Source organism: Streptomyces sp. enrichment culture, assembly GCF_964273255.1.
Taxonomy (GTDB): domain Bacteria; phylum Actinomycetota; class Actinomycetes; order Streptomycetales; family Streptomycetaceae; genus Streptomyces.
In genome coordinates this window covers 3,930,100-3,986,770 of record NZ_OZ186835.1, presented here as the reverse complement: position 1 = coordinate 3,986,770, position 56,671 = coordinate 3,930,100, and the positions used below count along the sequence as shown (strand labels likewise).

Sequence of the window (56,671 nt, the reverse complement as noted above, 5' to 3'; positions counted from 1 at the left end):
GGCGGGCTTCTTCGCCGCGTCGGTCAGGTCGAAGCGTTCCAGCAGCTCGGCGGCCACCCGGCGCCCCTCGGGCCGCGGGAGGTGGTGCAGGTCCGCCATCAGCAGCATGTTCTCCTCGCCGGTGATCAGACCGTCGACCGCGGAGAACTGCCCGGTGACGCCGATCACCGACCGCACCGCGTGCGGGTCCGCGGCGAGGTCGTGCCCGCCGACCCGCAGGTCGCCCGCGTCCGCGCCGACGAGCGTGGAGAGGATCTTGACGATCGTGGTCTTGCCCGCGCCGTTCGGCCCGAGCAGGGAGAAGATCGTGCCCTCCGGGACGGCGAGGTCGACCCCGTCGAGGACGACCTTGTCGCCGTAAGACTTGCGCAGCCCGTTCGCCGCGATGGCATGGCCGGTCATGGTGTTCTCCTGTCCAGGGCAGCGGGCGGTCAGAGGCTGCGGGCGGTGATGTCGCCGTGGGCGGTGGTCGCGCGCAGGGCCAGGCCGGCGGCGGCGCCGTCGGCGTTGCGGAGGGTGTTGCGGACCCGGCCGTAGCCGGTGCCTGCGTCCAGGGAGGCGGAGACACCGCGGGCGGCGCCGACCTCGACGTCGCCGTACTCCGTGCGCAGGGTCACTGTGCCGCGCAGGGCCTCGCCGACGCGGATGTCACCCTTCTGGGTGCTGATCTCCGCGGAACCGCCCAGGCGGCCGACCGAGACGTCACCGGCGAGGACGGCGAGACGGGCACTCGCGGTCTCGTCGAGCTTGACCGGGCCCTGCGCCCCCTCGAAGGTGACGTCGCCGAGCCGTCCCACGCCGCGGAGTTCGGCGGCCGCCGCCCTCCCCTCGACGTGTGAGCCGGCGGGGAGCAGGACCGTGATCTCGACGGCACCGGACGGGCCGATGAGCCGGTTGTTGGCGCTCGGGCCATGTATCCGCAGGACACCGTCGCGGCAGTCGACCGTGGTCTGCTCCGCCGCCGTCACGTCGCGGCTCCGGGTGGCGTCCGCGGGCAGGACCTCGACCACGGTGTCGGCACGGTCGGCGGCGATGAACCGGATGCGGCCCGCGGGGACGTCGAGGGTGACCGAGACGGGGGCAGGGGTGTCGAACTGCATTGTGCGCTCCTTCGGCTTGTCGTTTCTGATGAAGGAAACGCTACGTTGCGTTCACAGGGACAGCAATCAACTTGTTGCACCGAATGTGCGTTTTCGCAGCTGAACGGCGCCAGATCGTTGCAACGAGCCAAAAGATAACGCAACAGCCCGAGGACTTGTCGTTGCAATGACTTGGGGTGAACGCTATCCTCACGACGTCACGGACCACGAAGGAGACCCCGGTGCCAGGAGGCAGGCTCACCCAGCAGGAACGCCAGCAGATCGCGACGGGGCTGGCCGACGGGCTGGCCTACGCGGAGATCGCCAGGCGCCTGGACCGTCCCACCTCGACGATCACCCGCGAGGTGATGCGCAACGGCGGACCCACCGCCTACCGCGCGGACCTGGCCCAACGCGCCACCGAACGCCGCGCGCACCGGCGCGGACGTGCCGCGTCACGGGGGCCGAAGGCGCTCACGGAGGAGTACGGCCGCGACGCGGAGGCCGTACGTGAATTCGAGGAGACGCTGACCACCGTCTTCATAGCGTCGGGCACGCCCAGGATGATGGCCCGGGTGATGGCCTGTCTGACGCTCACGGACAGCGGGCACCTCACCGCCGCCGAACTGGCCCAGCGCCTGGAGGTCAGCCCGGCGTCCATCTCCAAGGCGGTCACCTTCCTGGAGGGCCAGGGCCTCGTCCGGCGGGAGCGCGAGGAGGGCCGTCGTGAGCGCTACAGCGTCGACGACGACATCTGGCACCAGTCCATGGTGGCCAGCGCCCGGTCCACGGCGCAGGTCGCCGAGACCTCGCGGCAGGGGGTCGGCATCATGGGGCCCGGCACCCCGGCCGCCGTCCGCCTGGAGAACGTCGCCCGGTACCTCGACTTCATCTCCGAGGCGATCACCCGCGCCGCCGAGCAGGCCCGCGAGATCCTGCACACCAAGGCCGCGCCGGCCCCGGACGACGACACAGGCGGAGCGGCATCCCGACCGGCCTCGGGTCACGGGTGACCGGTCGGCGGGGGCGGCCGTGCGGTGACGGGCGCCGTGCGGTGACAGGTGCCCTGCCGACACAGGCGCCGTGCGGACAGCCCGGGCGGCCGGGACGGTCCGCCGGTCACCTGCGGCGGACGCCCGCCTCCTCGCCGTACTCGCCCAGAATGATCACGTCGAAGGCGGCGCCCAGGAAGACCCTGACGGCGCGCAGGGCGGCGCCGACGCGGTGCGGGCGGTCGCCCTGGAGCGGGGTCGCGCCGGTCGGCCGGACCGGCGGTGCGGTGGGGTTGACGGTCGCTGCACTCATGACTCCATGGTTGCTTCCCGCCCCCGGCCCGGACATCGGCCCAGGGACCTGATCCACAGGCCCCGCGCGTACGCCTCCCGGCCGACCCGTACCCCTCAGGCAGGACGGGGCGTCCCCTAGGGGTGGGAGGGGGAGCCGGACGTGGCGTACGGGGGTCGGCGGCCGATCGCGTCCAGTTCGGCGAGGTCCTGCCCGGACAGGGCGATGCCCGCGCCGGTGACGTTCTCCCGCAGATGCGCCACCGACGAGGTACCCGGGATGAGCAGGATGTTGGGCGACCGGTGCAGCAGCCAGGCCAGCGCCACCGCCATCGGCCGGACGCCGTGCCGGGCGGCCACGGCGGAGAGGGCGTCCGACTGCACCGGAGTGAAGCCGCCGAGCGGGAAGAACGGCACGTAGGCGATGCCCTGGGCGGCGAGCCGGTCGAGGAGGGCGTCGTCCTGGCGGTTCGCGAGGTTGTAGAGGTTCTGCACGCACACGAACGGGGCGATGCCCTCCGCCTCGGTGATCTGTTCGGCGGTGACGTTGCTCAGGCCGAGGTGTCGGATCAGGCCCTGCTGCTGGAGTTCGACGAGCGTCTCGTAGGGCCGGGCGAGCGATCCCGGCTGCGGTCCCTCCGCGGTGCCGAGCCGGAGGTTGACGAGGTCCAGCGACTCGACGCCCAGGTTTTCCAGGTTGTCGTGGACGGCCCGGCGCAGGTCGTCCGGCTCCCGGGCCACCGGCCAGCCGCCCTGCGCGTCCCGCACGGCGCCCACCTTGGTCACGACGTGCAGGGAGTCGGGGTAGGGGTGGAGCGCCTCGCGGATCAGCCGGTTGGTGACGTGCGGGCCGTAGGCGTCGGCGGTGTCGATGTGGGTGATGCCGAGGCGTACGGCCTCCCGCAGGACCGCGAGGGCGCCGGCGTGATCGGCCGGGGGACCCATGACGCCCGGGCCGGTCAACTGCATGGCCCCGTAGCCGAACCGGGTGACGGTCAGGTCGCCCATCGTCCAGGTGCCGCCGGGGAGGGTGGTCGTCGCCTTGCTCACCGAGCTGTCGGGTGAAGTTCCGGCGGAGGTGCCGGAAGGCGTGTCGGCGGAGCTGCAGGGAGGCGTGGTGGCTGGAGTGGTCATGCCCCCACCGTCCGCCCGTCGGCCCGGCCCGCCCAGGTCCCTGCCGATCCTGGGAGTGACAGGACCAGGGACTCCACGCCCCCGCCGCCTACGATGGAACGCATGTCTGAGGAGAACCGGCTCGGCGACTACCTCCGGGCGCGCAGGGAGCTGGTGAGACCGGCCGACATGGGACTGCCGGTCCACGGGATCCGACGGGTGCCGGGGCTGCGCCGCGAGGAGGTCGCCCTGCTCGCCGGCATCAGTTCGGACTACTACCTCCGGCTGGAACAGGGCCGCGACCGCAATCCGTCGGCGCAGGTCCTCGATGCGCTGGCCCGGGTGCTGCTGCTCGACGACACCGCCACGGCCTACCTCCACCAGCTGGCCGCACCCCGGCCACGGACCCGCCGCCGGGCCCCCCGGCGGCCCACCGTCCCGGCGGCCACGGAGCAGCTGCTGGCGACGGTCGGACTGCCGGCGTTCGTGACGGACCGGACCCTCGACGTGATCGCCGTCAATCCGCTCGCCTCCGCGCTGGTGCCGTCCCTCCGGGTGGGTGAGAACCGGCTGCGCTCCTTCTTCCTCGACCCGGCCGAACAAGCCCTGCACGCGGACTGGTCCCGCACCGCCGCCCAGTGCGTGGCCGTCTTCCGGCGCCGCCTGGGCACTGACGTCGACGATCCGCGCGTCGTGCGGCTCGTCGGCGAACTGTCCCTGGCGAGTGCCGAGTTCCGGAAGGTGTGGGCCCGCCACGACGTGCGCCCGGTGGTGGACAAGCCGATCCGGATGAACCACCCCCAGGTCGGAGAACTGAGCCTCACCCTGTCCAAGCTGGACGTCGACGGCCCCGACGGCCTGGCGCTCGCCGTCTACCACGCGGCGCCGGGCAGCGAGGACGCCGAGCGCCTGGCGCTGCTCGCCTCCCTGGCCACGGGCCCCGCCCGACGCGCGACGGACCCCACCGGCGCCCGCCCGGCCCACGGGACACGCTGACCAGCCGCCTGGTACTGCTGCCCCTCCGTCCGGGAGGCCGCCCTTTCGCCGACCGGGGGACCGCCGTCCGTCCGGAGGAAAACCGTTTGGACCCGGCCCCGCTCCACGCCCTAGAATCGCCGCTCTTCCCCGCCTCCCCCTCGTGGAGCGCCGCCGCCCGGACGGAAACCGGCCGGCATCCTCCCAGCCCACCCGCAGCAGGTCACCCGGAGGCACCCCCGTGTCCGCGTCCCCTCCCGTCGACGAGCCGATAGACGAACCCGCAGCCGGTTCCGCCGACTTCCCGACGGCCGACGACCCCCTCTCCCGCGAACGCTCCCACCTCGCCGCGTCCCGCTCCGCGCTGCGTGCCATGCGCGAGGACGTCGAAGCGCTCGACATCCGCGACGTCACCGCCAACTGGGTCAACGCCGCCGCCCTGGAACACCAGATCGAGAACCGCGTCAAGGCCCTGGCCGACCTCAGCGACACCCCGCTGTTCTTCGGCCGGCTCGACTACCTGCACGCCCCGGGCGCCGACGCGGAGGCGGACGACGGCGCGGGCGAACGGTTCTACATCGGGCGCCGCCACGTGCACGACGCCGACGGCGACCCCATGGTCATCGACTGGCGCGCGCCGGTGTCGCAGCCGTTCTACCGGGCCTCCCGCACGGACCCCCTGGACGTCGCGCTGCGCCGCCGCTTCGGCTACACCGGCGGCGACCTCACCGCGTACGAGGACGAGCACCTGAACGACCCGGCGGAGGCGGCCGGGCCCAGCAGGCTGCTCCAGCGGGAGATCGAGCGCCCGCGCGTCGGGCCGATGCGGGACATCGTCGCCACCATCCAGCCCGAGCAGGACGAGATCGTGCGCTCGGGGCTCTCCGGCAGCGTGTGCGTGCAGGGCGGCCCCGGCACCGGCAAGACGGCCGTCGGCCTGCACCGCGTCGCCTACCTGCTGTACGCGCACCGCGAGCGGCTGGCCCGCACCGGCACCCTCGTCGTCGGCCCCAACCGGTCCTTCCTGCACTACATCGAGCAGGTGCTGCCCGCGCTGGGCGAGCTGACCGTGCAGCAGGCCACGGTCGACGACCTCGTCGCCCACGTCGAGGTGCGCGGGACGGACGACGCCGCCGCCGCGACCGTCAAGGGCGACGCCCGGATGGCCGAGGTGCTGCGCCGGGCGCTCTACGCGCACGTGACGATGCCGACGGAGCCGGTCGTGGTGGTGCGCGGCTCCCGCCGCTGGCGCATCCCGGCGTACGAACTCGAGGAGATCGTCCGGGAGTTGCTGGAGCGGAACATGCGCTACGGGGCCGCCCGCGACGCCCTGCCGCAGCGCATCGCGCACGCCGTGCTGGTGCGGATGGAGCGGTCCGGCGAGGCGCCGGACGACCGGGTGCAGGACACGGTGGCCCGCAACAGCGCGGTGAAGGCGGCGGTCAAAACGATCTGGCCGGACGTCGACCCGGCGAAACTGGTGCTGCGGCTGCTGGGCGACGCGGACTTCCTGGCGGAACACGCCGAGGGCCTGCTCGACGCCGAGGAGCAGAAGACCGTCCTGTGGGCGAAGCCCGCCCGGTCGGTGAGGTCGGCGAAGTGGTCGGCCGCCGACGCCGTCCTCATCGACGAGGCGGCCGACCTGATCCGGCGCACCCACTCCCTCGGGCACGTGGTGCTCGACGAGGCGCAGGATCTGTCCCCCATGCAGTACCGCGCGGTGGGCCGCCGCTGCACCACCGGCTCGGCGACCGTCCTCGGCGACCTGGCCCAGGGCACCACGCCGTGGGCGACCCGGAGCTGGGACGAGGCCCTGACCCACCTGGGCAAGCCGGATGCGGTGGTGGAGGAGCTGACGGCCGGTTTCCGCGTGCCGACCGACGTCATCGCCTACGCCTCCCGGCTGCTCCCGCACATCGCGCCCGGGCTGACCCCGGTCGCGTCGATCCGCGAGAACCCCGGCTTCTTCGACATCCGCCGGGTCGGCGAACCGGCCGACGTGCTCGACGCCTGCCGCGAACTGCTGCGCCGCGAGGGCTCGGTCGGCCTGATCGCCGCCGACGCCCGCGTGCCGGAGCTGGCCGACGGTCTCACCGCGGCCGGCCTCGGCTTCGTCGCCCCGGGCGAGGAGACCACCCACACCACCCGCCTCACGCTCGTCCCGGCGTCCCTGGCCAAGGGCCTGGAGTACGACTACGTGGTCCTGGACGAGCCGGGCGCCGTGGTCGCCGCCGAGCCCGACGAACGCACCGGCCTGCGCCGTCTGTACGTGGCGCTGACGCGCGCGGTGTCGGGGCTGATCGTCACCCACCGCCACCCGCTGCCGGAGCAGCTGGCGTCGCTCTGACGCACTCCCGGGCCGCAGGGCGGGTCCGCGCTCAGCCGCCGTCACCCCGAGGCCGGCCGGTGTCGACCTGGGGTCAGCCGGTATCGACCGGGCTCAGCCGCCGTCACCCCGGGATCGGCCGGTATCGACCGAGCTCAGCCGCCGTCACCCCGAGGCCGGCCGGTCCCGACCCGAGGTCAGCCGGTATCGACCGAGCTCAGCCGCCGTCACCCCGAGGCCGGCCGGTCCCGACCCGGGGTCAGCCGGTATCGACCGAGCTCAGCCGCCGTAGCCCCGGGTTCAGCCGCCGTCGACGGCCCGCCGCCACTCGGCGACCGCCGCGGCCGACACCGGCCCGTCCCACCCGTCGGGGCGGGCCGCCCCGCCGATGTGGAAGGCGTCGAGTCCGGCCCCGCGCAGGGCGGGCACATGGTCCAGGCGCAGCCCGCCGCCGACCAGCACCTGCTGCGCGTAGCCGGGCTCGCCGCGCCGGCCGGCCTCGGCGCACAGCACGGGCAGTCCGTCGTCGACACCGGCCGGCGAGCCCGCGGTGAGGTAGGTGTCCAGGCCCGGGAGCCCGTCGAGCTGCCGGCGCAGGGCGTCCCGGTCGGCGGCGCGGTCGATGGCCCGGTGGAACGTCCACCGGCACCCGCCCAGCGCGCCGACCACCCGCTCCACCGCCGCCAGGTCCACCCGGCCGCTCGCGTCCAGGAAGCCGAGGACGAACTCTTCCGCCCCGGCCCCGCGCAGCTCTCCTGCGACGCCGACGAGCCGGTCCACGTCCCCGGCGGCGAAGCCGTCCGCCAGCCGCAGCATCACCCGGAGCGAGAGGTCGACCGCGTCGCGGATGGCAGCCACCGTCGCGGGTGACGGGGTGAGGCCGTCGGCCGCCATGTCGGTGACCAGCTCCAGACGGTCCGCACCGCCCTCCTGGGCGGCGACCGCGTCCTCGACGCCGAGGGCGATCACCTCCAGGACCGCACGCTTGCTCATGGGACCCCATTCATCGGTTCGTCAATTGACCGGTGCGTCGATATCGGTGTCGGTGTGCACACCAGACTACGACGACAGGTCTAGTCCAATCCACCCCGCATCGCCGGACACGCCGCCCAACGCACCGCCCACCGTGCCGCCCTGCCGACGGAGCGATCCCCTGCGGTCCGTTGGCGTGACAACCACCCCGTCCGGTATGTCGGTCCCGCCGTACGGGGGCCGACGGCCAACCTTGCGGGCATGCATGTGATCACACAACGCGTGGCCGCCCTCCGCTCCCGGCTCGGCCGGGCCGGACTGGCCTGCGCACTCGTGGCGGGCCTCGCCCCCGCCCTGGTCGTCGGCGCCGGCAGCGGGCCGGCACAGGCCGCCCCGCTGCCGGGAGGTCTCGGCCCGTGCGTGCCGGGTGACTGCCCTGACCCGTTCCCCCAGGTCAACAACGGCCCGTTCGCCGGCCGGGACAACGGCATCAGCATCTTCGTCGGCGACGACTTCCTGGTCCGCGGGAGGGCCGCCGAGGCCGAAGGCAGGGTCGTCGTCCTGGACACGTTCGACATGGACAAAAGCCCCGGCGGCAGCTCCGTCTACAACGTGGGCATCGTCGGTGTCGGCTCGCGCGTCCCCCCGCCGGACGGCGCCGACTTCCTGACCACCGGCGGGGACGTCACCGTCGCCCCCGGCCAGCGGCTGCTCGCCGAGGGCGGGGTCGTCCGCCACGCCGGCGAGGTGACGGGCACCGTGAACGCCACCCTCCGGCACGACCCGGACGCCGTCGTGCCCTACCGGCCGCTGCGCGACCGGCTGACCGCGGCCAGCCAGTGCTACGCCCGGGTCGACGGCACGCCCCGCCCGGCCACGGGCACGGCCGTGGACCAGGGGTACCAGACCCTCTTCACCGGCGACGGCACCTCACCCCTCCAGGTGTTCAACGTCGACTTCGACCTGACCGGCCCCGGCGGCGGCCAGCAGGGGATCACCTTCGCCGGCATCCCGGAGGGCGCGACGATCCTGGTGAACCTCGTCGGCTCCGACCGGGTCGTCAACACCTACAGCGGCGGCCTCGTCGACGCGACCGACCCGCTCAACGCCCACCGCGAGCGGCTGCTGTGGAACTTCCCCGACGCCACCTCGGTGGACCTGACCGGCTCGGGCCAGTTCCAGGGGAGCGTCCTGGTCGGACAGCAGGCGTCCATGACCACGGTGACCCTGCCGGGCATGAACGGCCGCTTCTTCACCACCGGTTCGCTCACCCACACCAGCGCACAGACCGGAGTCGAGTTCCACTCCTACCCCTTCGACGGCGACCTGCCGGACTGCGACGGCGACGAGCCGGTCACCGGCGAGGTGCGGATCGACAAGACCGACGCCGCGACGGGCGACCCCCTGCCGGGCGCGGTCTTCGAACTCTGGCAGGAGACCAACGGCACCGACGGACTCCAGACCTCCGGCGCCGACCCCGACACCCGGCTCGGCGACACCTGCACCACGGGCCCGGACGGCACCTGCGCCCGCACCGTCCCACCGGGCACCTACTACTGGCGCGAGACGGCGGCCCCCGACGGCTACGACCTGCCCGACCCCGGCGTCTTCGGTCCCCTCGTCCTGACCGGCGCGGACGCTGCCGAGGGGGTCCGCGCCGCCGCGGAGAACACCCGGACCGGGCAGCCCGACCCGGACGGTTCCCTCGCGGTGGAGAAGGCCGACGCCGAGGACGGCAATCCCCTCGCGGGCGCGGTCTTCGCCCTCTGGCGGGAGAGCAACGGCACGGCCGGACTCCAGACGTCGGGCGCCGACCCCGACACGATGACGGGCCGGAGCTGCACCACCGGCACGGCGGGCACCTGCTTCTTCGACGGCCTGCCGCCCGGTGCGTATTACCTGGTCGAGACGGCCGCACCCGACGGCTACGTACGGCCCGCCGACCCGGTCAGCGGCCCGCACGAGCTGACCGCGGACGGCGCCGGGGATGACGTCACCGTCCGGCTCACCAACGACCGCGACGAACCCGACAAGCCCGATGAGCCCGATGAGCCCGATGAGAACGGCTACGGCGGCTACGGCGACTCCGGCGGCTACGGCACCGGCCACGGAAAGGGCCACGGCGGCTACGGGAGCCGCTGACCCCGTCCGCCCGTCCGCCCGTTCGCCGTCACCGGTCGCGGGGCGTGCGCCCCGCGACCGGTGCGCACGCTCCGGGCGGTCCCTCAGTCCCCGAAGATGTTCAGCTCCTCCGCCCGCGCCCCCGCCAGCTCGTACGACGCGCCGTGCACCGGGCGCCCCGCGTACAGCCGCACCAGGGTGGCGCCGTCCCCGATGTAGCGGGCGGGCGGCCGCTCGCCCGAGATGTCGCCCAGGCGCAGCGGCTCGTCGGCGTCGTCGAGGTCGGCGTGCAGGGGGAGGTGGTGGTCGCGGCAGGTCACGTAGGCCAGCAGGGCGAGCGCCTGCGGCAGCCGGTCGCCGCCGTACGCGCCCGGCTCGCCGAAGGTCTCCCGGAGGTCCCCGGCGTGCACCCACTCCCCCAGCGCGAGCACGTCCAGCACCCCGCCCGCCCGGGCGATCACCGGCCCGACCTCGGTCAGCCCGCGCTCGAACTCGTCCACGATCCGCGCGTTGCTCCAGTCGGCCCGCTCGGCGATGTCCCGGTCGTTGGACTCGGGGGAGAACACGCCCTTCTCGAAGCGGCTCTCCAGCACCCGCGTGAACGCGGCCGAGCAGTGCGCGAGCACGTCCCGCACCGTCCACCCGGGACACGCGGCGACCGGCAGCGCGAAGTCCTCGTCCTTCCTGGCTCGCAGCAGCGGCACCAGGACGTCCCGCTCGTCGGTGAGCAGCCGCCCGGGCAGCTCGGGGTCACGTACGTCGTGCACATCGGCAGGAGTCGTCATACGACCCACGCTAACGGCGGCACCGCCCCGGGCGGCGGCATCTTTCGGGGTGGCCGCCCCGTCAGTCTACGGAAGGGGCGGTGAGGGAGGCGAGCGCGCCCAGGACGCGGGCGGCCGGCGCCGGATCGACCAGCCACTTCAGGTGGCTGCCCGGCAGCGTGCGGACGTCGTACGGGTTGTCCGGGGTCAGCGCGTCGCCCTCACGGATCAGCCGGTCCTGCAGCGCGAGCGGCATGCTCGCGTCGTCGGCCAGGCGGACGTACGTCTTCGGCACCCGCCCCCAGGTCGCCGCCTGGGCCCGGTCGGCGGAGGTGCCGACGTCCAGGTTCTCGTCGGGCTGGAAGGTGTTGAGGAAGGTCAGGAACTCCTCGTCGGTGCCGTCGGCGAGGAAGGCGGCCTTGAGCGCGGCGAGGGCGGCCGGGTCGGCGGTGCGGAAGTTGACGCGGAGCAGGCCGAGTTCGGCGGGGTTCCCGGCCGCCGCCAGGGCCAGAGAAGCGGCGTCGACGTCGGCCATCTCCGGCTCGCCGTAGTAGTCGCCGACGTCGAGCGCGACCGGGCACCAGGCCGCGACGTAGACGATGCGGTCGATCAGGTCCGGGCGGGCGTTGGCCGCCGCGGTGGCGGTGATGCCGCCCCGGCTGTGGGCTACCAGGATCACCGGGCCGTTCCGCTTGGCCCGCTCCAGGACCCCGATCAGGTGCGCGGCGTTGTCGGCCAGCGTGACACCCTTGATCGCGCCGGGCGCGGCGGCGAGGGCGTCCAGGTCCTGCGGCGCCTGGTAGGCGCGGGTGTAGGTCGCCCCGAAGCCGTGCCCGGGCAGGTCGACGGCGACCGACCGGTGCCCCAGGAGCCCCAGTTCGGCCTGGAGCGGCGCGAAGGAGAAGGAGTTCGCGAAGGCCCCGTGGACCAGGACGTAGGTCGGTTGCACTCGGCAGCTCGATTCTTCCGGCGGTGTGGAGCGCGACACTCGCGCCGGGAGCCTGTGCGGTCAACGCACGCCCGGGGGCCACGCGGACGACTCACACTACTCAGCGGAACATCACCCGCACCATTCGTTATCGGCCTCCCGCCCCCGCACGTCAGCCCCGGGCCCGGCCCAGGCCGCTGCGTCCCGCACGAGCCCACGCTGCCGTCGGACGCGCTACAGCGTGCTCGGCACGTCACCTTCGTCGGTCTGTTGCGCGGGAATGGCCGGCTTCTGTCCTACGGCCTTGCCGAGACCAAACATCAGACTTGTCGGCTGCGCGGTCCGCCGGTCGGACACCACGATGCCGCCGCGCCACTTGCCCGCCGGGTCCTGGTACCGGAACTGGAGCTTCTTCAGCCGCTCACCGAACTCCTCCCGCAGCGGTCGGTACGCGTCGTCGCAGTGCACGTTCCACGTCACGTCGTTCAGGTAGGCATGGCAGGCGATGGGGAACAGCAGGGAGGAGACGACGAGGTCCGAGAGCTGGAGCAACGTGTGGGTGTCACTGTGTCCGAAGACCGGCGATTCGATGATGCCCTTGAGAAGGTCACCGCCCGCGCGGTACTTGCGCGTCGTGATGCAGTGCACGTTCGGGGCGTTCTTGGACTTGGTGCGGCTGTCGAGGACCATGACGCCGCGCGCGTGGCAGTCCAGCAGCTGGGCCTGAAATGTCTCGGTGAGGCTCCCCACCGAGGTGCTGTACACGCCGGTCTCGTTGAAGGCGAGGCCCTCCTGCTTCACCCACACTCGGGCCAGGAGACGTGCGTGGTAGCGCTCCAGTAAGCCGAGGATCGAGTCGACGAGGAGCATCGCCGCCCGACGCTGGTCGCGGTTCCCGACGCGGACGTCCTTGCGGACGTCAGAGCCCTTGATCTCCGTGTGGATCACTTCGGAGAGATGCAGAGCACGGCGCAACTGCGGCCGGTACGTCTTCTTGATGTTGAGGAAGTCCCAGGTCAGCTGCTTGATGTGGGAGTCGTGAACGGTGAAGCCACCGACGACGAGGACCGGCGGGGCGTCCGGTCTGGCGGGGTCGAGTGTCTGGCCGTTGCCCGCCTCGTCGATGTAGCACAGGTACAACGATCCCTCCCGGAAAGCACTCGGGCCGCTCCCGAAGGAGCGGCCCCAGGACCTGGTGCAGCCATATGCACCGTGTTTTGTTTGCTACCGCCGATGCTGCCAAGACCGACGGAAGCGGGTCAAGCCGACCGTCACGCCATGTTGACGTCGGTTTTCGGTCAGTGAGCGTGACGCGCGTAAGCGACGAAGGCGGACCAGGCGGCGGGGTTCACGGTGAAGGCGCCCTGGCCTGTGTTCTTGGAGTCGCGGACGTGGACGGAGGCGGGGAGGGTGGCGACCTCGACGCACTCGCCACCTTCACCACCGCTGTAGCTGGACTTAAACCAGTGGAGCGCCTGGGCCTGGGACTGCTCGGTGTTCATAGGTCTCCTTGCAGCAACTTCTCGATGTGGCGCACGGATTCGGCAGGGGACAACGCCTGTGCCCGCAGGATTCCATACCGCACGGCGAACCCGCGTACGCTTTCCCGCTTGGCGATCACACGCCCGTTGCCCTGACTCTCCACGTACGCAACTTGCTCCCCGCCCTCTGGGGTCATCATCGTGAATGGACCGTCCGCCCCTGCGTGATCGGCAACCCGGGTCGGCATGACCTGGATCTCGACGTGAGGGTTTTCGGCAACGAGCAGCATGTGCTCCAACTGACCACGCAGTACGTCCACGCCACCGAACGGACGCTCCAGCACGGATTCTTCGATGACGAAGCTGAGAGTTGGCGCGGGCTTCCGCTCGTAGATCTTGTGACGGGCCATCCGCGCCGCCACCATCTGCTCGATCTCGTCTTCGCGCCGCCGGGGCCTGCGCACGGTGAACATGGTTCGTGCGTACTCCTCGGTCTGGAGCAGGCCGGGCACGGCCAGCACCGCGTACGCATGGAATTCGACGGCTTCTTCCTCGATCCGCGCAGCATCCCGGAAGAAGGCCGGGTACCGCGTCAGGGCGACCGCTCGCTTCATCGCAAGCAGAACCCCGTCCGCCTCAAGCAGCGTGTCCAGCTTCTCGATGGTGTCCGGCCTGGCGATTCGCCGGCCCTGCTCGATCGCGGCGATCTGCGCCTCGCTGTATCCGAGGAGCGGGCCGAGGGCGGCCTGGGTGAGACCGGCACGCTCCCGAAAGAGCTTGATCTGCCTGCCGAAGCACCGCAGGAGTTCGTCGGCAGGATCCTGGCCGCGTGCCACGACCGCCTGTTCCGGAACCTGCACCATGGGCCACCCCTGTTCCTGCCCTTACAGACACATTCGGCGCCCTTACAGCCACAATGTGTAAGGACGTGGTTGCTGGTCACCGTACGTACGCCGCACGAGGCTCGCCCCCATGACCACCGAAACTCCCCCAATCGAGCACACCGGGCAGCCTGCAGTCCATGCCGAAGACTTCTCCATGTGCTTCACGTCCACCCCGCGAGGTGCCCGCTTGGCCCGGCGGCTCGCTTCCCACCGCTTGGACGTCTGGGGCTTCCCGTACGAGTCCGAAGTGAACGAAACCGTGACGCTGGTCGTGGCCGAACTCACCGCCAACGCGGTGACCCATGGCAGTGTTCCGGGCCGTGACTTCCGCCTGAGCCTGACACTGGCGGCCGCCCGCGACCTTGTGCGCATCGAGGTCACCGACACCCGAGACGGTGGCTTGCCGTCGGCCCGGCCCTGTGCTCCTCAGGATGCCGAGGCGGAGGAGGGCCGCGGCCTCTGGTTGGTGTCCTGCCTGGCGAGCCGGCTGTCCATCGGACCGCGCGAAGATGGAGGACCGGGCAAGACGGTACGAGCCGAGCTGGATCTCCGCGGCGAAGTTCCTGCGATCGACCGAGTCGCGGAGTGACCGGATGACCGCGCGGTGATGACGTAAGCGGTCCGGGTCCGAGCCGAGGTGTTCCGGATCTTCCGTACCGCCCATCGTTGTCGTTGGCGGGTCGTAGGATCCCTCGTGTGATTACGGGCGAGCTGAAGAGCAAGGTGGACCGCGTCTGGGACGCGTTCTGGTCGGGCGGGATCTCCAACCCGCTGGAAGTGATGGAGCAGATCACCTACCTGCTCTTCATCCGACGTCTGGACGAGCTGCAGACCGTCAAGGACAAGATGGCCCGGCGCGGCATCCCGGACACCAACCCGTTCTTTGGTCCTGATCAGCAGGATCTGCGCTGGCAGAACTTCAAGGACACCGAGCCGGCGAAGCTGTACGAGACGGTCGCAGAGAGGGTCTTCCCGTACCTGCGCGCGCTGGGCGGCGAGGACTCCACGTACTCGCACCACATGAAGGACGCCCGCTTCACCATCCCGACGCCCAACCTCCTGTCCAAGGTCGTCCTCCTCCTGGAGGGCATCCCCATGCAGGACAAGGACACCAAGGGCGATCTGTACGAGTACATGCTCGGCAAGATCGCCTCGGCAGGTCAGAACGGGCAGTTCCGCACCCCTCGGCACATCATCCAGCTGATGGTCGAGATGACCGAGCCGAACCCACGCGACGAGATCTGCGACCCCGCCTGCGGCACGGCCGGCTTCCTGGTCGCCGCGTCCGAGTACGTGCAGCGCATCCACAAGGACGACCTGGTCGAGGCCGACAACCAGCATCACTTCAACAACAGCATGTTCCACGGGTTCGACTTCGACTCGACAATGCTTCGCATCGGCTCGATGAACATGCTTCAGCACGACGTCGCGAGCCCGGACATCCGCTATCGCGACTCGCTGTCCGAGGACGCGGGCAAGGACACCGCCCGCTACTCCTTGATTCTGGCGAACCCGCCTTTCGCCGGCAGCCTCGACTACGAGACGACGTCCTCGGAGTTGCTGAAGCTCGTTAAGACCAAGAAGACCGAGCTTCTTTTCCTGGCTCTCTTCCTGAAGCTGCTCAAGCCGGGCGGCCGGGCTGCGGTAATCGTCCCCGACGGCGTCCTCTTCGGTTCGACGAAGGCGCACAAGGAGCTGCGTCGCATGCTGGTCGAGGAGCAGAAGCTCGACGCGGTGGTGAAGCTGCCGTCCGGCGTCTTCAAGCCGTACGCCGGTGTTTCCACCGCCATCCTGTTCTTTACGAAGACCGACTCCGGTGGCACGGACGAGGTCTGGTTCTACGACGTCCAGGCGGACGGCTTCAGCCTGGACGACAAGCGCACGCCTCTGTTGCCGGATGACCGACTGGGCGTCCGCGCCACCGGCCTCACGGCCGAGGAGCACGCGAAGAATAACCTTCCCGACGTCCTGGCCCGCTGGAAGCGCCGCAGCACGGACGAGCGCTCGCGTGCCCGGACGGAGCAGAGCTTCTGCGTCCCGAAGTCCGACATCGCCGCCCAGGGGTACGACCTTTCCTTGAACCGCTACAAGGAGGTGGTTCACGAGGAGGTCACGACCCGGCCGCCGCTAGAGATTTTGGACGACCTCGAGAGGCTGAACAAGGAAATCGAGGCGGGCACGGCGAAGTTGAAGGAGATGCTGGGATGACGCGACGCGCCCTGAAGGATCTAGTCAAGCCCGTTCAGACCCTGGACCCCAAGAGCGCCTTCGCCGACGAGTTCACCTACATCGACATCGCTTCGGTGGACCAGAAAACGAAGCGCGTCACCGGGGCCCGTCCAGTGCCGAGGGAGGAGGCACCGAGTCGGGCACGGCAGCTTGTACACGCGGGCGACATTCTAGTTTCTACCGTCCGCCCGAACTTGAACGCCGTCGCCCCCGTACCGATCGAACTGAACGGAGCAATCGCGTCCACAGGTTTCTGCGTTCTGCGCCCCGGACCCGACCTTGACTCGGACTACCTGAAGCACTGGGTCATGACCTCCGAGTTCGTCCACTCGATGGTGAGCCAAGCCACCGGGCAGAGCTACCCGGCGGTCTCCGACCGGATCGTGAAGCAGTCAACGCTGCCTGTTCCGAGCGTGGAACGGCAGCGGCGAATCGCCTCAGTCCTGGACCAGGTGGATGTCCTGCGTGCCAAGCGCCGCCAAGCCATCGCCCTCCTTGAGGATCTCATCCAGTCCATCTTCCTGGACATGTTCGGCGACCCTTTCAACAACCCGAACGGGTTTCCGCTGCGCGCTCTCGACACATTGATCACCCATGGTGACCGAATCAACTACGGCGTAGTGCAGCCAGGTACGCATAACGATGACGGCGTGACCTTGATCAGAGCCGGTGACTTGCACCCCGACGGCATCGACAGGTCATCACTCATGAAGATTTCTCCGGATATCGAGGCACGTTACTCACGATCCCGCATCAAAGGCAATGAGATCCTGGTGGGCTGCGTCGGCGCCATCGGGGCGGTCACCGTTGTAGATACTGAGGACATCGGCTCCAATGTAGCGCGAGCGGTGGCGCGTATACCCATCACTTCCGATGTCGATCGGGAATTTCTTGCCGCTTATCTGCGCATGGATTTTGTGCAGCAATATTTTGAACGCGAGTTGCGAACGGTCGCACAGCCGACACTCAACATCAAGCAACTCAAGGAGGCTCCGGTTGTCCTCCCCCCGGAGAACCTGCGCGCCGAATTCGTGAACCGGGCGCGTGCAGCAGCACAACAGCGGCAGACCCACCGCGCCCACCTCGTCAGCCTGAATGAGCTCTTCACATCGCTCCAGCAGCGCGCCTTTTCCGGCACCCTCTGGGACCATGAAGCCGCCGCATAGGGCCTGACACGCCCACATACTGCGGCACCGACTGCACCACGCCCAGTCGCCGACCGTCGTCGCAACCACTCACTGACCGGTCGGCGTCCAACAACCGTTACATCACGTCACATAGGCCACCGAGCGCGTAGCAGCCAGGGGAGGACGCACGCGCTCGCAGGGGGAAGGGACACGGCTCGGTCATGGCCATGGAGCGGCACGACGACGTACAGGAGCAGGGCAAGAACCGGGGCGAGGGGAATCCGGCGGGCGCTCGGGACACCACCGCCGCTCGCAACGTCGGCCAGCCCCAGAGTAACTTCCACTTTCTCCGCGCCGAGTGGCCCGCCCTCTACGACGAAGCCCGCCGCGCAGAACGGCTCGCCCACGCGGACCCCCGTACCTCCTGCTTCTACGCCCGCCGTGTCCTCGAACTTGCCGTGCACTGGATGTACGACAACGACTCGGCGCTGCGCCCTCCGTACCAGAACGACCTGAGCGCGATGCTGCACGAGCCGAGCATGCGGAATCTGGTCGGGCCGACGCTCAGCGCGAAGATGGACCTCATCCGGCGCCAGGGCAACCACGCTGTGCACCGCCCGGCCCCCGTCCAGGCCAGGGACGCAGTACGGACGGTCGCCGAGCTGTTCCACGTCTTCTACTGGTTCGCCCGTACCTACGCGCCCGACTCGGCCACCGCCCCCGCCCCCGGTGTTCAGTTCGACACCCAGCGCATTCCGCGTCCCGTCCCCGCCGAGGTCAAGCTGCGCCGCCAGGCCGAGCTGAAGAAGCAGGCCGAGGAGGACCAGGCCCGTTGGGACGTGCAGGCCAAGGAACTGGCCGAGGCGCGCGCGAAGGGGGCACAGCTCGCCTCCGAAGTGGCCGAGCTGCGCGCCCGGATCACCGCGCTCCGCAAGGCCAACGAGACCCGCCCTGACACCCACGACTACGACGAGGCCGCTACCCGCGACCTGTTCATCGACCTTCTCCTCAAGGAGGCGGGCTGGGACCTCACCGAGGAGCGCGACCGCGAGTTCCCGGTCGACGGCGAGCCCGGGGTGATCAGCAAGTCCGGCACGGGTTACGTGGACTACGTCCTGTGGGGCGACGACGACCGCCCTCTCGCGATCGTCGAGGCCAAGCGCACCCGGGTCGACGCCCGCGCCGGCCGCCAGCAGGCCGAGCTCTACGCCGACGCGCTCGAAGCCGCCTACGGCCAACGACCCGTGATCTTCTACACCAACGGTTACGAGACCTACCTGTGGGATCAGTGGGGCAGGGGCAAGGACGTCAAGGACAGGAACAGGGGTTACCCGCCCCGCCGGGTCCAGGGCTTCCGCACCAAGGACGAGCTGCACTGGATGATTCGGCAGCGCGCCGGCCGGCTCGCCCTGAAGTCGTCCAACGTCAACCAGGGCATCGCGGGCCGCCCGTACCAGCTCCAGGCCATTCAGCGGGTCAGTGAGAGCTTCGAGAAGGAGCAGCGCCGCCGCGCCCTGCTCGTCATGGCGACCGGCACCGGCAAGACCCGCACCACCGTGGCCTTCGTCGAGCTGCTGCAGCGGGCGGGCTGGGCGCGCCGCGTCCTCTTCCTCGCCGACCGACAGGCCCTCGTCAACCAGGCGGTGCGCGCGTTCAAGGAGCACCTGCCGAACAGCGTGACGGTCAACCTCCTCACCGAGAAGAAAACCGACGCCCACGTCTACGTCTCGACGTACCCGACGATGATGAACCTGGTCAACGAGGTCACGGAGGACGGCCGCCGCCGCTTCGGGCCGGGCTTCTTCGACCTGGTCGTCATCGACGAGGCCCACCGCTCGGTCTATGACAAGTACGGCGAGCTGTTCGAGTACTTCGACAGCCTCCTCCTGGGGCTGACGGCCACGCCCAAGGACGACGTCGACCACAACACGTACCAGCTGTTCCAGCTGGAGGACGGCGTCCCCACCGACTCCTACAGCCTGGACCAGGCCGCCGCGGACGGCTTCCTGGTGAAGCCGAACGTCGTCGACGTGCCCTTCGACTCCCTGCGGCGGGGCTTCCGCTATGACGACCTCACCGAGGAGCAGAAGGAGGCCTGGGACAACCTGGAGTGGACCGAGGACGGGCAGGTCCCCGACGCGGTCTCCGTTGACGAGATCAACCGCTTCCTGTTCAACCGGCCGACCATCAACAAAGCTCTCGAAGTATTGATGCGTCACGGCCTGCGCGTCGAGGGCGGGGACCGGCTCGGCAAGACGATCATCTTCGCCAAGAACAACACGCACGCCCTGGCCATCGAGAAGCAGTACAACCTCAACTACCCGCAGAGCGCCGGGACCGACGCCCGGGTCATCACCTACCAGGAGAAGAACCCCCAGCAGCTCATCGACGACTTCTCCGACCCGGCCAAGGCCCCGGACATAGCCATCTCGGTCGACATGCTGGACACCGGTATCGACGTGCCCGAGGTACTGAACCTCGTGCTGTTCAAGCCGGTGTACTCACGGACCAAGTTCTGGCAGATGATCGGCCGCGGCACCCGTCTGCGTCCGGACGTCTACGGGCCCGGTCGCGACAAGGACGGTTTCAACGTCTTCGACCTGTGCGGCAACGCGGAGTTCTTCAACCAGGAACTCGACCGCGCTCCCGCCCGGCAAGCCCCGACGCTCACCGAGAAGCTGCTGCAGCGCCAGCTCGACCTCATCCGAACGCTGGACCGCCGCCAGGCTCCCAACCCGGCGCAGGACGGCGGTCCGGACGCGATCGACACCGAGGCGTCCCTGCGCTGGGCGGCGGCGCACCGTCTTCACCGGACGGTACGGGGCATGAACCTCGACAACTTCCTCGTGCGGCCGCACCGCCGTCACGTGGAAGTGTTCGGCGGTGACTTCGCCGCCTGGCACCGCATCGGCGACGACGCGGCCCACGCGCTGAGCGAGGACGTCCTCGGCCTGCCGTCCGACTACTGGCCGGAGGGCGAGGACAAGGGCGAGGAGGCCAAGCGGTTCGACCTCATCGCCTACCGCCTCCAGCTCGCGGCCCTGGAGGGAGGCTCCGACTACACGCGCCTACGCGGTCAGGTCAAGGAACTCGCGGAGGACCTTCTCGGTAAGACCAACATCCCCGTCGTCCGCGATCAGGCCGACCTGCTGGAGGCCATCACGGACGACGCGTGGTGGCAGAACGTGACCGTCCCGATGCTGGAGCACGTGCGCCGCCGCGTGCGCGGCCTGGCCCACCTGGTCGACGCTCCGGCCGCCCGGAAGATCGTCTACACGGACATAGCGGAGGACCACGGGGACCTGACGGAGATCGAGCTCAAGGGTCTGCCCGTCGGCACGGATGAGGAACGCTTCAAGCAGAAGGCCCGCGCCTACCTCGAGACCCACCGCGAGCAGGAGGCCGTCCGCAAGCTGCGCGAGAACGAGCAGGTCACGACTGAGGACCTGACCACCCTGGAGGAGGTCTTCCTCATCGAGGGGGTCGCCTCGGCCGAAGACCTGGAGCAGAAGCGGGCGGCCGACGGCGGTCTCGGTGTGTTCCTGCGCCGCATCGGCGGCCTGGACCGGGAGGCGGCGCAGGAGGCCTTCTCCGGTTTCATCGCCGACCACGATCTCTCCGCCGACCAGATCGACCTCGTGGGCCTCATGGTCCGGTACGTGGCGGCCAACGGGCTCATCGGCATCCGCGACCTGTACGAGAACAACCTCTTCAGCAGCCGCGGGGTCATCGACGACCACTTCACCGACGACGAGATCGACGCCTTGGAGGTCGTCTTCCGCACTCTGCGCGCCCGTGCCATCCCGGATGCGGACCTCGCAGCTTGAGGAAACCCTTCCAGAGCCACGGAGCGGGCACGCACCGGGAAGAATGACGGCATGGCCGACACAGAAGCCCTCCGCGTCCGTTTCGTCCGTGCTCTGGAAGGGGCCCGCGGTCCCGGCGGCGGGCCCGATCCGCTGCCGTACGCCGACGATCTGCTCGGGCGATGGCAGGAGCCGCAGCGGCACTACCACACGCTCGCCCACCTCACGGCCGTCCTCGACCACGTCGACACGCTGGCGGAGCACGCCGGGGACCCGGACGTCGTACGGCTGGCGGCCTGGTTCCACGATGCCGTGTACCTGCCGGAGCGGTCGGAGAACGAGGAGCGGTCCGCGCGGCTCGCCGAGCGGGCGCTGCCCGAGGCCGGGGTGCCGGCGGAGGCGACCGCCGAGGTGGCCCGGCTGGTGCGGCTCACCGTGTCGCACGACCCCGCCGACGACGACCGCGACGGCCAGGTGCTGTGCGACGCCGACCTCGCGGTGCTCGCGTCGCCGCCGTCGGCGTACGCCGCCTACACGGTCGCCGTCCGCGAGGAGTACCACTTCGTCCCCGGCGACGCCTTCCGGGAGGGCCGCGCCGCCGTGCTGCGTCAACTGCTCGGCCTGCCCCGCCTGTTCCGCACCCCGTACGGGGCGGAGCACTGGGAGGCCACGGCCCGCCACAACCTCCGCGGCGAGCTGGACATGCTGTCGACCCCGCCACCGCCGCCCGCTTAATCTCGCCCCATGGATGCCACGGGCGCACAACAGGTCGAGGAAGCCGTCGCGGACTGCGTGAGCGCGCTGGGGGCAGCCGTCGGCCGGGACTGGCGGGCCGTACGGGCCGAGGGGCTGGAGTGGGACTGCCGGCGGACGGCGGAGCACATCGCCGACGACCTGATCTCCTACGCGGGCCAGCTCGCCGGGCGGGCCACCGACGCCTACGTCCCCTTCGGGATCGCTCTGGAGGACGGCACCGACAACGCCGGTGCCCTGCACGTGATCCGCACGGCCGGAACCCTGCTGGCCGCCACCGTGCGCAGCACCCCGCGCGCGGTGCGCGCCTTCCACCCGTTCCCGTTCCGGCACGCGAACCGCGAGGGGTTCGCAGCGATGGGCGTGGCCGAGGTGCTTCTGCACACGCACGACATCGCCGCCGGGCTGGGTGTGGCGTACGAACCGCCCGCCGCCCTCGCCGAGTTCGTGCTGACGCGGCTCTTCCCGGAGGTGCGGCCGGGGCCCGCGCCCTGGCCGACGCTGCTGTGGGCGACGGGGCGCGGGGACCTGCCCGGCCGGGAGCCCGTGACCGCCTGGCGGTGGAGCAACAACCTGGTGGTCCCGGCGGACCGGCTCACCCTGGAGGGCGTCACCCCGGCCGCCGCGGCCGGCCTGGCGGTCGGCGGGGGCGGCGGGTTCACCTGGGTGGACTCGGGGCCGTACGACGGGACGCGGGACGCGGCGGGGGCACTGCTCAAGGCGTACGAGACGGGGGTGTTGCGGGCCCGTTGGGGGATGTTCGTCATGGTGCGCCGGGAGGACGACCGCGCCATCGGCGGCATCGGCTTCCACGGCCCGCCGGACGAGGACGGCCGGGTGGAGATCGGCTACGACCTGTCGCCCGAGGCGCGCGGCCACGGGTACGCCACGGAGGCGCTGCGCGCGTTGTCGGCGTGGGCGCTGGAGCAGCCGGAGGTGACGTCGGTGTTCGCGGCCACCGAACCGGACAACCTCGCCTCCCAGGCCGTGATCGGCCGGGTCGGGTTCACCCGGATCGACGGGGGCGAGGAAGAGTTCGCCTACGAGCTGCGCCGCTGACCCGGGTTTCCCACGGCCGGCCCGGGAAGCGGACGGGGGCCGAAGACGCCCCCGGCGCCGGAAAGACCCGGGCCACCGGGCAGACCCGAGCCGCCAGGGAGACCCGAGCCACCGGGGAGACCCGAGCCGCCGGAGAGACCCGGGGCGCCGGGGAGGCCCCGCACCGCGCTTCTGCCGGTCCCCGTGCTCGCGCCCTTCCGGCGGCGCAGACCCGCTCCGTGCAGCAGGCGCACCACCTCGCGGCTGCTGACCTCCAGCGCGCCCGCCAGCACCACCTCGCCGTAACGGTGTTCGGGGATGTCGTAGTGGTCGCGTTCGAAGGCACGGCGCGGGACGCCGAGGCGGGCGGCGAACAGGTGCAGTTCGTCGTAGGAGACGTCGCTGACGAGGTGGGACCACAGGCGGCCGTGGCCGGGCCAGGTGGGCGGGTCGATGTAGAGGGTCATGGGGCCGTCGTGCCGCCCGTCGCCCCGGGGCCCAGCGAGCCGACCGCCGCCACCTTCACACCGGCCTTGTGGCACACCCAGTGCGGGTCCGGACCCAGCTCCGGCTCCACCTCCAGCGCGTGCGGGTCCCCCGAACCGCACACCGGGCAGACCGGCCAGCGGCCGTACCGTTCCAGCAGGGCGTCCTGCACGTCCTGGGCGACCAGCCCGGCGAGGAACGCGGAACCCTCCGGCCACTGCTCGACCCACCAGCGCCGGTGCGCGACCGACTCCTCGACCAGCGACACCACGTCCGCGTCCGCGACCTCGCGCGCGACGAGGTCGGCGAGGACGAGGGCCCTGGCCGCGTGCAGCGCCTGCTCCAGCGAACTGACGGGGGTGTTGTCGGGGTGCATGCCCCTATTGTGCGCACTCTTGACCCCGACACCGAGACGAAAATATCTTTCAGGGGTGACCCAGGACGTGAAGGAAATTTTCGCCCAGGAGCGCGGACCGGGCGGTACCGCCTCCGCCCCGCCCGCACCCGCCGCCCTCGCGGCCAAGGTGCGCACGCTGGCGCCGTCGATGACACGCTCCATGCAGCGCGTCGCCGAGGCCGTCGCGGGCGACCCGGCCGGCTGCGCCGCCCTCACGGTCACCGGACTCGCCGAGCTGACCGGCACCAGCGAGGCCACCGTCGTGCGCACCGCCCGCCTCCTCGGCTACCCGGGCTACCGCGACCTGCGCCTGGCCCTGGCCGGGCTCGCCGCGCAGCAGCAGTCCGGCCGGGCCCCGGCCATCACCACCGACATCGCGGTGGACGACCCCATCGCCGACGTCGTCGCCAAACTCGCCTACGACGAGCAGCAGACCCTCGCCGACACCGCCGCCGGGCTGGACACCGTGCAGCTCGGTGCCGCCGTCACCGCGCTCGCGGGCGCCCGGCGCACCGACGTGTACGGCCTCGGCGCCTCCGGCCTGGTCGCGCAGGACCTCACCCAGAAGCTCCTGCGCATAGGTCTGATAGCCCACGCCCCCAGCGATCCGCACCTCGCGGTGACCAACGCCGTGCAGCTCCGGCCCGGTGACGTGGCGATCGCCATCACCCACTCCGGGTCGACGGGGGACGTCATCGAACCGCTGCGGGTGGCCTTCGAGCACGGGGCGACGACCGTGGCCGTCACCGGCCGCCCCGACGGCCCGGTCACCCAGTACGCCGACCACGTGCTGACCACGTCCACCGCCCGCGAGAGCGAGCTGCGGCCGGCCGCGATGTCCTCCCGGACGAGTCAACTGCTGGTCGTGGACTGCCTGTTCGTCGGCGTCGCCCAGCGGACCTACGAACAGGCGGCCCCGGCCCTGTCGGCGTCCTACGAGGCCCTGGCCCACCGCCACCGCACCAGCCCGCGGTAGGCGGGGGCGTCAGGAGGCGCGGCGGGCCGCCGCACGGGACGGGCGGATGGACGGACACGGATGGACGGACGGACACGCCGACCGACGAACCGACGAACCGGCGACCCGACCTACGGGCCGACGGACGAGCCGAACGATGGACCGACGGAGCGAAGGACCCACGAGCCGACGGACCCACGAGCCGACGGACCCACGAGCCAACAAACCGACGAGCCGATGCATCATCCAGCGGCGGGACCGGCCGACGGCAGGACGGCGCGTGACCCCCGGCGGCAGGACGGCGCCCGAGCCGGAGCGCGAGCCGGAACCGCCGCAGGGCGGCCGCTCCCGCACCCCTCCGGGCGGCCCGCGCTCACCCCCGCCCCCTGCCTGCCTCCTACCCCAGCCTTCAGCCCCTTCCGCCACCCCTTGCCCTCCCCACAGCACGCACCATCACCGGGCTCCCCCCAGCAGTGCCACGGCCACCGGACGACCGCGGCACTCCCCGGAACCACGGACCAGACCGACCGGAGAGACCGGAGACCGGAGAGACCCGCACCATGACCGACCGCCCCGCCCCCGACCAGCCCGCACCCCACCGTCCCCTCCCCGACCACCCCGCGCACGACGGCCCCGCGACCGACCGCCCCGCGCCCAACGGCCCCGCGACCGACCACCCCGCACCCGACAGCCCCCCGCCCGCCCCCGGTCCGTCCCGGTCCCACGCTCTCCGGGCCCAGCTGGAGACCCTGGCCACCGAGGCGTTCCGTCCGGAGCTCGCCGGGATCGACCGGCTGCCCACCCTCGACATCGCGCGGCTGATGAACGGCGAGGACGCCACCGTGGCCGCCGCGGTCGCCCGGCGGCTGCCGGAGATCGCCGCCGCCATCGACGCCGTCGCCGAGCGGATGTCCCGCGGCGGCCGGCTCGTCTACGCCGGGGCCGGCACCGCCGGCCGGCTCGGCGTGCTCGACGCCTCCGAGTGCCCGCCGACCTTCAACACCGGCCCCGGACAGGTCGTCGGTCTCATCGCGGGCGGCCCCGACGCCATGGTCGCCTCCGTCGAGGGGGCCGAGGACTCCGCCGGCCTCGCCCACGCCGACCTGGACGCGCTCGGCCTGACCGCCGACGACACGGTGGTCGGCATCTCCGCCTCCGGGCGCACCCCGTACGCCGTCGGCGCCGTCACCCACGCCCGGGCCCTCGGCGCCCTCACCGTCGGGCTGGCCTGCAACCCGGACAGCGCGCTGGCCGCCGCCGCGGACCACGGCATCGAGGTCGTCGTCGGGCCGGAACTGCTCACCGGCTCCACCCGCCTCAAGGCGGGCACCGCCCAGAAACTCGTCCTGAACATGCTGTCGACGATCACGATGATCCGGCTCGGCAAGACGTACGGGAACCTGATGGTCGACGTGCGGGCCTCCAACGACAAGCTGCGCGCCCGCTCCCACCGGATCGTCTCCCTGGCGACCGGCGCGGAGGACGCCGCGGTCGAGCGGGCCCTGACGGCCACCGGCGGCGAGGTCAAGCACGCCATCCTGGTGCTGCTCACCGACGCGGACGCCGGCACCGCGGCCCGGCTGCTGGACGAGGCGGACGGCCACCTGCGGGCCGCCCTCGCGAAGGCCGGGAGCAGCGGGCCCGCGGACGCCTGACGTCACGCGGGCTGTGACAGGTCCCGGGCCGCTGGGATACTCGTACCGACCCGAACCCCCACGGAGACGGACGCCATGAACCACGCGCAGCTCACCGCACTGGGGCGTGCCCTGCGCCTGCTCGGCGAACACGGCGAGGCGCTCGGCGGCGACACCCCGGACGCCACGCTGCACGAGGTGAAGGCGGACCTGCGGCGGGCCCTGGACCTGCTGGAGGAGGGCGTCACCTCGGCCGCGCCGAGCACCCGCTGCCCCGAGCACCCGACGGGCCCGGTCGACGAGAGCGCGCCCGACCTGTGCCTGCTGTGCGAGACGCGCCGGCGCGCCGCCCGCCGCGCCGAGTTCAACGGCCCGGCACCGCAGTACCCGCCCGCCGAGCCCGTCCCGTCCCGGTACGGGGTGAGCGGCGACCGGCCGCAGCCGCAGCAGCGCTGGCTGCCGGAGGCGTGGAACGGCCAGGCGTGGCAGCTGTGCGGCACCCCGCGCCGGGACCGCCGCGAGGCCGAGATGTACCTCGCCGCCCAACGGCGCGGCCCCCGGCCGGCGATGGCGTACCGGATCGTGCACGAGTTCACCGACTACGAGGTGCTGCGGGTGTGGGGCACCCCGGTGCGGGTCGACATCGAGCCGATGGGCGGCCTCTGACCGCCCGCCGCCCACCCCGTCCCGGACGTCCGGCGGGCCCCGGCGAACGCCCGAGGGCGGCACCCCCTGTCGTCCAGGGAGTGCCGCCCTCGGTCGATGCGACGGACGGATCCGATCCTCGAAAGGATCAGAAGTCCATGTCACCGCCCGGCATGCCGCCGCCGGCCGGCGCGGCGGCCTTCTCCGGCTTGTCGGCGATGACGGCCTCGGTGGTGAGGAACAGCGCGGCGATGGAGGCGGCGTTCTGCAGCGCGGAACGGGTCACCTTCGCCGGGTCGATGATGCCTTCCTTGACCAGGTCGACGTACTCGCCGGTCGCGGCGTTCAGGCCGTGGCCCGGGGTCAGGTTGCGCACCTTCTCCACCACGACACCGCCCTCGAGGCCGGCGTTCACGGCGATCTGCTTCAGCGGGGCCTCCAGCGCGATGCGCACGGCGTTGGCGCCGGTCGCCTCGTCACCCTCGAGCTCCAGCTTCTCGAACACCTGGGAGGCCTGCAGCAGGGCCACGCCACCACCGGCGACGATGCCCTCCTCGACGGCCGCCTTGGCGTTGCGCACGGCGTCCTCGATGCGGTGCTTGCGCTCCTTGAGCTCCACCTCGGTCGCGGCACCGGCCTTGATGACGGCCACGCCGCCGGCCAGCTTCGCGAGGCGCTCCTGGAGCTTCTCGCGGTCGTAGTCCGAGTCGCTGTTCTCGATCTCGGCGCGGATCTGGTTCACGCGGCCCTGGACCTGGTCGGCCGAGCCCGAACCGTCGACGATGGTCGTCTCGTCCTTGGTGATGACGACCTTGCGCGCCTTGCCCAGCAGGTCGAGCGTGGCGTTCTCCAGCTTGAGGCCGACCTCCTCGGAGATGACCTCGCCGCCCGTGAGGATGGCGATGTCGCCGAGCATGGCCTTGCGGCGGTCGCCGAAGCCCGGGGCCTTGACCGCGACGGACTTGAAGGTGCCGCGGATCTTGTTGACGACCAGGGTCGACAGGGCCTCGCCCTCGACGTCCTCGGCGATGATCAGCAGCGGCTTGCCCGACTGCATGACCTTCTCCAGGAGCGGGAGCAGGTCCTTGACGTTGGAGATCTTGGAGTTGGCGATCAGGATGTACGGGTCGTCGAGGACGGCCTCCATACGCTCCATGTCGGTGGCGAAGTACGCCGAGATGTAGCCCTTGTCGAAGCGCATACCCTCGGTGAGCTCCAGCTCCAGACCGAAGGTCTGGGACTCCTCGACGGTGATGACGCCTTCCTTGCCGACCTTGTCCATGGCCTCGGCGATGAGCTCACCGATCTGGGTGTCGGCGGCGGAGATGGAGGCCGTGGAAGCGATCTGCTCCTTGGTCTCGACGTCCTTCGCCTGCTCCAGCAGGGCGGCGGAGACCGACTCGACGGCCTTCTCGATACCGCGCTTGAGGGCCATCGGGTTGGCGCCGGCGGCGACGTTGCGCAGGCCCTCCTTGACCAGGGCCTGGGCGAGGACGGTCGCGGTGGTCGTACCGTCACCGGCGACGTCGTCCGTCTTCTTGGCGACTTCCTTGACCAGCTCGGCGCCGATCTTCTCGTACGGGTCCTCGAGCTCGATCTCCTTGGCGATGGACACACCATCGTTGGTGATCGTGGGGGCGCCCCACTTCTTCTCGAGGACGACGTTGCGGCCCTTGGGGCCGAGCGTCACCTTGACGGCGTCCGCGAGCTGGTTCATGCCGCGCTCGAGGCCGCGCCGCGCCTCCTCGTCGAACGCGATGATCTTGGCCATGTGAAGTGGTCCCTCCAGGACTGGGGGTGATTCCTTCGGACCGCGCCCGCGCCCGCGACGGACGGCTCGCCGGCCTCGTGGTTCCTTGCCCCACACGGCCTGCGGGCCTCACCGACCCGGTCCTTCGTTGTCACTCTCACCTTCAGAGTGCTAACGCCAATGATTAGCACTCGACCCCTCCGAGTGCAAGGCGCTCCCGCGAAGCGGACCCGTCGGAGGGTCGCGGTGCGAGGACGCGGCCGGGAGGCGGGCAGGAGGAGCGCGCGGCCGGTCCGGGGACGGGGCGGGGACGGGGCGGGCAGGCCCGTGGTCTGCACGGACAGGGTGGGACGCGGGGCGGGGAAGCGCACCGGACGGCAACGGCCCGGGGCGGGACGGGGCCCTCCGGCGCGACCGCGGGGCCGGCGGGAGCGTCGCGCGCTCAGCGGTCCGCGAACACGGGTGCAGGGCGGCCACGGAGGGGTACCGCGACCGCGCGGCACACACGGAGAGGCCGCACGGAAGGCAGGGAGAAGACCGCGCGGCGCGCACGGAGAAGCCGGGCGGTGGTGCGCCGGCCGGGGAGGAGGAGTGCGGCGGCCCCGCAGGACGTCGCCGCCGGCGCACGCGCGGGCACGGGTGCCCGTCGGCGCCACGGCACGGCGAGGGGCCCGCACCCCGGGAGGTGCGGGCCCCTCGTCAGCAGAAGCTGCTTGCGGCTGGTAGCGCGTTCAGGCGGTGACGCGAACCATGTCGGCCTGCGGGCCTTTCTGGCCCTGCGAGATCTCGAATTCGACCCGCTGGCCCTCTTCAAGGGTGCGGTACCCGTCCATCTGGATCGCGCTGTAGTGGACGAAAACATCCGCACCACCGTCGACCGCGATGAAGCCGTACCCCTTCTCCGCGTTGAACCACTTGACGGTGCCCTGAGCCATGCCTAACTCCCCTATTACTGGCCCTTGCACAGATCCACACTTCGCGGACCCGGGTCAGACCTCACCCCCCATTGGAGTGGGGGCGTGCGCCGGAACGCGTCGACCGCGGCTGAATGTATCTGTCCAACTGCCGTCTGCAACAGGTCAATCGGACGAGAAATCTGGACGCCACCGGTCCGGAATGTTGTGCAACTTCGCCCGAATTCAGGGCAAACCGGGCCGCACAAACGTCACAAAAGCCGCGAAAGACGCACAGACTTTGGCTACTTATCGTCGGGCGAGCGGCAGGAATTCACGGTTCCCGATCAGGGGACCGGGGCCGCGTTCCCCAACCCTACCGCGCTCAATCCCATGGAATTGCCCCCTCCGCTTCTCTTACGGAGGGGGCAACGGGATCCACGCTCGGTAACCGAAGTTACCCACGGTAATGATCAGGTCGGATCAGCCGCCGGCGACCGCCGGAATGATCGAGACGCCGGCGCCGTCCGGCGTCGCGGTCTGCAGGCCCTGCTCGAAACGCACGTCGTCGTCGTTGACGTAGACGTTGACGAAGCGGCGCAGCTTCCCCTGGTCGTCCAGGACGCGGGCGGCGATGCCCGTGTGGTTCTTCTCCAGGTCCTCGATGACCTCGGCGAGGGTCGTCCCCTCGGCGTTCACCTGGGCCTGCCCACCGGTGTAGGTGCGCAGGATGGTCGGGATGCGGACGGTCACACTCATGCGAGGCCAGCCTCTCGGAAGGAGTCCAGGTTGGGGCGGATGGTGGCGGTCAGGCCGGTCCCGGCGACCGCGTCGAGGGTCTTCAGCCCGTCGCCGGTGTTGAGGACGACGGTGGTCAGGGAGGGGTCCAGCAGGCCGCTCTCGACCAGCTTGCGGGTGACGCCGACGGTCACCCCGCCGGCCGTCTCCGCGAAGATGCCCTCGGTGCGCGCGAGCAGCTTGATCGCGTCCACGACCTGCTCGTCGGTGACGTCCTCCACGGCGCCGCCGGTGCGGCGGGCGATGTCCAGGACGTAGGGGCCGTCGGCGGGGTTGCCGATGGCGAGCGACTTGGCGATGGTGTCCGGCTTCTGCGGGCGGACCACGTCGTGCCCGGCCTTGAAGGCGGCCGAGACCGGGGAGCAGCCCTCCGCCTGGGCGCCGAAGATCTTGTACGGCCGGTCCTCGACCAGCCCCAGCTCGATCAGCTCCCGCAGGCCCTTGTCGATCTTCGTGAGCTGGGAGCCGGAGGCGATCGGGACGACGATCTGGTCCGGCAGCCGCCAGCCGAGCTGCTCGCAGATCTCGTAGGCGAGCGTCTTGGAGCCCTCCGCGTAGTACGGGCGCAGGTTGACGTTGACGAAGCCCCAGCCCTCGCCGGCCGGGTCGCCGATCAGCTCGGAGCAGAAGCGGTTCACGTCGTCGTAGTTGCCCTCGATGCCGACGAGCTCGCCGCCGTAGACGGCGGCCATGACGACCTTGCCCTGCTCCAGGTCGTGCGGGATGAACACGCACGAGCGGAAGCCGGCCCGGGCGGCGGCGGCACCCACGGCGCCCGCCAGGTTGCCGGTGGAGGAGCAGGACAGCGTGGTGAAGCCGAAGGCGCGGGCGGCCTCCAGGGCCTGGGCGACGACCCGGTCCTTGAAGGAGTGGGTCGGGTTGCCGGAGTCGTCCTTGACGAACAGCCCGCCGGTGACGCCGAGTTCACGGGCCAGGTTGTCCGCCTTGACCAGCGGGGTCCAGCCCGGGTTGAGGTTCGGCTTGGTGGCCACGTCCGCGGGGACGGGCAGCAGCGGCGCGTAGCGCCAGATGTTCGCGGGGCCCGCCTCGATGCGCCGGCGCAGTTCCCCGGCCTCGTGGGAGGAGAAGTCGTAGGCGATCTCCAGCGGGCCGAAACACTCCTGGCAGGCGAAGACGGGGCCGAGCGGGACGCGGTGGCCGCACTCGCGGCAGGACAGCGCGGCGGCGGGGCCGAGGTCGACGGCGGGGGAGGCAGCGGAACCGGCGGAGTCGGTGTTGCTTGCAACGGTCTGCACAGCCATGTGAGGCGAGGCCCTTTCTCCTCATCTTCCTCACGACGCATCTCGCCGTGAGACGGATTTGGCACCTTCCCTAGCCGGGAGCCTCGCCACGTCCGTGTGACAAGAACCGACTGGAGGGTTGCCGGGGCTTCATCGGGCCGTATCCCTCTGCCCCTCTGGATGAGCGGTGTTCAGTTGTCGCGGCGGCGACCCCGGCATGCGGGGGCCGTGTGCGTTGTTCAAGACTGTAACCGACGCCCCGGGCGTTCGAGACAGTCGTCCGTACCGCGAGATGGATCACCGGACCGGACCGGAGTGAGGAGCCGCAGACCGTGCTGGAAGAAGTCGAGCGCTGGCTGATCGACCGGTCCTGGTCCGTGGCCGACCGACCCGCGCACGCGCTCCTGGCCGCGAAACGCGCCTCGGGGCAGACCGTGAGCGTGGTGCTGCCGGCGCTCGACGAGGAGGCGACCGTCGGCGACATCGTGGCGGTGATCCGGCACGACCTGATGCTCCAGGTGCCGCTGGTCGACGAGGTCGTCGTGATCGACTCCGGGTCGACGGACGGCACCGCCGCGGCCGCCGCGGCGGCGGGCGCCACCGTGGTCCACCGGGACGCGATCCTGCCCCGCATCCCCGCCGTCCCCGGCAAGGGCGAGGTGCTGTGGCGGTCCCTGCTGGTCACCCGGGGCGACATCGTCTGCTTCGTCGACGCCGACCTGCGCGAGTTCTCCTCCGACTTCGTCACCGGCATCGTCGGCCCGCTGCTCACCGAGCCGGACGTGCAGCTGGTCAAGGCCATGTACGACCGCCCCCTGGGCGCCGCCGCCGGGCAGGGCGGCCGGGTCACCGAGCTGATGGCGCGCCCGCTGCTCAACATGCACTGGCCGCAGCTGGCCGGTTTCGTCCAGCCGCTCGGCGGCGAGTACGCGGCCCGCCGCTCCCTGCTGGAGCAGCTGCCCTTCCCGGTCGGCTACGGCGTCGAGCTCGGCATGCTGGTCGACGCCCTGCACCTGGCCGGGCTGAACGCCCTCGCCCAGGTCGACGTCGGGGTGCGCAAGCACCGCCACCAGGACGGGCGGGCCCTCGGCCGGATGGCCGCCGCCATCTACCGCACCGCCCAGCTGCGCCTGGCCCGCGGCCACCTGATCCGGCCCGCCCTCACCCAGTTCGAGCGCTCCGAGGACGGCTTCGAGCCGCGCACCTACTCCGTCGACACCGAGGAACGCCCGCCGATGCGGGAGATCGCCGAGTACCAGGCCCGGCGGGTGGCCTGAGCGCGTCCCCGCGACGTTTGAGGTTCCGGGGGCCGGGCTAGGTTGGTGCGTATGGCTTCCACGCATGCTGCTCAGGCTGGTCAGGGTGCCCAGGTGCTGGTCGCGTCGAACCGCGGGCCCGTGTCGTACACGGTGGACGAGGACGGTTCGCTGCGGGCCAGGCGGGGCGGCGGCGGACTGGTGTCCGGGCTGTCGGCGATCGGGTCGGACGCGGACGCGCTGTGGGTCTGCTCGGCGCTGTCCGACGGCGACCGCGAGGCCGTGCGGCGCGGCGTCGGCGAGGACGGCGTGCGGATGCTGGACATCCCGGCCGACGTGCACGCCGACGCCTACAACGGCATCGCGAACTCGGTGCTGTGGTTCGTGCACCACATGCTGTACCAGACCCCGCTGGAACCCGTCTTCGACGCGGAGTTCCGCCGCCAGTGGGCCTCCTACGAGAGCTACAACCGGGCCTTCGCCGAGGCGCTCGCCGAGGAGGCCGCCGAGGGCGCGGCCGTGGTGGTGCAGGACTACCACCTGACGCTCGTCCCCGGCCTGCTCCGCGAGCTCCGCCCCGACCTGCGCATCGGCCACTTCTCGCACACCCCGTGGGCGCCGCCGGAGTACTTCCGGATGCTGCCCGACGACATCGCCGGCCAGGTGCTGCGCGGCATGCTGGGCGCCGACCGGCTCGGCTTCCTCACCCGGCGCTGGGCCGACGCGTTCACCGCGTGCTGCGAGCAGTTCGCGGGCGGCCTCGGCGGCACCCGCATCGGCGTGCACGGCCTCGGCGCCGACGCGGACTTCCTGCGCGCCCGCTCCCACGAGCCGGACGTGGAGGAGCGGATGGCCGCGCTGCGCGAGGAGATCGGCACCGCGCCCGACGGCACCCCGCGCCGCACGATCGTCCGGGTGGACCGCACCGAGCTGTCGAAGAACATCGTGCGCGGCCTGCTCGCCTACCGGCAGTTCCTGGACGACCACCCCGACTGGCGCGAGCGGGTCGTGCACGTCGCCTTCGCCTACCCCTCCCGCCAGGACCTCGCCGTGTACCGCGACTACACCGCCGAGGTGCAGCGGGTCGCCGAGGAGATCAACGAGCGGTACGGCACGCCCGGCTGGCGTCCGGTGGTGCTGCACGTCGAGGACGACTTCGCCCGCTCGCTGGCGGCCTACCGGCTGGCGGACGTGGCGCTGGTCAACCCCGTGCGGGACGGCATGAACCTGGTGGCCAAGGAGGTCCCGGTGGTCTCCGACGCGGGCTGCGCGCTGGTGCTGTCCCGGGAGGCGGGGGCGCACGAGGAGCTGGGCGAGGACGCGATCACGGTCAACCCCTACGACGTGACCGGGACCGCCCGCGCCCTGCACGAGGCCCTGACGATGGGCCCGGCCCAGCGCACCGAGCACAGCAAGCGGCTGGCCGCCGCGGCGACCGCGCTGCCGCCCGCCCAGTGGTTCGTCGACCAGCTGGAGGCCCTGCGGGAGCAGGACCGCGCCTGATCCGCCGGGTGTCCGGCGGGCCGGGCCCGGTATGGCCGGGCGGGCATGCGTGCCGGCGGCCGGACGCGGATAGGTTGGCCGTATGGGCAGCCACAGCGACTCCAAGGAACCGCATGCCGTCCCCGACCTGCCGACGCCCGTCACCCGGGCCGGGCGCGAAGGGCTCGACGCCCTGCTCGCCCGGCCGGGCGAGGCGCTGATCGGCCTCGACTTCGACGGCACCCTCGCGCCGATCGTGCCCGACCCGGACCGGGCGCGGGCCCATCCCGGCGCGGTGCCGGCGCTGGCCGCGCTCGCCCCGAAGGTGGCCTCCGTCGCGGTGATCACGGGCCGGCCGCCCGCGGTCGCGGTCCGCAACGGCGGGTTCGCGGGCGTCCCCGGCCTGGAGCACCTGGTCGTCCTCGGCCACTACGGCGCGGAGCGCTGGGACGCCGCCACCGACACCGTCACGGCACCCGAGCCGCACCCCGGTGTGGCCGCCGTGCGCGCGGACCTGCCCGCACTGCTGGAGGGGCTGGAGGCGGGGCAGGGCGCCCGGATCGAGGAGAAGGGCCGGTCGGTCGCCGTCCACACCCGCCGGGCCGCCGCCCCGCAGGCCGCCTTCGAGGCCCTGCGCGAGCCGCTGACGGACCTGGCGACCCGGCACGGGCTGATCGTGGAGCCGGGCCGGATGGTGCTGGAGCTGCGCCCGCCGGGCATGGACAAGGGCGTCGCCCTCACCGAGTACGCGCGGGAGACCGGCGCCGGGTGCGTCCTGTACGCGGGCGACGACCTCGGTGACCTCCCGGCCTGCGCGGCGGTGGACAAGCTCCGCTCCGACGGGATCCCCGGGCTGCTGGTGTGCAGCGGCAGCGACGAGGTCCCCGAGCTGCGCGAGCGCGCGGACCTCGTGGTGGACGGCCCGGCGGGTCTGGTGGACCTGCTGGCCGCGCTGGCCGCGCGCATGGCCTGACGGTCACCTCGGCGGGCCGCCCGGAACCTGGCGCGCCCGCCCCGGCCCGCGGCTCACGGCTCAGCACCTCACGGCTCGCGGCTCAGCGGCTCAGCGGCTCAGCGGCTCACGGCTCAGCGTTCCGCGCGCCGGGAGTCGCGTATGCGGCGCAGGCGGTTGACCGTGACCGGGTCGTGGGCCAGGGCGCGGGGGTCGTCGAGGAGCGCGTTGAGGAGCTGGTAGTAGCGCACCGGGGCCAGGCCCAGGCGTTCGCGTATCGCGCGCTCCTTCGCGCCGGGGCCGGGGAAGCCGCGGCGCTCCAGCGCGAGGATGTCCTGCTCGCGCCGGCCCAGTTCCGCCGTCCGTGGTTCCTCGTCCATGTCCCGCACCGTAACCCCCGCCACCGACAGCGGACCGGCCCCGGCGGCCCCGGCGGTCCCGGCGGATGCCGCCGGGGGCACCGGGACGGCCGTCACCGGCCGCCGTCCTCCGTGCGGGTGGCGGTCGCCTGCAGACCGGACAGGACGACGGCCGGGCTGCCGCCGGGGGCGACGGCCCTGCCGATCTGCTTCTTGATCTGCGCGTTGACGGCCGCCCAGGTGCTCTCGCCGACCGGGTACAGCTCGGACGTCCCGAGCTGGTCGAGGAAGGGCTTGAGGTCCTTGTCGTCCGCCGATTCCGCCATCACGCGCGACGCGGACTGGGTGACCGGCAGCAGGTTGTGGGCGCGGGAGAACTTCAGCACGTTCTCCTCGCTGTAGACGGTGTCGAGGAAGTCGCCGATCGCCTCGCGGTGGCCGTTCTCCTTGAAGGCCATCATCCAGTCGGAGACGCCGAGGGTGGCCCTGCTCTCCCCGTCGACGCCGGGCGTGGGCACCATGCCGTACTCGACGCCCTTCTGCTCGGCGAGCCTCATCAGCGAGGGGTGCCCGTTGAGCATGCCGACGTCCCCCGCGGCGAAGGCGGCGAAGGCGTCCGCCCGGTTCAGCTTCCCGGGCGCGACGGGGCCGGTGAGGCCGGCGCCGACCAGTTCGTCCTTGAGCCAGGTGAGGGTGTCGACGTTCTCGACGGAGTCGATGGTGTAGGCGCCCCGGTCGTCGGTGTAGCCGCCGTTGCCGCTGAGCAGCCACTGCATCGTCTCGGCCTGCGCCTCCTCGGGCCCGAGCGGCAGCGCGTAGGGGTACTTCACGCCCCGGTCCTTCAGCTCGGCGGCGTTGTCGACGAGGTCGTCCCAGGTCTTCGGCGGGGTGAGCCCGGCCTCGTCGAAGAGGTCCCGGTTGTAGAACAGCACGCGCGTGGAGGAGGCGAAGGGCAGCCCGTACTGCACCGAGGCGACCTCACCGGCGTCCGTCAGCTGGGAGATCAGGTCGGCCTGGACGGAGATGGAGAGCACCTCGCGGGCCTTGTACAGCAGGCCCTGCTGCGCGTAGTCGGCGTACGCGCCGATCTGCGCCAGGTCCGGCGGGTCGCCCGCGTCGACCATCTCCTTGACCTTGCGGTCGACGTCGTTCCAGGAGTAGACGCTGACGTCGACCTTCACGCCCGGGTGCCCGGCCTCGAAGTCCTCGACCAGCTCCGCCCAGTACTTCCGGGTGCTGTTGGCGGAGCTGTCGCCGTAGTCGGCGGCGACCAGCTGCAACGTCACGTCGGAGGAGTCGTCGCCACCGCACCCGCCGAGGACCCCGACGAGTCCCAGTGCGGAGACCACCGCGATCGCCCGTGTCCTGACCCGCCGCTGCACTGCTCACTGCCCCAACCCCGGCGACCGGTGCGCCGTTCGAAAATTTTCGATATCCGGAATAAGGTCTACACCACGCGAGTGGACTAGACCTCTCCCGGGTGCCGGGGTCACACTGTCCCCGTGGAACATGTCATCGCCCTCGACGTGGGCGGCACCGGGATGAAGGCTGCCCTGGTCGGGGCGGGCGGCGAGCTGCTGCACCAGGCGCGCCGCGCCACCGGCCGCGAGCGCGGCCCCGAAGCCGTCGTCGCCGGGATCCTCGACTTCGCCGCCGACCTGCACGCCCACGGCACCGGCCGCTACGGCCGCCCCGCCTCCGCGGTGGGCCTCGCCGTGCCCGGCATCGTCGACCCGGGCACGGGCACCGCCGTCTACGCGGCCAACCTCGGCTGGCGCGACGTCCCGCTGCGCGCGCTGCTCACCGAACGCCTCGGCGGCATCCCCGTCGCCCTCGGCCACGACGTGCGCACCGGCGGCCTCGCCGAGGGCCGGATCGGCGCGGGCCGGGGCGCCGACCGGTTCCTGTTCGTGCCGCTGGGCACCGGCATCGCGGGCGCCATCGGCATCGACGGACGGGTGGAGGCCGGCGCGCACGGCTTCGCCGGCGAGATCGGTCACATCGTCGTCCGGCCCGGCGGCGCCCCCTGCCTGTGCGGCCAGCGCGGCTGCCTGGAGCGGTACGCGTCCGCCGCGGCCGTCAGCGAGGCGTGGGCGACGGCCGCCGGCGACCCCGCCGCCGACGCGGCCGACTGCGCCGCGGCCGTCGAGGCCGGGGACGAACGGGCCCGCGCGGTCTGGCACGGCGCCGTCGACGCCCTCGCCGACGGACTGGTCACCGCGCTCACCCTGCTGGACCCGCGCACGCTGATCGTCGGTGGCGGGCTCGCCGAGGCGGGGGAAACCTTGTTCACACCACTGCGGGAGGCCGTCCGGCGGCGGGTCACCTTCCAGAAACTGCCGTCCCTGGTGCCCGCGGCCCTCGGGGACACCGCCGGATGCCTGGGCGCGGGACTCCTCGCCTGGGACCTGCTCGCCCCCGCCGACTCCCCGGACCCCTCGGAGGTAACCGCCTGATGGCCCCCACCACTGTTCTCACCGGTGCCCGGGTGGTCCTGCCCACCGGGACCGTGGACGACGGCCGCGTGATCGTCGAGGGCACGCGCATCGTCGCCGGGGGTCCCCCCGCGTCCGCCCCCGCCCCGGAGGGCGACGTCCGCACCGTCGACCTGACCGGCCACTGGGTGGTGCCCGGCTTCGTCGACCTGCACAACCACGGCGGCGGCGGCGCCTCCTTCACCTCCGGCACCGTCGACGACGTCCTGCACGGCATCCGCACCCACCGGCAGCACGGCACCACCACCCTGGTCGCCTCCACCGTCACCGGCGAGATGGACTTCCTCGTCCAGCGCGCCGGGCTCCTCGCCGAACTGGCGCAGCAGGGCGATCTGGCCGGCATCCACTTCGAGGGCCCCTTCATCTCCCCGTGCCGCAAAGGCGCGCACTCCGAGGGACTGCTGCGCGACCCCGACCCGGCGGAGGTCCGCAAGCTGATCGACGCCGCCCACGGCCACGCGCGGATGGTCACCCTCGCCACCGAACTGCCCGGCGGCCTGGACTCCGTGCGCCTGCTGGCCGAGCACGGCGTGATCGCCGCCGTCGGCCACACCGACGCCACCTACGAGCAGACGGTCGCCGCCATCGACGCGGGCGCCACCGTCGCCACCCACCTGTTCAACGCCATGCCCGCCCTCGGGCACCGCTCCCCCGGCCCCATCACCGCCCTGCTGGAGGACGAGCGGGTCACCGTCGAGCTGATCAACGACGGCGTCCACCTGCACCCGGCGGCGCTCCAGCTGGCGTTCCACCACGCGGGCCCCGGCCGGGTCGCCTTCATCACGGACGCCATGGACGCGGCGGGCTTCGGCGACGGCCGCTACCTCCTCGGCCCGCTGGAGGTGGAGGTCGCCGACGGCGTGGCCCGGCTGGTGGACGGCGGCTCCATCGCGGGCTCGACGCTCACCCTGGACCGCGCCTTCCAGCGGGCGGTGACCGTCGACGGGCTGCCCGTGGAGCACGTGGTGGCCGCCCTGTCCGCCAACCCCGCCCGGCTGCTGGGCCTGGACGACCGGATCGGCTCCCTGGAACCGGGCAAGGACGCCGACCTGGTGGTCCTGGACGCGGACTTCGCCCTCCAGGGCGTGATGCGCCGGGGCTCCTGGGTGGTCCGTCCCCAACAGGGCTGATCCGTCCCGCCGTCGGGAGACGGTGACCGGTTCGGGGGTGGGCCGGCCGCCGTCTCTTTGGCATGATCGTGCACCTGACGAACGGGCCCGCGCGAGCGACGCGGGCGGCACGAAGGGGAGGTCGGCACGGTGATCCTCACGGTGACGCTGAACACCGCTCTCGACATCACCCACCGTGTGCCGTCCCTGCGGCCCCACGCGTCCCACCGGGTGTCGGAGGTGGCCGAGCGTCCCGGCGGCAAGGGCATCAACGTGGCCCGGGTGCTCGCCGCCCTCGGGCACGAGGTCACGGTCACCGGCTTCGCCGGCGGCACCACCGGGCGGATCCTGCGCGAGCGGCTCGCCGACGTGCCCGGCCTGGTGGACGCCCTCCTGCCCGTCGAGGGCACGACCCGGCGCACCATAGCCGTGGTCGACGAGACCTCCGGCGGCACCACCCAGCTCAACGAACCCGGCCCCACGGTCTCCCCCGCCGAGTGGTCCGCCTTCCAGGAGGCCTACGCGGCCCTCCTCCCGTCGGCCTCCGCGGTGGCCCTGTGCGGCAGCCTCCCCCCGGGCGTCCCCGTGGGCGCCTACGCCGGCCTCCTGCGCACCGCCCGCGCGGCCGGGGTGCCCACCCTGCTCGACACCAGCGGGGCGGCGCTGCGCCGCGGCATCGCCGGACGCCCGGACGTCCTCAAGCCCAACGCCGACGAACTGGCCGAACTGACCGGCTCCCACGAGCCGTCGACCGCCACCCGGGACGCCCGCCGCCGGGGCGCGGGCGCGGTGGTCGCCTCCCTCGGCCCGGACGGCCTGCTCGCCCTGACCCCCGAGGGCCGCTGGCGCGCCACACCCCCGGCCCGCCTGCACGGCAACCCGACCGGCGCGGGCGACTCGGCCGTCGCGGGCCTGCTCTCCGGCCTGGTCGACAGCCTCCCCTGGCCGGACCGCCTGACCCGCGCGGTCGCCCTGTCGGCGGCCACGGTCCTGTCCCCGGTGGCGGGCGAGTTCGACCGCCCGGCGTACGAGGAACTGCGGGAGCGGGTGTCGGTGCAGCGGGAGGCCAGTGCGGCCTAGGCAAGAAGCGTCGACATGCGCCTCGACCGGCAGAACGCGCGAGGCGGGCGACCGTGGCTGCCTTCGGCTTCCGTGCTGCGATGCATGGTGACCGTGCCCTTGGAACGTTCGCGTGAACGTGGCTTCCGTTCGGCAGGAGTCACGTTGATGTGAGTCGGCCGGTCCCGGTCGACCGGCTCAGAACTCCCGTGCGGTGGCTCCTCGCAACGACGAGCGGGCCCGCGTCTTCCACGGCACCGTCGCCGCAGCGATCCGGCTGCGGCAGTGGTCCGCCGGGCGGGCCCTGGAGCCGGTGCGGCCGGGACCGGGGGCGCACCTCGGGCCGGGGTCCCGGGTACCGTGCCGGGACTGCGGGCGGTCTACTTCTTGACCTGGCCTTCCTTGATGTAGAGCTGGTCCAGCAGGACGTTGCACTTGTCGCCGTCGTTGCAGGAGACCGAGATCGTGTTGGTGCCCTTGTTCAGGGTCGGCCAGGCGAAGGTCTTGGTCCAGCCCTTGGCGAAGTCGCCGTCCTCGGCGCCGGTGAAGTTGTCCATGTTCAGCTTGTTGCCGAACTCCTTGCCGTTGACGGTGAGCGTCATCGACTGGGGTTCACCGGCGGTGCTGTAGCTCACGAAGACGGTGTACGCGCCGTCCTTCGGGATGCCGTCGACGGTCCAGGTGACCTTGGAACCGGGCTGGTTCAGGTTGGTCACGTAGATGCCGCCGTCGGACTGGGCGCCCTCGACGTCCGACGCCAGCGAGGCACCGCCGTCCAGGCGGAGCGCCTTCGCGTCGATCGTCGGTGACTCGAACGTGTCCTCGGCGCCCTTGTCGTCGCTCGCCGACGGGCTCGGCTCGCTGCTCTGGCTCTGCGTCGGTGTCGGGGTGGCGTCCGCCTGGTCGCCGCCCTGGTCGTCGTCACCCACGGTCATCGCGACGCCGATGCCGATGACGACCGCGGCGACCACGGCGATGGCGCCGATCAGCAGGCCCTTGGTGTTCGGTCCGCGGCCCCGGCCGCCGCCCCCGTGCCCCGGCTGGGGGGAGTGGGCGGCGGGGGCCCCGCCGGGCAGCGTCTCGGGGGCCGCGTAGTGGGCGTTGGGCTGGCCGTACACGCCCTGCTGCGGGGGTGCCTGCGGGGCGGGCGCCTGCTGGCCGTACTGCCGGGTGCCGACCGCCCGTACCCGGTTGACCGAGTTCGGGTAGCCGTAGCCCCCGGACGGCGGCTGGGCCCCATTGGCCTGACCGTCGGCGTAGAGGTAGCCGAACGGGTCGTCGTCCTCGGGCGTGCTCGCGCCGTTGTTGCCGGGCGTCATCCCTTGGTGCTCCTAGGTACTGATCGGATGCGGTACGCGTGGTCAGAATGGCGAGCCTACCCCCATCGGCTGACCCGATCGGGTGACTCGGACCGCATCAACTCCCTGACCTGGGGTTCACCCCGCCCGGCGGTGCTGTTTGGGACGGGATCGTTTCTCGACGTACATGCGTTCGTCGGCGGACTTGAGCACTTCGTCCGCCGTCATGCCGCAGTGCGCCCACCCGATGCCGAAGCTGGCGCCGACCCGCACGGCCCGCCCCTCGGCCCGGATGGGCTGGATGATCTCGTTGCGCAGCCGCACGGCGAGGTCCTGGGCGTCGGCGCGGCCGAGCCCGTCGGCGAGGATGACGAATTCGTCACCCCCCAGCCGGGCGACGGTGTCGCCGTCGCGGACGCCGTTGCCGAGCCGGCGGGCGACCTCGATGAGGACGGCGTCGCCCGCGTTGTGCCCGAAGCGGTCGTTGATCGACTTGAAGCCGTCGAGGTCGCAGAAGAGGACCGCGAGCCCCTTGCTGCCGTCGTCGTGGTCGTCGGGCGGCGCGACCATGTGCACGTGGTGGTCGTAGCCGTCGTACTCGTCGGCGCCGGGCGGGAAGTCGAAGTCGTGGCCCCGGTCGAAGACGGGCGGCCCGCCGTGGGCGGCGTCGTGGGTGTCGAACGACTCGAAGGCCTCGAAGGACTCCAGTGAGCCGGGCGCGGGCAGCGCGGCGTGCGGGCGCTGGCGGCACAGCCGGGCCGAGAGCCGGGCGCGCAGCTCGGCGGAGTTCGGCAGGCCGGTGAGGGAGTCGTGGGAGGCGCGGTGGGCGAGGTGGAGTTCGCGCCGCTTGCGTTCCTCTATGTCCTCGACGTGGGTGAGCAGGAAACGGGGCCCGTCGGCGGCGTCGGCGACCACGCTGTTGCGCAGGGACACCCAGACGTAGGTGCCGTCGCGGCGGGCCAGCCGCAGCTCGGCCCGGCCGCCCTCGGCGGAGGTGCGCAGCAGGGTGCCGATGTCCTCGGGGTGGACGAGGTCGGAGAAGGAGTAGCGGCGCATCGTGGAGGCCCGGCGGCCGAGCAGCCGGCACAGGGCGTCGTTGGTGCGCAGGATCCGGCCGTGCTGGTCGCCGCCCATCTCGGCGATGGCCATGCCGGAGGGGGCGTACTCGAAGGCCTGCCGGAAGCTCTCCTCGCTGGCGCGCAGGGCCTGCTGCTCCCGCTCCAGACGGACCAGGGCGCGCTGCATGTTCGCACGTAGACGCGCGTTGCTGATGGCGATGGCGGCCTGGAAGGCGTACATCTGGAGTGCCTCGCGGCCCCAGGCGCCGGGCCGCCGGCCGTTGCGCGGGCGGTCGACGGAGAGCACGCCGATCAGCTCGCCGGAGGTGCCGCCGCCCTGCGGGCCGGGCGCGTACATCGGCGCGAAGAGACGGTCGGAGGGGTGCCACTCGTCCTCGAAGCGCGGCGCGGGGCCGTCGGTGTACCACTGCGGGACGTCGTCGTCGTCGAGGACCCAGCCCTCGGTGTGGGGTATGAAGATCAGGTCGCCCCAGCGCTCACCCATGACGAGGCGCCGCTCCCAGGACTCGCGGGAGCCGACCCGGCCGGTGATCAGGGCCTCGGCGGCGGGGTTGCCGGAGAAGGCCGCGACGACCAGGTCGCCGTCGTGGCGCACGAGGTTGACGCAGGCCAGCTCGTACCCGAGGGCGTCGACGACCCCGTCGGCGACGGTCTGCAGGGTGTCCGCCAGGCTTCGGGCCGTGTTCATGTCGGCCATCACCTGGTGCAGTTGTCGCAGCGACGCCAAGCGCACATAGGGTTCCGACTCGGTCTCCATGCTCGCCCTCCCCCCGAGTCCTCGCAGCGAATCAAGGGTGCTCATCGGCGTATCGTCCTGGCAGCTTCCCAGCCACTGAATCACAGCGCGCTGCCCACTCGGTACACAGGGTCAACAATTCCCGCCCCTTGTGACTCAAGTCACAGGTAAACGTGAACAATTGGCTGGTCTTTCCATGGTTTCTCCCTGAATTTCGCCGCAATCGCGGAACGGGACTCTTTGAGATCTCTTCACGGCCGTCGGCCGCTGGTCCTAGGACCGGATTCGGCCCGGGGTCCGATGCGGCCCGGGTGATGCGGAGATTAGCGTTCCGGTGTGCCCAACACTTCTGTCGCCCCGTCCACGATCACTTCGGTGCCCGCCGCCCGGCATGCTGAGGGGGTGAGCAACGACGAGTTCCGCGCCGCCCTGTCCCGACTGGCCGCCGGCGTGGTCCTGGTGACCGCGAAGGAACCGCCGCTGGACCCGGACGACCCGCGGGCCCCGGCCGGTGAGGACGTGGGCATGACGGCCACGGCGTTCATGTCGGTGTCCCTGGACCCGCCCCTGGTGCTGGTGAGCCTGCGGGAGGGATCCCGCATGGACGAACTGCTGGAGGAACAGCCCCTGTGGGCGGTGTCCGTGCTCGCCGAGGGCCAGCGGCAGATCGCGGGCCGCTTCGCCATGCGGGGCCGCATCAGCGACCGGCTGCTGTTCCAGGACATCCCCTACGAGCGGGGCGAGCACACCGACGCGCCCCTGGTGGGCGGGGCGCTGGCGACCCTGGAGTGCCGCACCGAGCAGCGCGTCCCGGCCGGGGACCACACCCTGGTGATCGGCCGCGTCCTGTCGGCCGCGCTCCCGGCCTCGGACGGCGGCCCCCTGACCTACTTCCGCGGCCGCTACCGGCACTTGGGCTGAGCGGCGGGGCGCACGGCACGTCCTGTGCGCTGCCCGGCCGTTGCGTCTCGGTCCGTCGCGCCTGCGCGTGGTGCACGACCTGCGTCCCGTCCGGCATCCGCCGCCCCGGTGCACCGCGACAGCGGTGCCTCGCGGACGCTGGCCTGCTCCGTCCATGGCGCCGGACGAGGTTGCGCGTCCTGCGCCCGCGTGGCCGGACTTCCCCGGCGCCGTGGACCCGTTGGTCGCACGGCGGGTCCCGGCCGTTCGGTGCCGCACCGGGTCAGCCGCCGCACCGGTCAGCCGGGTCAGCCCCAGTCGCGGCCGCTGCGGCCCCGCTTGGTCTCGGCGCGCTGTTTCTTCTCGCGGAGCCTGCGTTCGTTGATGCCGCGCGGGACACGGGTCGGCCTGCGGGGCTTGGGCGGCGGCGCGGTGGCCTCGGCGAGGAGCGCGGCCAGGCGGGTGGCCGCCGCCTCGCGGTTGCGCCACTGGGAGCGGTGCTCCGAGGCGCGCACGCTCACCACGCCGTCGGCCAGCCGCTGCGCCAGCCGCTCCAGCGCCCGCTCCCGCCACACCTCGGGCAGTGCCGTGGTGCGGGCCAGGTCGAACCGCAGCTCCACCTGCGAGTCACTGGTGTTGACGTGCTGGCCGCCCGGCCCCGAGGAACGCGAAAAACGCCACATCAGCTCGGACTCCGGCAGGAAGACGGAGCCACGGATGCGGAGCGCTCCGGGAGGCAGGCCCCCGGGCCTGCGGGAGGGACCGGACATGCCGTCCATGGTCGCGCGCCCGGCGGGGCCGCGTCACCTCAATATCCTCGGTAAAGAAAGTAAAGCGAACTGGAACCTGGCGTTGGCCTCTCGCGTTCAAGGGGGTAGCGGTAGCTTCTAGCCGTACGTCAACGAGGGAAGGGACTCCCAACAATGGCTGTAAGCCTGTCCAAGGGTGGCAACGTCTCGCTCACCAAGGAGGCTCCGGGCCTGACCGCCGTCACCGTGGGCCTCGGCTGGGACGTCCGCACCACCACCGGCACGGACTTCGACCTCGACGCCTCCGCCATCGCGGTCAACACGCAGGGCAAGGTCTACTCGGACGCCCACTTCGTCTTCTTCAACAACAAGCAGACGCCGGACAACTCCATCGTCCACACCGGTGACAACCGCACCGGCGAGGGCGCGGGCGACGACGAGGCGATCAACGTCAACCTGGCCGCCCTGCCGGCCGACATCGACAAGATCGTCTTCCCGGTGTCGATCTACGACGCCGAGAACCGCAGCCAGAACTTCGGCCAGGTCCGCAACGCCTACATCCGCATCGTCAACCAGGCGGGCGGCACCGAGATCGCGCGCTACGACCTCTCGGAGGACGCGGCCACCGAGACCGCCATGGTCTTCGGCGAGCTGTACCGCAACGGCGCCGAGTGGAAGTTCCGCGCCGTCGGCCAGGGTTACGCCTCGGGCCTGGTGGGCATCGCGCAGGACTTCGGCGTCAACGTCTGACGCACCCCGGAAGCCGTCCGCGAGCCCCCGTTCCCGTCCGCCCGGCGGGACCGGGGGCTCCGGCGTTCCCGGCAGCCGGTCCGCAGGGAGCGCCCCTCCGCCCGGGCCCGGCGGCCCAGGGGCGGGCCTCAGGGGCGGGCGGGTCTGCCCGTCCCGTGCAGCCACTCGGACCAGACGCGGCCGAAGTCCTCGCCGGGGGCGTGCTGCTCGACGTAGGCGGTGAAGTCCGCGGTGGAGACGGTTCCGTGGCGGTTCTCCCGGGCCCAGCCGCGCAGCAGCGCGTCGAAGGCGTCGTCGCCGACGGTCTGCCGGATCTTGTGCAGGACCATCGCGCCGCGCTGGTAGACCGGCACCCCGGAGATTTGCGCCGGGCCGGGCGGACGTGCCGGCGGGAACGCCCACACGGCCTCGTTCGCCTCCTCGTCGGCGAAGTAGGTGCCCGCGTACAGCGCGTCGAACGTCTGCTGCGCGCTGTCCCCGCCGTGCTCCTCCCGCCACAGCCACTCGGCGTACGTCGCGAAGCCCTCGTTCAGCCACATGTCGCGCCAGCTCTCCGGTCCGACGGAGTTGCCGTACCACTGGTGGGCGATCTCGTGCACCAGCAGACCGGTGTCCGGGGCCCCGGGGAAGACCGGCCGGTTCTGCGTCTCCAGCGCGTACCCGGCGTCCCCGGGGCGCTCGACGATCACCCCGGCGGATGCGAACGGGTACGGCCCGAACCGCCGCTCCGCCCACTCCAGCACCTCGGGCAGCCGCTCCAGCGCCGGACGGCTCGCGTCCTTCTGGTCCGGGTCCACGGCCGAGTACAGCGGCAGCCCGCGTGCCGTCCGGGCGCGGTGGATGTCGTACCGTCCGACCGCGAGCACCGCGAGGTAGCTCGCCATCGGCTCGCGCACGCGCCAGCGCTGCACCCTGCTCCCGCCCCGCGTCTCCTCGCCCGCCGGCTCGCCGTTGGACACCGCCCGCAGGGCCTTCGGAACGGTCAGCGTCAGACGGTAGGTCGCCTTGTCGGACGGGTGGTGGTTGCCCGGGAACCACGCCATGGACCCGGTCGGCTGCCCGAGCGCGACCGCGCCGTCCGCCGTGCGCAGCCAGCCCTCCTCGGAGCCGTCCGGGTCGGTGACGGTCACCGGGGCCCCGGAGTAGCGCACGGTCACCCGGAAGGTGTCGTCCCGCCGGATCGCGGTGCGCGGACGGACCGTCAGTTCCTGGCCGTCACGCCGGAACCGGGCGGGCTTCCCGTCGACGGCGACCCGCTCCACGTCCAGGCCCTCCAGGTCGAGGTTCAGGGCGGGCAGGTCCTCGGTCGCGCGGGCGGTGACGGCCGCCGTGCCGGCGAGGTGGTGCGGGCCGGGGTCGTAGGCGAGGTCGAGGTCGTAGTGCGTGACGTCGTACCCGCGGTTGCCCGACCGGGGAAAGTACGGGTCCCCCACCCCGGAGCGCGACGGCCCCGGGTCGGCGGACGCCCCGGCACCGCCGTCCGCGCCCCCGCAGGCGGTCGCCACCACGGCGAGCAGTGCGAGCACCCCGGCCGGCCACCGCCGACGGCCCTCGGGGGCGCGCACGGCTCGACGTACCGGGCGCGGCGGCCCGTGGCGGCCGGTGGCGCCCGGTCGGGCGGAGCCACCGGCGGGGAGGCGGAGGCCGGGGAGGCGGAGGCCGGGGAGGCGGAAGCCCGCCGCGAAGCGGGGCGGGACCGAGGGCGCGAGGCCGGCGGGATCGGCGGGGTCGGTGAGGCGAGCGGAGCTGCCCGCGGGGCCGGCAGGCCCCGGGGGCGTGCCGTGCCGGGCCACTGCCGGGCGGACTCCGGCGGGGCGGGGACGCGGGGCCGGGTCCGGGAGGTCCGGGAGGTCCGGGAGGCGGCGGTGGGGGCGCACTCCGCGATCCTAAGAGGTGGCGCCCCTGCCGGCGGTGCCGCGCGGCCGTGACACCATCACCTGCGTGCTCGACATCGGCTACGCCCTCTCCAACCGCTTCCCGGACCCCCCGCAGACCGACTACCGCCGTGCGGACGTCCGCGCCCTGCGCCACGACCTGTTCTGCGGCGACGTCTACCTGGCGGACACCGAGGAGGACCGCGAGCTGTCCACAGCCTGGGGATGGGTGCCGGTGCTCGACTTCGCGTGGGCCCTGTGCGACATCGTGGAACGCGTCGACCGGGACCCCGCGGGCTCCCGCGCCTCGCGGCCCCAGCGGGCGGAGCTGGACTTCACCGAGTCGACCGACCGCTTGCTGTTCGAGCGCCGCTTCGGGTGGGTCGACATCGAGGCCGAATGGCTCCCGGCGAGCGAACCCCCGCTGACCTTCTCGCACACCGAACTCCGCCGCGAGGCACGCGACTTCCTGCACGACCTGCTGGCCGACCTGATCGACCTGCACGAGGACCTGGGCGAGAACCCGGCCGTCTGGACCCTCCAGGCCCGCTTCCCCCGCATCGGCTGACCCTCCCGGGCCGGAACACGCTCAGCCCCCGGACGGCGCGCCGGAGGACACCCCCGCACCGCACTCCCCGTGGCTCCGCGCGACGCCCGTGGCTCCCCGCGGCACCCCGCGGCTCTCGTGGCGGCCGCCACGCGGAGGGCCCCCGCCCCGGCTCCCGGCCCCCGTCATCCCGCCCCGCCGATCCACTCCCCCCGTCCACGGCTCCCCCGCCTCGCCGCGCGGACCGTCCCCATCCCGCCCGTCCCCCATCCGCCCGTCCCGCCCGCCCCCCATCCGCCCGTCCCGCATCCCCACCCCGCCCCCGAGGCCGGCCTCAGCTGCCCTCCACCCGGATCCCCGCCTCGGCCGCCAGCACCGGGGCCAGGTCGAGCAGTTGCCCCGCGCTGATCACCGCCCCCGCCAGCCGGCCCACCCCGCGGGCGATCTCCAGGGGGACGGCACCGCGCAGGTCGACGTCCGTGAGCGTCGCCCCGGTGAAGTCGGCCTCCTTCAGCGCGCAGTCCACGAAGGCCACCCGCTCCAGCCGGGCGCCGCCGAAGTCGGGCTCGACCAGGAGGCAGCCCTCGAAGACGACGTCCCTCAGCCGCGCCGCCCGCAGGTTGAGGAAGTCGATCTTCCCGCCCCGGACGTGCACCCGCTCCAGCTGCGCCCCGTGCAGCTGCGTCCCCCCGAGACGCGCGTCGGTCAGTTCCACGTCGCGCAGGACGGCCTCGGCGAGATCGGTACCCACTCCGCGCACCCCGGCCACGACCGAGTCCAGCACCCGGACCCGGGGCAGCCGGGCCTCGTCCAGCGCGCACCCCCGTAGCGCGCAGTCCAGGAAGCGCGACCCCGCTCCGTCCTGCCCGGACAGGTCCGCCTCCGCGAACTCCAGCCCGTCGTAGTCCCCGTCCGGCTCCAGCCCACCCCCCTCGAACCGCTCCAGCGCCCCCAGCCGCACCTCCGGCCGCCGCGGCTCCCGTACCCCCGCACCACCCGCCGCTCTCCTCGCCATGCCCCCATGCTGCACCCCACCACTGACAACGCCCCGGCCGGACACGCGACCTGCGCGAACGCCCCCGATGTCACATTCCGGGGCCCGCCATCCGTCACAGCGGTGAAGGCCCAGGGGCGCCTCCCGGCGCGGCCCCGGGCACGGGAGACAGGAGAGAGCACAGGCATGCACCGCACCGACCGCATCACCGTCATCGGCGGCGGCTTCGCCGGACTCACCGCCGCCATCACCGCCGCGGAGGCGGGGCCCGGGTCACCGTCCACGAGGCGCACCACACCCTCGGCGGCCGGGCCCGTACCGCCGAGGGCCCGTACCGGACGAACGAGGGCCCGCACGCCCTGTACAGCGGCGGCCCGCACTGGAGCTGGCTGCGCGCCCGCGGCCTCGTCGGACCGCTGGCCACACTCCCACCGCTGGAGGTGGCCCGGTTCCGGCTCCGCCACTGCGGAGCGCTGCGCCGCACCCCGCCCCTCGCGATGCTGAAACTGCTGCGCCGGCGCGCGGACCGGGCCCCCGTCGGCACCGACTTCCTCACCTGGGCCACCGGCGTCGCGGGCGAGGAGGCGGCGCGGGCCGCAGCCCACTACGCGGCGGTCGCGCTGTTCCACCACGACCCGGGCTCCCTGTCCGCCGCCTTCGTGCAGGAACGGCTGCGCCGCGCCACCCGGCTGCCCCCGGAGGCGCACCACCCGCGCGGCGGATGGGGTGGGCTCATCGACCGGATGGCCGCCCGCGCCTGGAACCTGGGGGTGCGGGTGGAGACCCTGTCCCGCGTCGACACGCTGCCCACGGACACCCCCGTCGTCGTCGCCACCTCCCTGGAGTCCGCCCGCCGGCTCCTCGGCGACCCGGGGCTCACCTGGCCCAGCGGCCGTACCGTCCTCGTGGACCTCGCCGTGCGCACCCGGCGCGGCGACGCGTTCGTCGTGTCGGACCTGGACGCCCCGGGCTGGCTGGAGCGGTTCACCGCCCAGGACCCCTCCCTCGCCCCGCCCGGCGAACAGCTGATCCAGGGTCAGGTCCCCATCGCTCCGCACGAGTCCAAGGCCGACGGGGTCCGGCGGGCCGGGGAACTGCTCGACCTCGGCTTCCCGGGCTGGCGCGAACGCCTCACCTGGCGCCGGGAGGCGGTCGCGAGCGGCCGTACCGGTGCGGTCGACCCGCCCGGCACCGACTGGCGCGACCGGCCCGCCGTGGACCGCGGCGACGACGTCTACCTCGCCGGGGACCGGACCGCCGCGCCCGGTGTGCTCTCGGAGGTGTCCTTCAACAGCGCCCTCACCGCCGTCTCCCTCGCGCTCGGCCGCCACGGGCTTGACCTCGAGCAAGCTGGAGGTTGAACAGTGGGGAGGGCCCGCCGCGGCACCGCCCGCCGCGCCACCGTCCACCCCTGGGGGTCCCCATGCACGCCGTCCGCCTGCACGCCTTCGGCCCGGCCGAGAACCTCGTCCACGAGGAGGTCCCGGACCCCCGCCCGGGCCCCGGGCAGGTGCGGATCGCCGTCCGCGCGGCCGGGGTGCACCTGCTCGACACCGCCCTGCGCGCGGGCCGGCCCGGCCCCGCCGGAACCCCGGCCGAGCTGCCCACCGTCCCCGGCCGGGAGGTCGCCGGGGTCGTCGACGCCGTCGGCGAGGGGGTCGACGACGCCTGGCTCGGCCGGGACGTCGTCGCCCACCTCGGCTTCGTCCCCGGCGGGTACGCCGAACTGGCCGTCACCGGCGTCGACCGGCTGCACGTGATCCCGCCGCGCCTCGACCACGTCGGGGCCGTTGCCATGATCGGCACGGGGCGGACCGCGATGGGCGTCGTGCAGTTCGCCGAGCCCGGCCCCGGCGACGTCGTCCTGGTCCCGGCCGCGGCCGGCGGCATCGGCACCCTGCTCGTGCAGTACGCGCGCAACGCCGGGGCGACCGTCGTCGGCCTGGCCGGCGGCCCCGCCAAGACCGCCCAGGTGACGGCGAACGGCGCCGATCTCGCCGTCGACTACACCGCTCCCGGCTGGGCCGGCCGGCTCGCCGCGTACGCGGGCAGGGTGACCGTCGTGTTCGACGGGGTCGGCGGGGACGTCGCCCGCACCGCCGTCGGCCTGCTCGCCCCCGGCGGACGGCACGTCGTCTTCGGCTGGTCGTCGCAGGGCCTCGACAGCGACGCCCCGCACCTCGTCGACGGCGTCTCCGTGAACGTCCTCGGCCCGGCCATGCTGCGGCGGGCCGGCGGCCCCGACCCCCTGCGCACGCTCGAGGAGCGCGCCCTCGCCGAGGCCGCCGAGGGCCGCCTCGTCCCCGCCGTCCACCGCTTCCCCCTCGCCGAGGCCGCCGCCGCCCACCGGGCGCTGGAGAACCGGGGCACCACCGGGAAGGTCGTCCTCGAACCGCGGCGGCCCCCGGCGACCCGCTGACCGGAGCGCCCCGCTCCCGGCACACGGCCCGCCGCAGACGACTCGTCGGCACACGGCCCGCCGGGACACAGTCCGCCGGGACCGGAGCGCCCCACCCCACGCCTCGCCCTCAACCCCCGGCCCCGGCCGCGCCACCGGACTACCGTGCGGTGTGTGATCGCCGTCCCGCCGCAACTCGCGGCCGCCCAGATCAAGTTCAACAAGGAGGCGGGCCGCGCCTTCGTCGCCGCCCTGCCGGAGCTGACCGCGGCCTTCGTGGACCGCTGGGAGCTGCGGATCACCGGGACCCCCCTGCACGGCGTCAGCGCGCTCGTCGTCCCGGTGGACCGCGCGGACGGCACACCGGCGATGCTGAAGCTGCAGCTCCGCGACGACGAGAGCGAGGGCGAACCGGTGGCCCTGCGCCGGTGGGACGGCGACGGCGCGGTCCGGCTGCTGGACCACGACGAGCCCACCGGCACCATGCTCCTGGAGCGCCTGGACAGCTCCCGCATGCTGTCCCGCGTGGCCGACCCGCACGAGGGCGTCCTGGTGATCGCCCGCCTGCTGGCCCGCCTCCACGTGGCCCCGGCCCCCGCGGGCCTGCGCCGCCTCGACGACATCGCCCGGCGCATGCTCCGGCGCACGCCCGCCGCCCTGGAGCGCATCCCCGACCCGGAGTCCCGGCGCCTGGTGGCCGACTGCGCCGCGGCCGTCCGGGAGGTCGTCGACGAGCCCGGCGACCGCCTCCTGCACTGGGACCTGCACGACGAGAACGTGCTCGCCGCCGACCGCGCCCCCTGGCTCGCCATCGACCCCAAGCCCCTCGTCGGCGACCCGGGCTTCGACCTGTGGCCCGCGCTGGCGAACACCTTCCGGGCGGACGACGTCCGCCGGCGCTTCGACGCCATGACCGAGGTGCTCGGACTGGACCGCGCGCGGGCCCGCGCCTGGACGTACGGGAGGGTGCTGCAGAACTGCCTGTGGGAGACCGAGGAGGGCCGGCCCCTGAGCGACACGGACCTGGAGATCGCCCGCCGCCTGCGCCGGAATTGAGACGTCCCGGGCCGGAGAAACGAGCCGGCCCGGGACGGACGGGAGGGGCCCGCACGAGGGCCCTGCGAGAGCCCCCTGTCGGATTCGAACCGACGACCTGCTGTTTACAAGACAGCCGCTCTGGACCGGACTGAGCTAAGGAGGCGCCGCGCGCTCCGCGCGCGAAGGCTGGTCCACTGTACACAGAGCCGGATTCACCCGGCCACGGACTTGCCCTGAGGCCCGCGCGTCCGCCCCGCCCCCGCGAGCCGTCGACAGTTCACGAAGAAATCACAGCCCGGAAACTACTGACAAGCAGGTGAACGCCGGGTACCGTCCTGTGCCAGTTCACACACGTGGACTACACCACAACGGAATACGTGGACGACACCACTGCGGAACACCCGTCGTGGCACCACCTTCCTACTCGGATCGTCCGGCACGTTCCTGCCGGTAGAAGGGGGCCCATTCCCATGGCCACAGTCACGTTCGACAAGGCGACCCGGATCTACCCGGGTTCCACCAAGCCCGCCGTCGACGCGCTCGACATCGCGATCGAGGACGGGGAGTTCCTCGTCCTGGTCGGCCCGTCCGGTTGCGGCAAGTCCACCTCGCTCCGCATGCTCGCGGGGCTGGAGGACGTGAACGGCGGCGCCATCCGCATCGGCGACCGCGACGTCACGCACCTGCCGCCCAAGGACCGGGACATCGCCATGGTGTTCCAGAACTACGCCCTCTACCCGCACATGACGGTCGCCGACAACATGGGCTTCGCGCTCAAGATCGCCGGCGTGAACAAGGCGGAGATCCGGCAGAAGGTCGAGGAGGCCGCGAAGATCCTCGACCTGACCGAGTACCTGGACCGCAAGCCGAAGGCGCTCTCCGGCGGTCAGCGCCAGCGTGTCGCCATGGGCCGCGCGATCGTGCGCGAGCCGCAGGTGTTCCTCATGGACGAGCCGCTGTCCAACCTGGACGCCAAGCTGCGTGTCTCCACCCGTACGCAGATCGCCTCCCTCCAGCGCCGCCTGGGCATCACCACCGTCTACGTCACCCATGACCAGGTCGAGGCCCTCACCATGGGCGACCGGGTCGCGGTGCTCAAGGACGGCCTGCTCCAGCAGGTCGACACGCCGCGCAACATGTACGACAAGCCCGCCAACCTCTTCGTGGCCGGCTTCATCGGCTCCCCGGCGATGAACCTCATCGAGGTGCCGGTCACCGACGGCGGCGTGAAGTTCGGCAACTCGGTGGTGCCGGTGGAGCGCGACGCGCTCTCCTCCACCACCGACAAGACCGTGACCGTGGGCGTGCGCCCCGAGCACTTCGACGTGGCCGGTGAGGAGTCCGACCAGGGCGTGGCGGTCACCGTCAACGTCGTGGAGGAGCTGGGCTCCGACGCGTTCGTCTACGGCTCCACCACCGTGGGCGGGGAGACCAAGGACATCGTGGTCCGCGTCGGCGGCCGCAACGTGCCGGCCAAGGGCAGCGAGCTGCACGTCGTGCCGCGCGCCGGCGAGACCCACGTGTTCTCCACGTCGACCGGCGCCCGCCTGTCCGACTGAGCCCGGCCGCCGCCCCGCCGGACCCCGTCCGGCACCGCTTCACACCTGCCGTCCGGCCAGATCACCCGGACGGGCGACGAGAGCCCCGCAGCCTGCTGCGGGGCTTCTCGCGTTGTCGACAAATACCCCGCACTCCGGGCATTTCGACCGGGCGCGTCAACGCGTTACCCCAAAAACTCGTCGACCATGTCCCCCGAACCGGTGACGGAATGTCTCCACGTCATTACCGGACGCTACCCTCACTCGCGTGAAGCACTCCACTAACCCTCAGACGCGACGCGGCCGGGGCCACGCCCGCCGGATCGGCCGCAGCCTCGCCCTCGTCCTGCCCGTCGTCCTGGTGTTCTCCGGAACTCTCGCGGTCGCCCGGGTCGACTGGTCGGGGAGCCCCACGAGCCCGGTGCTCACCGCCGCCGACACCGCCGTGGCCGGTGCCTCGCGCAGCGCGGCGCGCGCCCCCCACGAGATCCTCCGCGACCGGCTCCTGGTCGAACAGCAGAAGAAGGACCCGGGCGTCGCGCTCACCCACCTCCAGGAGGCGGTCAACGACCGGCCGTCGCTGGCCCGGCACTGCGCGTCCATCGCCCGCGCGCTGGGCAAGGCAGCGGTGCGCGTCTACGGCCCGACGAAGGCGCAGTCCTTCTCCCGCCCGGTCTGCGACACCTCCTTCGCCTCGGGAGTCCTCGCCGCCCACCACTGACCCCCGGGCCGGCCACGGCACGTGAGGTCCCGCCCCCGCGCGGCCGACGGCCCGTGCGGGGGCCGTCCGCGGTCCGCGGAGGGCCCTCCGGGGCGTCCGGGAGTGCCACGTACAGTTCGCTCATGACCCATCCGAGCGCCGCGTCCCGCCCCGTTCAAGCCGTCGTCCTGGCCGGCGGTCAAGGTTCCCGGCTGCGGCCGTACACCGACGACCGGCCCAAGCCGATGGTCGAGATCCCCGGCACCGGGACCCCGATCATCGGCCACCAGCTGTCCTGGCTCGCGTCCGAGGGCGTGACGGACGTGGTGATCTCCTGCGGGCACCTCGCCGACGTCCTCCAGAAGTGGCTGGACTCCGCCGACCTGCCCGTGTCCGTCACCACCGTCGTCGAGACGGAGCCCCTCGGCCGCGGCGGCGGCCTCAAGTACGCCGCCGCACACCTCCCCCACCCGGACCGGCCCTGGTACGCGACGAACGGCGACATCTGGACCCGGTTCTCGCTGCGCGACATGGCGGACTTCCACACCGAGCGCGACGCCCTCGCCACCCTCGCCCTGGCCCGCCCCCGCATCCCCTGGGGCGCCGTGCAGACGGACGGCTTCGGCCACATCACGGACTTCATCGAGGCCCCGCCGTCGACGTTCGAGATCAACGCGGGCATCTACGTCTTCTCCCCCGGGTTCGCCGACCTGCTGCCGGAGCGCGGCGACCACGAGCGCACCACGTTCCCGCGCCTGGCACGGGAGCGGCGCCTGGCCGGCTTCCCGATCCCGCAGGGGTCGTACTGGCGCGCCATCGACACCGCGAAGGACCTGACGGAGGCCGCGAAGGAACTGGCGGCCCACGGCCGCTGACGCACGCGTCCACGGACGGACGAGCCGACGGGCCGTCGGGGCATCGGGGCATCGGGTCATCGGGCCCACGAGTTGACGGACTGGCGGACCGTCGGCCGGCGGGCCGGCGGGCTGACGAGCCGTCACTCCACCGACCGCCGGCCACCGGCCACCGGCGCGACCGTCCGCCGGCCGGATCTCCCCGAGAGGGCCTGCCCCACCCGGCGTCGCCTGCGCCCCGGAACCGCCCCGGAGGGGCGGTCGCACCGCGGCGGGGTCCCGCACGTCGTCCGTGCGGGACCCCGCCGTCGTCGGAGGGCCGGACCGGGCCGGCCTACCCCAGGAGGCCGCCCACCAGTCCGGGCTGGCCGGAGGACGAGCCGCCGCCCCCGGAGCCACCGCTGGGCGTGCCCTCGCCGCCGGTGCTGCCCCCGCCGGAGGTCGGGCCGGCGCTGGTGCTCGGCGCCTGCTCGACCGGGGAGGACTGCTGCGGCGGGGCCTGCCCGGCGCTGCCCTGGGTCTGGCTGGGCGTGCCGCCGGTGACCGTGCCGGTGTCCTGCGTCGCGCCCGGGGTGGTCGTCCCGGCGGACGGGCTGCCCGTACCGGCGGTGGCGCCCCGGGTGGGCGAGGTGGACGCGGACGGCGTGCGCTTCTTCGGCGTGGCGCCGGGCTCCTGCGGGAGCGGGGAACCGGGGAGTTCGTTGCGCGGGGACTCGCCCGGACCGGGGACGACGACGCGGTCGGCGTCGCGCACCGCGCCGCCCAGCAGCGACCCGGTGAGCAGGGTGATCCCGCAGACGATGACGGTGACCAGGGCGCCCCGGCG

Annotated in this window: 50 protein-coding genes, 1 tRNA gene, 2 pseudogenes and 1 riboswitch (2 of these 54 running past the window's edge); of the genes and pseudogenes, 28 read left to right on the top strand and 25 right to left on the bottom strand. The window is 72.5% G+C overall.

Annotated features, from left to right (window positions below):
• Positions 1-402, bottom strand: partial view of an ATP-binding cassette domain-containing protein gene (locus ACSU53_RS17285; protein WP_437028754.1) — the 5' end (the start) only. 555 nt of this gene lie to the left of the window's left edge; the window shows 402 of its 957 coding nt (coding positions 1-402); the start codon lies at positions 400-402; its stop codon lies off the left edge, out of view.
• A gap of 29 nt (positions 403-431) precedes the next feature.
• The gene (locus ACSU53_RS17280; protein ID WP_437028753.1) at positions 432-1,100 is read right to left on the bottom strand and encodes a DUF4097 family beta strand repeat-containing protein; all 669 of its coding nucleotides are present in this window, start codon (positions 1,098-1,100) and stop codon (positions 432-434) included.
• A gap of 221 nt (positions 1,101-1,321) precedes the next feature.
• Here ACSU53_RS17280 and ACSU53_RS17275 point away from each other — a divergent pair, with 221 nt between their 5' ends.
• On the top strand, positions 1,322-2,092 hold the full coding sequence (locus tag ACSU53_RS17275) for a helix-turn-helix domain-containing protein (RefSeq protein WP_437028751.1): 771 nt from the start codon (positions 1,322-1,324) through the stop codon (positions 2,090-2,092).
• A gap of 106 nt (positions 2,093-2,198) precedes the next feature.
• Here the strand turns inward: ACSU53_RS17275 and ACSU53_RS17270 are convergent, their stop codons facing one another.
• Entirely contained in the window at positions 2,199-2,384 is a 186-nt protein-coding gene (locus tag ACSU53_RS17270; RefSeq protein WP_437028749.1) for a hypothetical protein, read from the bottom strand.
• 116 nt (positions 2,385-2,500) lie between these two features.
• Complete coding sequence (locus ACSU53_RS17265) at positions 2,501-3,496, bottom strand: aldo/keto reductase family oxidoreductase (RefSeq protein ID WP_437028747.1); 996 nt, start codon at positions 3,494-3,496, stop codon at positions 2,501-2,503.
• Between the two features lie 93 nt (positions 3,497-3,589).
• Between ACSU53_RS17265 and ACSU53_RS17260 the strand changes: the two genes are divergently transcribed.
• Both ACSU53_RS17260 and ACSU53_RS17255 read left to right on the top strand, forming a co-directional pair.
• Positions 3,590-4,471 carry a helix-turn-helix domain-containing protein gene (locus ACSU53_RS17260; protein ID WP_437028745.1) on the top strand — a complete coding sequence of 294 codons (882 nt, stop codon included), beginning with the start codon at positions 3,590-3,592 and terminating at the stop codon, positions 4,469-4,471.
• Positions 4,472-4,721: 250 nt separating this feature from the next.
• Positions 4,722-6,797: a HelD family protein gene (locus ACSU53_RS17255; RefSeq protein WP_437033244.1), complete on the top strand. Its 2,076-nt coding sequence runs from the start codon at positions 4,722-4,724 to the stop codon at positions 6,795-6,797.
• Positions 6,798-7,076: 279 nt separating this feature from the next.
• Here ACSU53_RS17255 and ACSU53_RS17250 read toward each other — a convergent pair whose 3' ends face one another.
• The gene (locus ACSU53_RS17250; RefSeq protein WP_437028743.1) at positions 7,077-7,769 is read right to left on the bottom strand and encodes a copper homeostasis protein CutC; all 693 of its coding nucleotides are present in this window, start codon (positions 7,767-7,769) and stop codon (positions 7,077-7,079) included.
• A 240-nt stretch (positions 7,770-8,009) separates the two neighbouring features.
• Here ACSU53_RS17250 and ACSU53_RS17245 point away from each other — a divergent pair, with 240 nt between their 5' ends.
• Positions 8,010-9,890: a choice-of-anchor A family protein gene (locus tag ACSU53_RS17245; protein ID WP_437028742.1), complete on the top strand. Its 1,881-nt coding sequence runs from the start codon at positions 8,010-8,012 to the stop codon at positions 9,888-9,890.
• 83 nt (positions 9,891-9,973) lie between these two features.
• Here the strand turns inward: ACSU53_RS17245 and ACSU53_RS17240 are convergent, their stop codons facing one another.
• The 5 genes from ACSU53_RS17240 to ACSU53_RS17220 all read right to left on the bottom strand — a co-directional run bounded on the left by ACSU53_RS17240 (position 9,974) and on the right by ACSU53_RS17220 (position 13,905).
• A complete protein-coding gene (locus tag ACSU53_RS17240) occupies positions 9,974-10,654 on the bottom strand; it encodes a maleylpyruvate isomerase family mycothiol-dependent enzyme (protein ID WP_437028740.1) in 681 nt (226 codons plus the stop codon).
• Positions 10,655-10,715: 61 nt separating this feature from the next.
• Positions 10,716-11,582: an alpha/beta fold hydrolase gene (locus ACSU53_RS17235; RefSeq protein WP_437028738.1), complete on the bottom strand. Its 867-nt coding sequence runs from the start codon at positions 11,580-11,582 to the stop codon at positions 10,716-10,718.
• Between the two features lie 213 nt (positions 11,583-11,795).
• A complete protein-coding gene (locus ACSU53_RS17230) occupies positions 11,796-12,701 on the bottom strand; it encodes a DUF3800 domain-containing protein (protein WP_437028736.1) in 906 nt (301 codons plus the stop codon).
• 158 nt (positions 12,702-12,859) lie between these two features.
• Entirely contained in the window at positions 12,860-13,063 is a 204-nt protein-coding gene (locus tag ACSU53_RS17225; RefSeq protein ID WP_437028734.1) for a DUF397 domain-containing protein, read from the bottom strand.
• Positions 13,060-13,905 carry a helix-turn-helix domain-containing protein gene (locus ACSU53_RS17220; protein ID WP_437028732.1) on the bottom strand — a complete coding sequence of 282 codons (846 nt, stop codon included), beginning with the start codon at positions 13,903-13,905 and terminating at the stop codon, positions 13,060-13,062. The genes ACSU53_RS17225 and ACSU53_RS17220 overlap by 4 nt, the downstream gene beginning before the upstream one ends.
• Before the next feature lie 109 nt (positions 13,906-14,014).
• Here ACSU53_RS17220 and ACSU53_RS17215 point away from each other — a divergent pair, with 109 nt between their 5' ends.
• The 6 genes from ACSU53_RS17215 (at position 14,015) to ACSU53_RS17190 (ending at position 22,900) form a co-directional block, all read left to right on the top strand.
• Positions 14,015-14,515, top strand: coding sequence for an ATP-binding protein (locus tag ACSU53_RS17215; protein ID WP_437028731.1), 501 nt, complete (start codon positions 14,015-14,017; stop codon positions 14,513-14,515).
• 107 nt (positions 14,516-14,622) lie between these two features.
• Positions 14,623-16,134, top strand: a complete 1,512-nt coding sequence (locus tag ACSU53_RS17210; RefSeq protein WP_437028729.1) for a type I restriction-modification system subunit M — start codon at positions 14,623-14,625, stop codon at positions 16,132-16,134.
• Positions 16,131-17,321: a restriction endonuclease subunit S gene (locus ACSU53_RS17205; RefSeq protein ID WP_437028727.1), complete on the top strand. Its 1,191-nt coding sequence runs from the start codon at positions 16,131-16,133 to the stop codon at positions 17,319-17,321. Before ACSU53_RS17210 ends, ACSU53_RS17205 begins: the two co-directional genes overlap by 4 nt.
• Before the next feature lie 182 nt (positions 17,322-17,503).
• Complete coding sequence (locus ACSU53_RS17200) at positions 17,504-21,109, top strand: DEAD/DEAH box helicase family protein (protein WP_437028725.1); 3,606 nt, start codon at positions 17,504-17,506, stop codon at positions 21,107-21,109.
• 51 nt (positions 21,110-21,160) lie between these two features.
• The gene (locus ACSU53_RS17195; protein ID WP_437028723.1) at positions 21,161-21,823 is read left to right on the top strand and encodes an HD domain-containing protein; all 663 of its coding nucleotides are present in this window, start codon (positions 21,161-21,163) and stop codon (positions 21,821-21,823) included.
• Positions 21,824-21,832: 9 nt separating this feature from the next.
• The gene (locus ACSU53_RS17190) at positions 21,833-22,900 is read left to right on the top strand and encodes a GNAT family N-acetyltransferase (protein WP_437028721.1); all 1,068 of its coding nucleotides are present in this window, start codon (positions 21,833-21,835) and stop codon (positions 22,898-22,900) included.
• A gap of 185 nt (positions 22,901-23,085) precedes the next feature.
• Here the strand turns inward: ACSU53_RS17190 and ACSU53_RS17185 are convergent.
• Together ACSU53_RS17185 and ACSU53_RS17180 are read right to left on the bottom strand one after the other, a co-directional pair.
• Positions 23,086-23,346 (bottom strand): annotated as a pseudogene (locus ACSU53_RS17185) (DUF4031 domain-containing protein); the annotation flags it as partial.
• Positions 23,343-23,741, bottom strand: a complete 399-nt coding sequence (locus ACSU53_RS17180) for a hypothetical protein (protein WP_437028719.1) — start codon at positions 23,739-23,741, stop codon at positions 23,343-23,345. The gene ACSU53_RS17180 and the pseudogene ACSU53_RS17185, both read right to left, overlap by 4 nt.
• Positions 23,742-23,796: 55 nt before the next feature.
• Here ACSU53_RS17180 and ACSU53_RS17175 point away from each other — a divergent pair, with 55 nt between their 5' ends.
• The 3 genes from ACSU53_RS17175 (at position 23,797) to ACSU53_RS17165 (ending at position 27,017) form a co-directional block, all read left to right on the top strand.
• Positions 23,797-24,738 carry a MurR/RpiR family transcriptional regulator gene (locus ACSU53_RS17175; RefSeq protein ID WP_437028717.1) on the top strand — a complete coding sequence of 314 codons (942 nt, stop codon included), beginning with the start codon at positions 23,797-23,799 and terminating at the stop codon, positions 24,736-24,738.
• A gap of 539 nt (positions 24,739-25,277) precedes the next feature.
• Complete coding sequence (gene murQ, locus ACSU53_RS17170) at positions 25,278-26,372, top strand: N-acetylmuramic acid 6-phosphate etherase (RefSeq protein WP_437028715.1); 1,095 nt, start codon at positions 25,278-25,280, stop codon at positions 26,370-26,372.
• 75 nt (positions 26,373-26,447) lie between these two features.
• Complete coding sequence (locus ACSU53_RS17165; protein WP_437028713.1) at positions 26,448-27,017, top strand: hypothetical protein; 570 nt, start codon at positions 26,448-26,450, stop codon at positions 27,015-27,017.
• 127 nt (positions 27,018-27,144) lie between these two features.
• Here ACSU53_RS17165 and groL read toward each other — a convergent pair whose 3' ends face one another.
• The 4 genes from groL to thrC form a co-directional block, all read right to left on the bottom strand.
• Positions 27,145-28,767, bottom strand: a complete 1,623-nt coding sequence (gene groL, locus ACSU53_RS17160; protein WP_437028711.1) for a chaperonin GroEL — start codon at positions 28,765-28,767, stop codon at positions 27,145-27,147.
• A gap of 710 nt (positions 28,768-29,477) precedes the next feature.
• On the bottom strand, positions 29,478-29,681 hold the full coding sequence (locus tag ACSU53_RS17155; RefSeq protein WP_004986573.1) for a cold-shock protein: 204 nt from the start codon (positions 29,679-29,681) through the stop codon (positions 29,478-29,480).
• A gap of 441 nt (positions 29,682-30,122) precedes the next feature.
• The gene (locus tag ACSU53_RS17150; RefSeq protein ID WP_437028709.1) at positions 30,123-30,398 is read right to left on the bottom strand and encodes a MoaD/ThiS family protein; all 276 of its coding nucleotides are present in this window, start codon (positions 30,396-30,398) and stop codon (positions 30,123-30,125) included.
• Positions 30,395-31,699, bottom strand: a complete 1,305-nt coding sequence (gene thrC / locus ACSU53_RS17145; protein WP_437028707.1) for a threonine synthase — start codon at positions 31,697-31,699, stop codon at positions 30,395-30,397. Before thrC ends, ACSU53_RS17150 begins: the two co-directional genes overlap by 4 nt.
• 18 nt (positions 31,700-31,717) lie before the next feature.
• Positions 31,718-31,865, bottom strand: a riboswitch (SAM riboswitch).
• Positions 31,866-32,010: 145 nt separating this feature from the next.
• On the opposite strand from thrC, the gene ACSU53_RS17140 reads away from it, so the two are divergent.
• From ACSU53_RS17140 to otsB, 3 genes are all read left to right on the top strand, one after another.
• Positions 32,011-32,955: a glucosyl-3-phosphoglycerate synthase gene (locus ACSU53_RS17140; protein WP_437028705.1), complete on the top strand. Its 945-nt coding sequence runs from the start codon at positions 32,011-32,013 to the stop codon at positions 32,953-32,955.
• A gap of 51 nt (positions 32,956-33,006) precedes the next feature.
• Positions 33,007-34,437, top strand: coding sequence for an alpha,alpha-trehalose-phosphate synthase (UDP-forming) (locus ACSU53_RS17135; RefSeq protein WP_437028703.1), 1,431 nt, complete (start codon positions 33,007-33,009; stop codon positions 34,435-34,437).
• 82 nt (positions 34,438-34,519) lie between these two features.
• Positions 34,520-35,389, top strand: coding sequence for a trehalose-phosphatase (gene otsB / locus ACSU53_RS17130; protein ID WP_437028701.1), 870 nt, complete (start codon positions 34,520-34,522; stop codon positions 35,387-35,389).
• A 113-nt stretch (positions 35,390-35,502) separates the two neighbouring features.
• Here the strand turns inward: otsB and ACSU53_RS17125 are convergent, their stop codons facing one another.
• Positions 35,503-35,748 (bottom strand): DUF3263 domain-containing protein, encoded by a 246-nt coding sequence (locus tag ACSU53_RS17125; protein ID WP_437028699.1) that lies wholly within the window; start codon positions 35,746-35,748, stop codon positions 35,503-35,505.
• Between the two features lie 92 nt (positions 35,749-35,840).
• Positions 35,841-37,109 (bottom strand): extracellular solute-binding protein, encoded by a 1,269-nt coding sequence (locus ACSU53_RS17120; RefSeq protein WP_437028697.1) that lies wholly within the window; start codon positions 37,107-37,109, stop codon positions 35,841-35,843.
• Between the two features lie 120 nt (positions 37,110-37,229).
• On the opposite strand from ACSU53_RS17120, the gene ACSU53_RS17115 reads away from it, so the two are divergent.
• The 3 genes from ACSU53_RS17115 to ACSU53_RS17105 all read left to right on the top strand — a co-directional run bounded on the left by ACSU53_RS17115 (position 37,230) and on the right by ACSU53_RS17105 (position 40,411).
• On the top strand, positions 37,230-38,183 hold the full coding sequence (locus ACSU53_RS17115) for an ROK family protein (protein ID WP_437028695.1): 954 nt from the start codon (positions 37,230-37,232) through the stop codon (positions 38,181-38,183).
• Positions 38,183-39,352 carry an N-acetylglucosamine-6-phosphate deacetylase gene (nagA, locus tag ACSU53_RS17110; RefSeq protein WP_437028693.1) on the top strand — a complete coding sequence of 390 codons (1,170 nt, stop codon included), beginning with the start codon at positions 38,183-38,185 and terminating at the stop codon, positions 39,350-39,352. The genes ACSU53_RS17115 and nagA overlap by 1 nt, the downstream gene beginning before the upstream one ends.
• Before the next feature lie 129 nt (positions 39,353-39,481).
• A complete protein-coding gene (locus ACSU53_RS17105) occupies positions 39,482-40,411 on the top strand; it encodes a 1-phosphofructokinase family hexose kinase (protein WP_437028692.1) in 930 nt (309 codons plus the stop codon).
• A 359-nt stretch (positions 40,412-40,770) separates the two neighbouring features.
• Here ACSU53_RS17105 and ACSU53_RS17100 read toward each other — a convergent pair whose 3' ends face one another.
• Together ACSU53_RS17100 and cdgB are read right to left on the bottom strand one after the other, a co-directional pair.
• Positions 40,771-41,709, bottom strand: a complete 939-nt coding sequence (locus tag ACSU53_RS17100) for a carbohydrate-binding protein (protein WP_437028690.1) — start codon at positions 41,707-41,709, stop codon at positions 40,771-40,773.
• A gap of 117 nt (positions 41,710-41,826) precedes the next feature.
• On the bottom strand, positions 41,827-43,524 hold the full coding sequence (cdgB, locus tag ACSU53_RS17095) for a diguanylate cyclase CdgB (RefSeq protein ID WP_437028688.1): 1,698 nt from the start codon (positions 43,522-43,524) through the stop codon (positions 41,827-41,829).
• A gap of 315 nt (positions 43,525-43,839) precedes the next feature.
• On the opposite strand from cdgB, the gene ACSU53_RS17090 reads away from it, so the two are divergent.
• Positions 43,840-44,424: a flavin reductase family protein gene (locus tag ACSU53_RS17090; RefSeq protein ID WP_437028686.1), complete on the top strand. Its 585-nt coding sequence runs from the start codon at positions 43,840-43,842 to the stop codon at positions 44,422-44,424.
• Positions 44,425-44,711: 287 nt separating this feature from the next.
• Here ACSU53_RS17090 and arfB read toward each other — a convergent pair whose 3' ends face one another.
• Entirely contained in the window at positions 44,712-45,182 is a 471-nt protein-coding gene (gene arfB, locus ACSU53_RS17085; protein WP_437028685.1) for an alternative ribosome rescue aminoacyl-tRNA hydrolase ArfB, read from the bottom strand.
• 144 nt (positions 45,183-45,326) lie between these two features.
• Between arfB and ACSU53_RS17080 the strand changes: the two genes are divergently transcribed.
• Positions 45,327-45,902, top strand: coding sequence for a TerD family protein (locus ACSU53_RS17080; protein ID WP_164345696.1), 576 nt, complete (start codon positions 45,327-45,329; stop codon positions 45,900-45,902).
• 128 nt (positions 45,903-46,030) lie between these two features.
• On the opposite strand, the gene ACSU53_RS17075 is transcribed toward ACSU53_RS17080, so the two are convergent.
• Entirely contained in the window at positions 46,031-47,428 is a 1,398-nt protein-coding gene (locus tag ACSU53_RS17075; protein WP_437028684.1) for a M1 family metallopeptidase, read from the bottom strand.
• Positions 47,429-47,843: 415 nt separating this feature from the next.
• Between ACSU53_RS17075 and ACSU53_RS17070 the strand changes: the two genes are divergently transcribed.
• Positions 47,844-48,344: a hypothetical protein gene (locus tag ACSU53_RS17070; protein WP_437028682.1), complete on the top strand. Its 501-nt coding sequence runs from the start codon at positions 47,844-47,846 to the stop codon at positions 48,342-48,344.
• Positions 48,345-48,657: 313 nt separating this feature from the next.
• Here the strand turns inward: ACSU53_RS17070 and ACSU53_RS17065 are convergent, their stop codons facing one another.
• Positions 48,658-49,338, bottom strand: coding sequence for a pentapeptide repeat-containing protein (locus ACSU53_RS17065; protein WP_437028680.1), 681 nt, complete (start codon positions 49,336-49,338; stop codon positions 48,658-48,660).
• 165 nt (positions 49,339-49,503) lie between these two features.
• On the opposite strand from ACSU53_RS17065, the pseudogene ACSU53_RS17060 reads away from it, so the two are divergent.
• The 3 genes and pseudogenes from ACSU53_RS17060 to ACSU53_RS17050 all read left to right on the top strand — a co-directional run bounded on the left by ACSU53_RS17060 (position 49,504) and on the right by ACSU53_RS17050 (position 52,771).
• Positions 49,504-50,678 (top strand): annotated as a pseudogene (locus ACSU53_RS17060) (NAD(P)-binding protein).
• A 62-nt stretch (positions 50,679-50,740) separates the two neighbouring features.
• Positions 50,741-51,736 (top strand): zinc-binding dehydrogenase, encoded by a 996-nt coding sequence (locus tag ACSU53_RS17055; RefSeq protein ID WP_437028678.1) that lies wholly within the window; start codon positions 50,741-50,743, stop codon positions 51,734-51,736.
• A 144-nt stretch (positions 51,737-51,880) separates the two neighbouring features.
• Positions 51,881-52,771, top strand: a complete 891-nt coding sequence (locus tag ACSU53_RS17050) for an aminoglycoside phosphotransferase family protein (protein ID WP_437028677.1) — start codon at positions 51,881-51,883, stop codon at positions 52,769-52,771.
• A 69-nt stretch (positions 52,772-52,840) separates the two neighbouring features.
• On the opposite strand, the gene ACSU53_RS17045 is transcribed toward ACSU53_RS17050, so the two are convergent.
• Positions 52,841-52,916, bottom strand: a tRNA-Thr gene (locus ACSU53_RS17045).
• Positions 52,917-53,223: 307 nt separating this feature from the next.
• On the opposite strand from ACSU53_RS17045, the gene ACSU53_RS17040 reads away from it, so the two are divergent.
• From ACSU53_RS17040 to ACSU53_RS17030, 3 genes are all read left to right on the top strand, one after another.
• Positions 53,224-54,312, top strand: coding sequence for an ABC transporter ATP-binding protein (locus ACSU53_RS17040; protein WP_362101514.1), 1,089 nt, complete (start codon positions 53,224-53,226; stop codon positions 54,310-54,312).
• A gap of 247 nt (positions 54,313-54,559) precedes the next feature.
• The gene (locus tag ACSU53_RS17035) at positions 54,560-55,012 is read left to right on the top strand and encodes a hypothetical protein (RefSeq protein ID WP_437028674.1); all 453 of its coding nucleotides are present in this window, start codon (positions 54,560-54,562) and stop codon (positions 55,010-55,012) included.
• A gap of 122 nt (positions 55,013-55,134) precedes the next feature.
• Positions 55,135-55,866 carry a nucleotidyltransferase family protein gene (locus ACSU53_RS17030; RefSeq protein WP_437028672.1) on the top strand — a complete coding sequence of 244 codons (732 nt, stop codon included), beginning with the start codon at positions 55,135-55,137 and terminating at the stop codon, positions 55,864-55,866.
• 313 nt (positions 55,867-56,179) lie between these two features.
• Here ACSU53_RS17030 and ACSU53_RS17025 read toward each other — a convergent pair whose 3' ends face one another.
• Positions 56,180-56,671: the final stretch of a DoxX family membrane protein gene (locus tag ACSU53_RS17025; protein WP_437028671.1), read on the bottom strand. 1,179 nt of this gene lie beyond the right edge of the window; the window shows 492 of its 1,671 coding nt (coding positions 1,180-1,671); the start codon falls outside the window, past its right edge; it ends in the stop codon at positions 56,180-56,182.

Bases quoted from the DNA above. Each gene is read 5' to 3' on its own strand.
- ACSU53_RS17125 (WP_437028699.1), bottom strand. From the start codon at position 35,748: ATGGACGAGGAACCACGGACGGCGGAACTGGGCCGGCGCGAGCAGGAC.
- otsB (WP_437028701.1), top strand. From the start codon at position 34,520: ATGGGCAGCCACAGCGACTCCAAGGAACCGCATGCCGTCCCCGACCTG.
- ACSU53_RS17155 (WP_004986573.1), bottom strand. From the start codon at position 29,681: ATGGCTCAGGGCACCGTCAAGTGGTTCAACGCGGAGAAGGGGTACGGC.
- ACSU53_RS17180 (WP_437028719.1), bottom strand. From the start codon at position 23,741: ATGCACCCCGACAACACCCCCGTCAGTTCGCTGGAGCAGGCGCTGCAC.
- ACSU53_RS17190 (WP_437028721.1), top strand. From the start codon at position 21,833: ATGGATGCCACGGGCGCACAACAGGTCGAGGAAGCCGTCGCGGACTGC.
- ACSU53_RS17240 (WP_437028740.1), bottom strand. From the start codon at position 10,654: ATGACGACTCCTGCCGATGTGCACGACGTACGTGACCCCGAGCTGCCC.
- ACSU53_RS17270 (WP_437028749.1), bottom strand. From the start codon at position 2,384: ATGAGTGCAGCGACCGTCAACCCCACCGCACCGCCGGTCCGGCCGACC.
- ACSU53_RS17055 (WP_437028678.1), top strand. From the start codon at position 50,741: ATGCACGCCGTCCGCCTGCACGCCTTCGGCCCGGCCGAGAACCTCGTC.
- ACSU53_RS17245 (WP_437028742.1), top strand. From the start codon at position 8,010: ATGCATGTGATCACACAACGCGTGGCCGCCCTCCGCTCCCGGCTCGGC.
- ACSU53_RS17215 (WP_437028731.1), top strand. From the start codon at position 14,015: ATGACCACCGAAACTCCCCCAATCGAGCACACCGGGCAGCCTGCAGTC.
- ACSU53_RS17200 (WP_437028725.1), top strand. From the start codon at position 17,504: ATGGCCATGGAGCGGCACGACGACGTACAGGAGCAGGGCAAGAACCGG.
- ACSU53_RS17065 (WP_437028680.1), bottom strand. From the start codon at position 49,338: ATGGCGAGGAGAGCGGCGGGTGGTGCGGGGGTACGGGAGCCGCGGCGG.
- ACSU53_RS17205 (WP_437028727.1), top strand. From the start codon at position 16,131: ATGACGCGACGCGCCCTGAAGGATCTAGTCAAGCCCGTTCAGACCCTG.
- ACSU53_RS17040 (WP_362101514.1), top strand. From the start codon at position 53,224: ATGGCCACAGTCACGTTCGACAAGGCGACCCGGATCTACCCGGGTTCC.
- ACSU53_RS17150 (WP_437028709.1), bottom strand. From the start codon at position 30,398: ATGAGTGTGACCGTCCGCATCCCGACCATCCTGCGCACCTACACCGGT.
- nagA (WP_437028693.1), top strand. From the start codon at position 38,183: ATGGCCCCCACCACTGTTCTCACCGGTGCCCGGGTGGTCCTGCCCACC.
- ACSU53_RS17080 (WP_164345696.1), top strand. From the start codon at position 45,327: ATGGCTGTAAGCCTGTCCAAGGGTGGCAACGTCTCGCTCACCAAGGAG.
- ACSU53_RS17265 (WP_437028747.1), bottom strand. From the start codon at position 3,496: ATGACCACTCCAGCCACCACGCCTCCCTGCAGCTCCGCCGACACGCCT.
- ACSU53_RS17165 (WP_437028713.1), top strand. From the start codon at position 26,448: ATGAACCACGCGCAGCTCACCGCACTGGGGCGTGCCCTGCGCCTGCTC.
- groL (WP_437028711.1), bottom strand. From the start codon at position 28,767: ATGGCCAAGATCATCGCGTTCGACGAGGAGGCGCGGCGCGGCCTCGAG.
- thrC (WP_437028707.1), bottom strand. From the start codon at position 31,699: ATGGCTGTGCAGACCGTTGCAAGCAACACCGACTCCGCCGGTTCCGCT.
- ACSU53_RS17100 (WP_437028690.1), bottom strand. From the start codon at position 41,709: ATGACGCCCGGCAACAACGGCGCGAGCACGCCCGAGGACGACGACCCG.
- murQ (WP_437028715.1), top strand. From the start codon at position 25,278: ATGACCGACCGCCCCGCCCCCGACCAGCCCGCACCCCACCGTCCCCTC.
- arfB (WP_437028685.1), bottom strand. From the start codon at position 45,182: ATGGACGGCATGTCCGGTCCCTCCCGCAGGCCCGGGGGCCTGCCTCCC.
- cdgB (WP_437028688.1), bottom strand. From the start codon at position 43,524: ATGGAGACCGAGTCGGAACCCTATGTGCGCTTGGCGTCGCTGCGACAA.
- ACSU53_RS17280 (WP_437028753.1), bottom strand. From the start codon at position 1,100: ATGCAGTTCGACACCCCTGCCCCCGTCTCGGTCACCCTCGACGTCCCC.
- ACSU53_RS17260 (WP_437028745.1), top strand. From the start codon at position 3,590: ATGGAACGCATGTCTGAGGAGAACCGGCTCGGCGACTACCTCCGGGCG.
- ACSU53_RS17030 (WP_437028672.1), top strand. From the start codon at position 55,135: ATGACCCATCCGAGCGCCGCGTCCCGCCCCGTTCAAGCCGTCGTCCTG.
- ACSU53_RS17135 (WP_437028703.1), top strand. From the start codon at position 33,007: ATGGCTTCCACGCATGCTGCTCAGGCTGGTCAGGGTGCCCAGGTGCTG.
- ACSU53_RS17250 (WP_437028743.1), bottom strand. From the start codon at position 7,769: ATGAGCAAGCGTGCGGTCCTGGAGGTGATCGCCCTCGGCGTCGAGGAC.
- ACSU53_RS17225 (WP_437028734.1), bottom strand. From the start codon at position 13,063: ATGAACACCGAGCAGTCCCAGGCCCAGGCGCTCCACTGGTTTAAGTCC.
- ACSU53_RS17220 (WP_437028732.1), bottom strand. From the start codon at position 13,905: ATGGTGCAGGTTCCGGAACAGGCGGTCGTGGCACGCGGCCAGGATCCT.
- ACSU53_RS17195 (WP_437028723.1), top strand. From the start codon at position 21,161: ATGGCCGACACAGAAGCCCTCCGCGTCCGTTTCGTCCGTGCTCTGGAA.